Raw genomic sequence first — 57,671 nt, 5'->3', positions numbered from 1 at the left:
ACGACGCCGATTGTTCGAGTGCATCCGGATCTTGCGCGCTTTGCTCCGAGTCTAACGCTGCATCGGTCGATGGCAATGCTGCTGCGCCATCTGAAACCGCGAGATCGGTGTTTTGATTCTCTTCAGCCACTGATTAATTCCTACATTAAACAGGCATGTTCATGAGTTCTTTGTACGCTTCAACCAGCTTGTTGCGCGTTTGTACCGTTGCATCAAAGGCCACACTGGATTTGTTCCGCGCGATCATTACATCCGAGAGGCTGACATTGCGATCACCTTCATCAAAGCGTGTCGCAAGCTCACCAGATGTTTTTTGCAGGCCATTAACATGATTGATAGCACTGGAGAGCATATCGCCAAACTCTTGGCTAACTTGCTGTCCCGTGGCGGGCTGAGACACATTTTTCGCGGCTACCGCCATGGCTTGCATTTCTTGCGTCAGGGCATTGGCTTTCATCGTCGATCCTTCCTGTGTCAAAATTTCGTCAAATGAGTCAGATTTCTATCAGATATCTATGTGTTAGCAACTTTGAGACCACTTTAGCAAAAAGCTGCAACATTGAGCGTTCATTGAGGAATGTCGATGCCGGCGTCACGCATTTTTGCCAATTTGTAGCGCAGCGTTCTCGGGCTAATCCCAAGGCGCTCCGCGACCTCCTTGCGTCGGCCCTCACAAGCGCGGATCGTTTCTAAGATAATGGAAAATTCCTGATCGCGTAGTTCATTGCCCAATCCAGCACCATTGGAAGGTTGCTCAACATGCTCAGTGACTGTTGGAGGGACAGCCGGTGCGTGTGCTTGCTCGTGAAAGCGCGTATTCATCACCTGGTTTTGCAAACTAGAGGCATCTTGCCAATCTTGCCAATCTTGCCCCTCAAGTAAAATATCAGAAGCTTGAATGTGCGACTGTGAGGCCAAGATTAATGCCCGTTGCATCACGTTATCAAGTTCCCTGACATTGCCAGGCCAGGGATAAGCGAGCAGTTTTTGCTCCGCATCTGAATGCAAGGTCGGGCAAGGTAAGCCTTGTTTTTGGCAGTGGCGTGACAACAAATAATGTGCCAATGGGATAATATCGCCGGGCCGCTCAGTGAGCGACGGCCAGGTGATCGGAAAGACATTCAAGCGATAATAGAGATCTTCTCGAAAGTGACCTTGCGTCACGTATTCTTTTAAGTCGCGATTACTGGTGGCAAGCACACGCAAATCAAGCTGGATACTTTTTCGCCCGCCCAAGCGCTCAACTTCACGCTCTTGCAACACCCGTAATAATTTCGCTTGCAACCCAAGATCCATCTCACTGATTTCATCAAGTAAAATGGTTCCGCCCTGAGCCTGTTCAAACTTACCCGGGCATGCCTGAACGGCACCGGTAAACGCGCCTTTTTCATAACCAAACAAAGTGGCTTCTAGCATGTTTTCTGGAATAGCGGCACAGTTGATGGCGACGAAAGCGGCATTGGCACGCGTCGAATGATCGTGAATATAACGCGCCATGACTTCTTTCCCTGAGCCAGACGGCCCTAAGATCATCACATTCGCATCGGTACTTGCCACTTTGTCGGCCAGCGCGAGTAAGGCGACGCTCTTTGGATCTTCCGCAATGGCATCCGAGTTATCGGTTTTAACGGGCGCATAACGACTCACCATATTCAACAGCACTTCAGGCGCAAACGGTTTGGCCATGTAGTCAATAGCGCCTTCTTTCATTGCCGCGACGGCATCTTCGATATTGGCGTAGGCCGTCATCAGCAAAACCGGTAAGTTCGGCATATGTGTTTTAATCGAACGCAAGAGCGCGAGTCCGTCCATCCCTGCCATTTGCACGTCAGAGACAACAATATCAATCGCCTCTGATTTCAGTGTGACTAGGGCTTGTTCAGCGCTGTCCGCTTCTCGCCAATGATACCCCGCCAGCGCCAGCGTATCGATAAGCGCTTCGCGTAACCCTTCATCATCTTCGACGATTAGCACTGTTGTTTGGCTCATTGTGTTTCTCCTACGCTCTCACCATGATCTGCCACCACCCCTGTGGCAAGCGGCAAACACAATGTAAAACAGGCCCCTTTTTCAGGCTCAGATTGTAAGGTGAGCTTGCCATCATGGGCATGGCACACCATTTGAACAACGGCGAGGCCAAGACCTGTCCCTTGTTGTCGCGTGGTAAAAAAAGGCTCGAGTACTTTTGCTTGTAACTCCGGCGCAATACCGGGGCCGTTATCCGCCACCGAGAGCAAAAGGTTACTGCCCTGCTGGCGTGAATCGACCACCACTTGACAGCCTTTGCCCGCGACCTGGACAGCATTCACCACAAGGTTACTCAAGGCACTGGCTAACGCATTGGGATTGCCCAACACCCTTAAACTTTCGTCGTCACTATTAATCGCAAAATCGACATCGTGGCCTTGAATGACGGCATCGACCATGGGCTCAAATTCATTGAATAACTGCTCAATACTAAATACCTTTACGACGTTATTGTCTCCGCCCTTGGCAAATAGCAGCATGTCATTAACTTGCTTTTCGAGATCATGCAAACGGTCTAACAACTTGAATTGAAAACGTTGCCTTGTCACGTTATTCAGGTTTGGCGCGCAAGGTTGGACGCATACAAAATGGCACTCGATAGTGGCGTACGCACCTGGTGCGCCAATGATGCCACCATTTTACCCAACGATGATAAGCGTTGTAGATCACTGACACGCGATTGTAGTAAGCGGGTTTCGGTCATATCAGTAATTAAAATGAGCTGCCCGGAATCAGATGCTGAGATAGCCAACTTTACTCGGCGGCCGTCTTTTAGCGATACCTCGTGTCCATCATCATCACGAGGGGAAAAAGCCCGTTGTATCACATCGAACCAACGCTGCTGAGTCAATGGCTCACCCAGTAAGCGATGCGCCTCTGGATTGGCCTCGGCGACACGCCCATTAGCGTCCAGCAAGATAACCCCCGCAGGCATAACATCAAGTACTTGCTTATACCGAGTAACTTGTTGATCCACAGATCCTAGTGGCGACGATTGCGTTTCCATTTAAGTAGTACACATTTCTATCAAGGTTTTACTCACTTAAGCAGAGATTATGCCACAAAAAATATCCAATAATATTAGATATTTAAAGACAAAAAAGCGAAGTCATTTTTTTGACTCCGCTTTTTGACACATTGTCGATTTATATTAACTCTTCTTTATTCAGTCCGTACTTGCGCATTTTTTCCACCAAGGTGGTTCGCCGCATACTCAGCATATCCGCCGCTCTCGCCACAACACCTGACTGCGCCTCAAGTGCTTGTTTGATTAAATCAATTTCTACCTCAGCCAGTGTCTCTTTCAGGTTCACCCCATCAGGAGGCAGACTGGTAAGGCCGGGGCTGTCAGAAAAGCCGGGCATCTCATCATCAAACGCGGGAGGCTCTGGCTCATTAAACATCGCGGTGAGTGCATCTCGTTCTGCCATTTCAGTATGTTCAACCGAATAAGCTTCCGGCTGGAATTCAGGAATATCGCTATAACGGTATTTCGCCGGAAGATGATTTACATCCACCATTTGTCCCGGGTACAAAATGACTAAGCGCTCGATGAGGTTAGCCAGTTCGCGAACGTTCCCCGGCCACTCATGCTCCATCAGTGAATTAATCGCGCGCGGTGAAATATGGATGCGACTATTCCCTTCACCGTCTAGACGAGACATCAGTTCATGGATCAGCAAGGGAATATCGTCAATGCGTTCTCGCAATGCGGGCATCTCAATGGGGAACACATTGAGGCGGTAATAGAGATCTTCGCGAAACTCACCTTCTTGGATCATAGTTTCCAGTGTACGGTGAGTGGCGGCTACGACTCTCACGTTAGCGCGAATACTTTTATTCCCACCGACTCGCTCAAACGTACGTTCTTGAAGGACGCGTAACAATTTGACTTGCATCGGCATCGGCATATCGCCGATTTCATCCAAAAACAGCGTGCCACCTTCTGCAAGTTCAAAACGTCCTTTACGCGCTGAAATTGCACCGGTGAACGCCCCTTTTTCATGGCCAAAGAGTTCACTTTCCAGAAGCTCCCCAGGAATCGCCCCACAGTTCACTGGCACAAAAGGACCTGTGGGACGCGATGATGCATGATGGATATGACGTGCGACAACTTCTTTACCGGTTCCAGACTCACCTAAAATCAACACACTTGCCTCCGTTGAGGCAACCTGATCAATCAAATGACGCACCTGCTCGACCGCATCACTTTTGCCAACCATATTATGGAAGGCGGTGTTGTCTCCCGCGAGTTGTGGAATACTAAATACTTTTTTTCCAGCAAATTCACGACAATGGTGCAAGGCATCAAAGAGTTGTGGGTAATTCAACGGTAAGCCCAGTTCGCCGACATAATTAGGCAATCCGGATAATTCACGATCATGACGTCGAATCGCAATCACAGGAACATGGTGATAGGTCGCAAGCTGGTCGAGTACTTTCTCTAAAAGAGAGGTCGAGCGGACGTGACCAAGAAAACATGCGCCCCAGTTTTGCTCCCAGAGTGCATCACTGACATCTTTGGTCGAGTGAAGCGCGTAACGCTCGCCGATAAAATCGAGTATCACGCCGAGATCGTGACGAAACTGGTCATCGTCATCGATAACAAGGATCTTTGCTAAATCTTGCATGTGTGAGATACGTCTGCCCTGATAACTTATTATTATTGTGTTGCTCGTAAGCAACAACAATCTCAATTTTAATCAAGACATTGTAATAGAGAACGCGCATAAGGCAACCGGAGACACAGTAAACCTGTGACTCCAGTGCCATGTCCGTCTTTTGGTCGGCAGTTTAACTGGTCGCTTGGGTCATATTATGGTATTCGGAGGGGATCTGATCCCAAGCTGATTTTATCTCTCGTAATAGCTCAATCACATCATCAATGGGTTCCGGCGTATTGTCCAAGTTAGCGGCACTAACCTGACGGATCATAAAGTCATAAATAGCGTCCAGATTATCGGCGATATCACCGCCCTCATCCATAGATAGACAAGCCCGTAAATTAATAATGATATCAAGCGCTTTCCCTAAGCGTTCACCTTTGACGGATACGTCGCCTTGTGCCATGGCTGCCTTGCCTTGGATTAAACGCTCAATAGCCCCGGCCATCAGCATCTGGATAACCTTATGAGGCGACGCGGCGCTTAACTGACTGTCAACAGAGACCTTCTTGTAGGCCTGTAGTGAGCCTCTCATAGTCTTCCTCACCTATTGAAATTTCTTATACAGCTGCACAGACTGCTTCCCCTTGCGCTGCTGTAACAAACGCTTGGCAGCATCCGCTTTTTGCTCTTCGAGCGTATCAATGAGCGTTTTTGTTCTTACCAACGCCTCTGACCACTGCGGGTGATTCGGCGCTTGTGTTGACGCTGCAATTTCATCGAGCAGCGCTTTTCTATCATGCAATTGTTGAGCCAGCTTTTCTGGATCAATGTCACTCATGGTTAAGTGTTGAGCAATGTCTGCATCCATCGCCTCTAACGTCGCAAGCCAATCAGCGATCTCTGTCATCACTAACCTGGCATGATATTTTGCATAGCTTGCAACTGAGAACGCATTTGGCTGGTTGCCTCTTCCATCGCCGAAAAGCGCTGCATGGTCCGCGACTCTAAGCTTTCCATACGTCGGTCTAATTCACGCTGATCATCACGTAGTCTTAGTTTTTGGTCTGACAGCGTGCTTTCACGGTTACTGATGGCCCCACCCGCGCCGGTGAACCCATTGACGACCTGTTCTAATTGACGCGCAAAGCCATCGTTGCCACCGAAAAACCCTTCCAACGCGTTAAAGTTTTGACGCAGCTGGCGGTCTAGCACTTTATTATCAATTTCTAAACGGCCGTCCATGGTGGTCGTCACCCCAAGCTCACTCAGTGTTTTCATCCCTTCAGGCGCTTTCTCTATCGGGGATGAAAATAGGTTACGTAACCGACTGGTTGCGGTACGTATCACACTTTCACCCGCTAAAGGACCGCCTTGTTGCGTTTCGGGATCATATTGACTGACCGCTTGTGAGACACGGAAAAAGGCATTGTAATTATCGACAAATGACGAAATGGTTGAGCGTACAGATTCTCGATCGTGCTCCACCGCGAATGAAAGTGGCTTATCACTGGTTTGACTCACTTCCAACGAGACACCTTCAATCGCATTATCAAACGTATTGGTCGTACTGGAAACGGAGGCGATGCCATCGATCAATATCTTGGCATCTTGTGCTACCTGCATTTGTGTCATGCCGTTGTTAGCTTGCCCGGCTTTAAAGCCTAACTGATGAAGAGCGCTACCTACTTGGGCATCAACGTTGACTTCAACACGATTCGCTTCTCCCGTTTTGTTACCGTTCAGCACCAGACGTGCGCCACTATCATCTTGGATAAGCGACGCCTGCACGCCGGGGTTTTTAGGATCGCTATTTATTGTCCGTACAATGTCAGCCAAGCTGTCTTTGCCCTGCGGCACATCAATCACACTGGTGCGGTTACCCATGGTGATCGTGAGTTTACCAGAGCCTAACGACGCATTCGCATCAACCCCAGGCGAGACGAGCTTGTGTGCGCCAGCAAGTTGTTGCACATCGATCTGATAGCGACCGGGAATGGCATCCGGTGTTGCCGTCGCACCGAGCGCATCGGGGTTACTCACCGATGTGGTTCTCGCCGCAAAGCCTTCGTTACGACGAAAGTCATACATTTGAGTTTTGAGGGTTGCGAGAGAATCTTTCAAGCGACCAAACGCACTAATGTCGGTTTCAACGTCATTAGTGCGTTTGATAATCCGCTCTTGCTTGGGTGCACGTTCAGCATCCACGATTTTGGTGACCATGGCATTGATATCCATGCCACTGCCCATGCCTGCTGCTTTTACACTCATAACGACTCTCTCACCTCGTTATATTTTCTCTGTGACAAGCCCTCGCGCATGTTGCGACAATTGCTTAGCAAGCTCTAACATTTCTTTTTCTGGAATTTGACGAATAACATCACCACTGTTCATTTCATAGACAGTCACAATGCTGCGCCCGGTGTCTTCATCCAAACGAAATGCGAGTCCTTTATTAAAGTCGGACATAAACTCATCCAGCCGCTCAACCAATCTCTCAAGCTGTTGCCGTTGTAATTGACGGTTTTCCTCAATGCGCTGCGACTGTTCAACACGCCGTTGCTGCATTGATTCTCGCACCTCACGACGCTCAGCTTGTTGATGCTGGCTGACCGGATCGGACTGAGCTTTTCCAACCCTTACATCTTTTGCAATCTTTGTGCCATCAGAGTGCTTGGCATGCAGCTGGGATGAATTGGAAACAGATGAAATGTCCATCGCTATTCACCTCCCATAACGTAGCGGCGGCGGTTAAAGCCGCCGCTCGTGACTGGTTAACCGAGCAAGCTCAGTGCGGCTTGCGGTGCCTGCTTGGCTTGCGCCAAAATCGAGGTACCAGATTGCTGCAGAATTTGCGATTTGGTCAAGTTCGTTGTTTCTTTGGCAAAGTCAACATCACGGATTCGGCTGTTAGAGGCCGACACGTTTTCATTAACGTTATCCAAGTTCGCAATCGTATGGCTCAAGCGGTTTTGCTTCGCACCCAATTCGGCGCGGTGAGAGTCGATAAATTGCATTGCATTATCAATCATACCGACTGCTTTTTGTGCGCCACCCATTGATGAGACATCCACATCTTTAATGGTTTCATCAACTTTGGTTCCCATAGATAGCGACGTTGCCAATGCCCCGAGAAGGTCGCATCTGATCCTGCGCCAGTGACAATTTGCAGTTCACCGTCTTCAGTCACCGATGCACTCAGTTTATCGTCAGCCTGACCATTAATGTAGGTGGCGATTTCTTCAATGTCATCGCCCGCTTTGGCGTTCACATTGATTGCGCTCGATGTGCCATCCGCGTTGGTAATATTGATCGCCATGGTCGCACCTGCTGAGGCGGTCCACCCGGCTGATTTAGCGTTCCCTGCGGTAAAGCTGGCCCCGCCCATTTCATCGTGATCGGCGCGGATGTTTTTAAATTCCATCATCACCGCTTCACCAGCATCTGCACCCACTTGGAATGAGCGTGTACCGAACGTGCCGTTAAGTAGCTTCGCACCACCAAACGAGGTCGTTTCTGCGATACGGTTTAACTCATCTGTCAGTGCCACAACCTCTTCTTGGATTGCGCCACGCTCTGCATCGCCGTTTGCACCGTTAGCGGATTGCAGTGACAAGTCACGCATACGTTGCAGAATGTTGCTGGATTCTTCCATTGCACCTTCGGCAGTTTGCGCCATTGAGATGCCGTCATTGGCGTTTCGAACAGCCACACCCAAGCCACTGCTTTGTGCCATCAAGCGGTTAGATATCTGAAGGCCTGCCGCGTCATCTTTGGCGCTGTTAATGCGAGAGCCGGATGACAAACGCTCCATTGAGTTATTCAGTGCATCTGTTGAATTATTCAAAAAACGCTGAGCTGTCATCGCAGGGACGTTAGTGTTAACAGTAATAGCCATAACTATTCTCCTTAGGTTCTAGGTCCGGCTTCGCCCAGCTGACCAGGGAAAACCAGTGTAAAATTGTTCACAACCCATGTAGCGGCGCACGTTGAGAAAGCTTTAGCTTTTTTTGTTGTGCATGTCGGAATTGATACCGATGCCGTATGGCGCTATGAAGGTTAACGCCCAAAGGAGAGATATCTTTAGCGGGATTTTAATAAAAATTGGCATAAAAAAAGCGGCAATTGCTTGCCGCCTTTTTTCACCTGTAAAAACGCGAGGTTATTGTAGAAGATTCAAGGCCGCTTGCGGCATCTGTTTCGCCTGAGCCAGCATCGAGGTGCCTGCCTGCTGCAGAATTTGACCTTTGGTCATTGCCGTGGTTTCTCGAGCAAAATCGGTGTCTCGAATTCGACTGTTTGAGGCCGACACATTTTCCTGAATATTTGATAGGTTACTGATCGTATGGCTAAGACGGTTTTGTTTGGCACCCAAGTCCGCCCGCTGACTATCGATGTAGCGCATCGCTGAATCGACGACGCCAACCGCCATTTGAGCCCCACCGGCATCCGACACATCCAAGTCTGCCGCTGTCACTAAGTCACCGTTACCCGAGACCATTCCCAGCGAGGCAGCGAGTCCACCACTAAAATTAACGGCGCCCACAACTTTATTCTCTTCGATAAAGATTTGCAGCTGCCCTTCCTCGTCAACGGAAGCGGTGAGCATCTCATCGGACTGACCATTTATATAGGTTGCTAGCTCTTCCACATCATCGCCTACCTTCGCGCCGATACTTAAGCTGACGTTTTCACCCTCTTTGGTGGTAAATTGCAGCTGTAATGTTGAGGCTGCGCCATCCACTTCCCAACCGGCAGATTTGGGCTGACCCCCCACAAATTCTACGCCACCCATACGGAAATCATCCGCACGAATGCTAGACAATCCCATGATAATGGCTTCACCGGCATCAGCACCAATTTGAAAAGAGGCCTCGCCAAACGAACCATTAAGTAATCGACGTCCACCAAACGCGGTCGTTTCCGCAATTCGGTTAAGCTCATCTTTCAGTGCTTCTACCTCTTCCTGGATAGCCACACGCTCAGATTTACCATTCGCACCATTTGCAGACTGCAAGGAAAGATCCCGCATACGCTGCAAAATGTTCGTGGACTCTTGCATCGCCCCTTCAGCTGTCTGGGCAATCGAAATACCATCATTGGCGTTCCGCATGGCCACATCAAGCCCCCGAGTTTGGGCAACTAATCGGTTAGAGATCTGCAAACCCGCCGCGTCGTCTTTAGCACTGTTAATTCGGCTACCTGACGACAGACGCTCCATTGAATTATTCAACTCATCGGTCGCTTTATTCAGGTAACGCTGCGCAGTCATCGCAGACACGTTGGTGTTAACTGTTACACCCATTTTGCTCTCCTTTGACTTTCGCTTGCTTTGCGAAACAGCCTACCCGCGACGTGTTGCACTGTGTAATGGCGGTGCTGCGGGAACAGCTTGTTAATCAGTTTCAAAATCAGCCCGTTCAAAAACTGGCCGCTTAATCGAACAAATACAATATGTGTGCCAACTTTTAAAAATTATTTTTAATCAGTAACTTATAATCAAACAGCTTTATACTAAAGAGCGAGAGTGACAATAAAGGCTGATGTTTTTCGGTACCAAGCGGCAAGGTGGCGGCAACGCCTCGCCTTCAGTTGCCGGCTTTCCCTGCCTGTCACTTAGAGAGGCTAACTTGCAAATGCGCGGCCAACTCTGTTTGACTCAGGGATAAAAGGCATATTTTTTGCAGCTTTTTTTGTAGACAGTGAAGACTAATAACCCCGCCAGCATCTTGACACTGAGTCGAGGCAATCATAGATAACAGGACGAAGTCACCGATGACACAAGAAAACGACGGTCAAACGAATATGACGCTGGATGACGCGTTCCAGCTCGGTATTCGTCTCTATCAAGAAGGCAATAAAAGCGATGCACGGCAAGTCTTTGAGCAAATATTGAACCATGCACCAGATACAGTTCCTGTACGGCAGGTTCTCGCCGTGTTATACGCAGAAGAAGGGCAATATCACCAAGCGATGACGCATATTGAGCATGCTCTCGGGCTAGCGCCTGAAGATCACTCCCTCTGGTTTGACAAAGCACAAATGCTCACCCAGCAAGGCATAACAAAGCCGCATTGGAAATTGTCGAGTCATTATTTGCCGCGGCCCCCACCAATCAAGACATTCTTAATCTACGTGAGCAGTTGACTGCAAAACTGGGTCTACAAGGTGAAAGCCACCGTACACATGCATTGCGTGATGAATTGCATCAACTCAAAAATCAAGGACTAGCTGAAGAAATCAATAAAACCATGGCATTAGCCGCTAATTTCATGAATGAGGGGCACACGGAACAAGGCGAACAGTTGTATCAAACAATACTGACACTTGAGCCTGACTATCCACCCGCATTAATGGCGCTTGCCCAGCACGCACTCAATGAGCAAGCACATGGTAAAGCGCAGCAGCTCTTGTTACGCGGTAATGACAAGGCGCAATCTCATCGGGTTTGGCAATTGCTTTTGGTAAGAGCCGAATCAGGGCTCGGTGAGTATGCGCGTGCTCGCCAACGTTGCCTGCAAAGCTATAAGCAAACGCAAGACACAGCCTTTTTGCGTCAACTATTGGTCATTTATCTCAAGGAGGCCAATTGGTTGGAAGCGAGCAAGCTGGCTAAGCAGTGTTTGCGCGATGATCCCGAGCGCGGAGAGTTACACTATACTTATGCCCGCGCCACCTTTGAGTTACTCAAGCAGCACCATCAGTTTACCCAGGCTAAATTGACCGATTGCTATCAGATCCACCTCGAGGCACTGCCGTTCGTGAGTGATCAACAAGCTAATATTCTAAATGCACAACTAGGCGAACTTGATTGGTATACGGGCGATATTGACCAAGCACAGCAGCGTCTCGAGGGGTTATTAGCGGCCCAGCCGGATGATCACGCACTACGTTTCAATCTCGCTTTTGTCTACCGCACGCAAATGGCGTGGGAAAAGTTTTACTCGGCGAATGAAGCAGGACTTGATTGCGGCCGCCGACTAAAATACAACGGTGATTTACCCCGCTGGGATTTGTCTCGACCACAAACCGATGCCGTGCTCATTATGCCCGAGCAAGGTGTCGGGGATGAACTCGCTTATTTTCATAACGTTCCCATGGTGGTAGAGCGCGCGCGGAAAGTGTATGTCGGCTGCGATCCGCGTTTAGAGCCGGTACTGAGTCAAGCATTCCCAAGCACGGAGGTCGTGCCAATCTCTCGTAAAGATGGAAAAGATATCTTTGTACCTGAGCATGTGCTCGCAGATATTGATAGTTGGGTTGCCGGTGGGTCACTGGCAGGGTTGTGCTATCAACACTTTGAACGTCACCTTTATCAGCAAACGTATATTACCCCTGATGTCGCAACCGATGCGCCTTGGATATCACCGTTAGCGAAGCTGCAACAGCAAGGGCCCGTGTTTGGGTTGTGCTGGCGCAGTGGCCTCGCTGCCGCCACCCGTAATATTCACTACTTGGTGGCTGAAGAATTAGCAGGCTGGATAAAAAGCGTGCGCCAGCGTTGCCCTGACGCCCAGTTTGTCAATTTACAATATGGCGAGTGTGGAAAAGAGCTCAGCAAAATCAACAAACAAACCGGCGTTGAAGTCGTGTCGCTGCCCGGACTTGATCTGAAAAATGATTTTATGGGCACCGCACACGCTATCAAGCAACTATCTGGTGTGTTTACCGCCGGGACGGCAGTGCATAGGTTGACCGTCGCCGTCGGAACACCCTGCTATGTGTTTTTTGCCGGCCATAAAGAGAGCGATATACAAACACCAGATGCAATGCCAGGCAACGCAGAGTATGCATTTAGTTATCCGCCAATGCTTAAGGACAAGCAACCACTGCTGGATGCAATGGCACGTCGTATGGTTGATGACCTTTGCCCATAAAGGAACGGGTAATGAAGCCTAAACCAACACAAAACCACAAAACGGGGCCGCTGACGCGACCCCGTTTTCTTGATACACAGTGCCTTGTGGCAACCAAAGGCTTACTCTTTGGTTAAATATAATTAAATAGCGAGAGATCTTTAGTCTTAGCAAAGGCCTGCTGGGACGCTTGCAGTGCCAGCATATCTTCATTCATATCAATCGCGGCTTGGGTGTAGTCTAAGTCTTCCATGGTACCCAACGAGCGATTCAGCACCAACTTAAAGTCTTTGTGCATACTTTCTTGTCGGTCGAGCGTGGTCAGCCGTGTCCCCACTTCTGAGCGCGCTTTGTTCAAATGTTTAAAGGCGGCTGAAAATTGCTCAGTGACCTGATGAAGCTCAGCCGTTGCCGAGGCATCATCGATATCCGCGTAAGATAAGGCCGCACCACTTTTAAACGAATCAAAGATATTGATACTATCTTGCCTTTCTAAATTGATGGTATCGCCCGGCTTCATTTCGCCCTCAAAGGTCATTTTGAGCGTGTTCCACTCTATACCGGTTTGTGGGTCGTACAGACCAGCACTGACTTCGGTGCCATCTTGCAGCAGTGAATATGTGGTATTGCCACTGACATCAACATCAAACGAGACCGAATAGTTAGCCGTATCGCCATCATTGCTATTTTCGGCTTTCGCCAGCAACAGCAGTGACCCGTCTTCAAGATCATATTCCGGTTGATAATCACCAAAGGGGTTATCGATTTCCATAAACATTTTATCACCAGGGTCAGACGTCAACACTTCGACTGCAGGCGCCACCTGTGCAGTGCGATAGTAGTTATCACCGGCATAACGGACATTGCCTTGGCTGTCACGATAGAAGGGCTGCGTACTGGTTTGGGTCCCTGAGAATAAAAAGTTACCCGACTCATCCTTGGTGTTAACCAAGTCCATAAAGTTATCAAACATACCCTGCAAGTCTTGGCGGTGGGCGGTGCGATCATCGTCTGACAAGGAGCCATTGATCATCGCCATCACTTTTCGCTTCGCACTGTCCATGATCTGTTCTGATTCATCAATCGCGATCTCTTCCCGCGTTTGTCGATTCCGGGCTAAAGTGATCGAGTCAATAAATTGATCAATCTGTTCATCTTGCTGGCGAAAATTCTGAATGTAGATGGATGAGACAGGATCATCGCCTGATGTGATCACACGCTTCCCGGTCGCCATCTGCTCTTGATTATCTTGCACCTTCACATTTTGGCGCATAATGTCATTCGACACAGATTGGTAATTATGAAAACTGGCAATACGACTAATCATACTGATCGACCCTTATCGCGTGGCATTGAGCAGAGAATCAAAGGTTTCGTTGGCCGCAGTCATAATGCGCGACGCGGCCATATAGGCGCGTTGAAACTTCATCATGTTGGCCGCCTCTTCATCAAGGTTAACACCAGATACTTGGGCGACACGCCCTTCTGCCGCATCATGTTCAACCATACTCACATCCTGCAAACGCTCATAAGATGCTTTTTGTACCCCTAAATCGGTACTTAGCCCTTCATAAACGTCAAGAACGGTTGAGCGACCATTATCCATGAGTTTTTGCGTTTGCAGCTCTTGCATGCGAATTAAGTTACTATTGTCGCCATCCGCCGGGATCAGGCTTACGGCCAAGACATCGTCAGGCACGGCCTTATCGTTAAGATCAATCACGGTACCATTGACGTCTATCGGCCGCCTGGCGGGTAAGCTTGAGGGGCAACCAAGACTTGTCCTTTGGTGTCTGTCACCGCAAATTGGCTGCCGTCGGGCGAAATCCGAACTTGAAACTCTTTTTGCCCACCACTTTGCAGGACACGGATATCACCCTCTCCCTTACTCACCGAGCTCGCACTGACATAGCTTTGTGCCGCGATGTCGGCAGGATCGTCCATGGTCACCCGCATTTGTCCTGCCGCTGACCGTGCTGGACGAATCAATACCCGCTCATTGGCTGCCAGCCCCGCATCAATTTGAATGCGCATCCCATCCACATTGAAGCTTGGTGGCGTGCCATTGGGCGTGACAGCGGATTGTTTGCCGTCTGGGGCGGTCAGTGTATATTGTGTGCCATCGAACTTAAGTTGGTAGTCACCGCGTTTAAGCTGCTGTAAGTCATCGATATAGACCTTGAGATCCGCGGCGGAGTCACCGTTTTGAGCCACGCGAGAGCGGGCAATACGATCGCTATTAAAATCGGTAAAGATATTTTTGCCCACTTCACCATTTAAGTCGAAACCTTGCCCTTGTAAATCATTCAACGCCTGAGAGAAACCAATCGCCATTCGACCTAATTCATCACGTGCTTGTCCGAGCGTGTCATCACGATATTCAAATAACGCACCGAGCTTACCGCGAATATCGCGATTAGAAATGGCTTTAACACTTTTCCCTTCCACAAGCGCTAAGCGACGCTCTTGGTGATCCGGCTCACCCGGCAAGGTCGTTAGCTCACTGCTGTTCATCCCAGACACCAGCATGTGACCACTGCCGATAATGACATTAAAAAGTCCATCCTCTCGCGCATTGACGCTCACTTGCGTGTACTCCGAGAGCTCTCGGATCAACTTGTCATGACGGTCGAGAAGATCATTGGCTTCGGCGGGGGTTTTGAGTATTGCTTTGTGCACATCAACCAATTCTTGGCCGATGTCGTTCATCCGCTTCACCGTGGCATCGATTTGTGACGACGTATCAATCGATTGTTGCTGTAACACGCCATAAACGTCATTCATCCCGGCCGCGACCATCCGGGCTTTTTCTAGCACCACTTTTCGGCCACCCATATCGCTAGGACTGTCGGTTAGTCCTTTCACCGCGCCGTAAAATTCATTCATGTTTTCGGGGATTTTTTTGGCTGAGTGCGCCATCATATCGTCGAGCCGACCGAGTTGATCATTACGCGCCGCGGCATGAGACAAATTAGAGGTGGCCACATTCAGTTCATTAACCGCAAACTTATCGTAGTTACGGCGCACCGCGGCAGCATGGACACCGGTACCGTAATTATTGCCGCCCCAAAACTGCGGATCATTGGTTTGTTGCTCAACGGACTGACGGCTATACCCCTCCGTATTCACGTTAGAGATATTATGACCGGTCGTATTCAGCTGTCGCTGCGCAGTCAGTACGCCTTGCGATCCAAGGGAAAGCAGGTCCAAGCCCATTGTGCCTCCAAATAACCCGGCAATTAAAACGAGATAATGAAGTTAAAGCAAAAATCAGGCCAAGAAAGAAGGCGGGCTTTAAAGTATAATATAAACAATAAGATAGATAAGCTTCAGGGGTAGGAAAACACGCTGAAATAAAAAACGGCAAGCCCTTGCCTGCCGCTCAATTATTCCATCATGCCACGAACTTGATCGAGCACACGGATAACTTTGTTCGAATAATCCGGATCGGTCGCGTAGCCGGCTTGATGTAGCTCACGAATAAACTGCTCAGGTTGCGCAGATTGCGACAGCGCTTGCTCGTAACGCGGATTTTCACGTAAAAACGAGACGAAATCATCAAAGCTTTCCTGATAGGACGGATACGCGCGGAAGCTCGCGGTTTCTTTCACTGGGATCCCGTCATACACTTCGAGTGTTTGGGTCGCCACTTTCTCTCCGCCCCAACGCTGATCCGCTTTAATATTAAACAGGTTATGGCTGTTATCACGGGCATTAGCGACCACTTTTTTACCCCAGCCGGTTTCTAATGCGGCTTGCGCTAAAATAATCGCCGGATCGGTGCCTAGCGCCCGTGCCGCGCGTCGGGCATGGGGGGCTAATGTATCAACAAACGCGGCAGGTGAATCAAAATGCTCATTGAGTTGTGTCGTCGGTGCACGCGCCGTCGGCGGGGCAATCGACTGGTTATCGAGTGCCGCAATCGCTTTTTCTGCCGCCTCTTGACGTTGCTTTTGATCGAAAGGCAACCATTGCGCCGACGTGCGTGCAGCCTCTTCCAAATTAGGCTTGCTATCGCCGAGCGCCTGACCCAATTGCGCCACAATCATATCCGCCAGTCCCAGCGAGCCCTCTCGGCTGAGTTCGCTCGCCATTTGTTCGTCTGCCATTTGCTCATAAAACTTAGAGGTGCGATCGTCGATTAAATCCGACTCAAATGCTTCATTGGCATCTCGCATGGATTTAAACAGCATCTGGGTAAATAAGGCTTCAAATTGCTCAGCCGCCGCGCGTAAAGCCGCACTCTCATCGCCCTCGCCTCCCTTGGTCGCTTGACGACGCAACGAATCAAGCTGGCTAATATCGTGTACAAATTGACTATCAACAGGAGATTTCATTGCGGTGCCCTATATCACTATCAATTGGCCGTCGATCGCACCCGCTTGTTTGAGTGCTTGCAAGATGGCCATCAAATCTGACGGAGCTGCTCCCACGCCGTTTACCGCACGGACAAGATCATCCAAGGTTACGCCTGGCTTAAAGTGGAACATCCGTCCTTCTTCTTCCTCGACATTGATCTCTGCATCAGGCACGACCACCGCTTCACCCCCGCCAAATGGATTAGGTTGCTCAACATTAAAGTCTTCTTTTATCGAGACGGTCATTCCACCATGGGTAATCGCTGCTGGACGAAGACGCACATTTTGTCCCACCACAATGGTGCCCGTGCGAGAATTGACGATGATTTTAGCCGCGCCATCTCCAGGTTGAAACTCGATATTTTCCACGGTAGATAAAAACGCCACTCGCTGGCTTACATCACGCGGGGCTCTGACACGTACCGACGTGGCATCCATCGCCGACGCATGGATGGACCAAGAAAGCGGTTAATCGCATCCGCCATACGTTGAGCGGTGGTAAAGTCGGATTGAAAAAGATTAAAGGTAAGGTGGTCGCCCCGACCAAATGGATTCGGCACTTCGCGTTCCACCGAGGCACCATTGGTAATACGGCCAACAGTCGGTGTATTCCCCACCAGCTGTGAACCATCTGCCCTGTCGCGCTAAATCCGCCGACGATCAAATTGCCTTGCGCCGTGGCATAGACGTTGCCATCCAGGCCTTTCAGGAAGGTTTGGAGTAAGGTTCCTCCCCGTAAGCTTTCCGCCGAGCCAATCGACGAAACAGTCACGTCAAGTTTTTGACCCTGTTTAGCGAACGCGGGCAAGTCCGCTGTCACCGCCACCGCGGCGATATTGTCCGATTGAGGAGTCGTATCGGTGGGGAGTTCGATACCAAAGTTATTTAACATGGATTTGAAACTTTGGTCCGTAAAATCGGTGCTTTCACCGGTTCCCGGCAAACCAACCACTAAGCCATAGCCTGTTAACGTGTTACTTCTCACCCCGGCAACTTCTGCCACGTCCTTTATTCGAGCGGCAAGACTTGGCGTGGCCATAACCAGCAAGACTATCGATAACAACCACTTTTTCACGTCAACTCTCCGTCACAATATAGGGCTACAAGGTGACATTAAAGAATCGTGCCAACCAGCCTTGTTCTTGGGTATCTTGTCGTTCGCCCGTCCCAGAATACTGGATTCTGGCATTGGATATACGGGTTGAGGCTATAGTGTTGTCTGGGGCAATATCCGCCGGTCGAATGGTGCCGCTCAAGCGAATATATTCATCTCCAGAATTCAAAGTTAACCATTTTTCACCACGCACGATTAAGTTGCCATTGGCAAGGACATCAATCACTTGTACCGAAATAGACCCTTGCAGACTATTACTTTGGTCTGCCGATGTTGACCCCGTTGACGAATTATCATTACTCACTTCATACGACAAGGTACGTTCGCCAATGGTGATCTCTTCGCCCCCCAAGGATAAGGGATCCATGGTTAAATCGTTAGATTTAGCCAAGTCAGAGCTCGCACTTTTTTGCGCTTGGGTGTTTTCCTCAAGCATTACCGTCACGATATCACCAAGCCCACTAGGTTTTGAACCGTTATACAAATCACGCTGTTGGCTGGTATTGAACAAAGATCCTGTCGCGGTAGCATAGTGTTCGGGGGGCTGTTGTGGACGAATGGGAGACCAAGACGGATCATCGGCTTTGGGATCCTCACGCTGACGTAGCAAACCAATCAAGCCCTCGCCGTCCGGCGTTGTATCACCTTCGACGGCATCGGTGGTCGATGTGGCTTGGTCAAGGTCACTGCCTGTATCTTGCTGCCCCGGCAATGAACAACCGCCAATCCCTAAGAGCATTACAAACAAAAAGCGTGAAATCAATCCACGTTGCACCGTCATCATTGCCCCCTTTACACTTTTATCATGCTTATAACTGTTGATTTACGTAACTAAGCATTTGGTCAACGGATGAGATCACTTTAGAGTTCATCTCATACACACGTTGTGCCTCGATCATATTAACCAGCTCTTCGGTCACATTGACGTTAGAGGTCTCAAGCATCGATTGTTTCACTTCGCCAAACCCATTCAGACCTGGTACGCCTTCTTGTGGGTCACCACTGGCGCCAGTGGGGAGATAGATATTTTGACCGACCGGCTCTAAACCACCTGGGTTAATAAAATCCACCGTAGTGATTTGACCCAAGACTTGATTTTCTTGCTGACCGCGCAAACGTACAGAGACTTCGCCATCCGTGCCAACGGTCACCTGCACAGCATCATCCGGTATCGCGATTTCAGGCTCCAGTGTGTAGCCCGAACCTGAGGTAACAATGGTCCCCTCATCGTTCAAGGTAAACTGTCCGTTGCGTTGGTAACCCATGTTACCGTCGGGAAGCAACACTTGGAAAAAGCCATCGCCTTCGATCATCATGTCGAGCGCATTGTCCGTGGTTTGCACATTACCATTGGTATGGACACGCTGAGTGGCGACGACCTTTGACCCTGCCCCTAACATCAAACCACTCGGTAGTTCGGTATTCTGAGATGATTGGCCACCCGGTTGATTAATATTTTGATAAAAGAGATCTTCAAATACCGCGCGAGATTTTTTAAAGCCGACCGTTGATGCGTTGGCTAGGTTATTCGAAATCGTCGAAATATTAGTTTGCTGCGCATCAAGTCCGGTTTTGCTGACCCATAATGCTGGATGCATAATTACTTCCTCTTAATAAACCTTAGCCAAGCCGTAATAGCGATGAAGACGACTCGTCCATTTTTTCTGTGGTTTTCATTAACTTCACTTGCATCTCGAAGTGACGTTGCAAGTCAATCAGCCCTGTCATCTCACCTACCGCATTGACATTACTGCCTTCTAGGGCACCCGTTTGTAGCGTCACGCCTGCATCAGCTGGAAATACGGTGCCAGGCTCTTTAGGCTTAAACACCCCATTTTTGTCTTTGAAAAGATCTTGGTTATCGGGGCGGACGAGTTTAATTCTATCGACCACTTCCATCGCATCAGGCGGTGCCCCCTGGGGCAGTACAGAAACGCCACCCTCTTTGCCGACTTCAATTTTTGCAGCAGGCAAAGGAATAAAGATTGGCCCACCATTTTCACCCAGGATCAGATTGCCATTACTGTTCTGAAGTAACCCGGTTTGATCCACTTTCAAGTGACCGGCACGGGTGTAGCCTTCTTGGCCCTGGCTATCTAATACCGACATCCAGCCTTCACCTTGAACGGCCACATCAAGATTACGCCCCGTGGTAATGGTGGAGCCTTGCTCGAAGCTATAACCAGGTCGCTCAGTCATATTAAAGACTCGGCTTGGTAACCCCTCACCGTAAGCTTGCATAGAGCGAGACTGCTCAAGATCAGCACGGAATCCCGTGGTACTGACATTAGCTAGGTTATTGGCGCGCAACTGCATTGCCTGCATATCTTGCTTAGCGCCACTCATGGCGAGGTATAACGCGCGATCCATATTGGTTGCCTCCACAAACGTTCTATCGGTAACAAAGCAAAGAACATGCCATTAATTAAAGCCATATTTTTCAGAAAGATAGAAAGAGGTAATCGAGAAGGGAGATAATAGGAGTAAATAAAGGCTAGGACTTGCCGCCTGACGGGCAGGCGGCAATAAAAAGAGATCTTAACGGATTTGTAAGATATTCTGTTGCATCTGATTACTCACTTCCAGCGCTCGCGAGTTCGCTTGGAAATTACGCTGCGCGGTGATCAAATCAACCAGCTCTTGGGTCATATCGATGTTTGATTGCTCAATCGTCCCGCTTTTCACTTGACCGAAGGCACCTTGCATGGCTTCACCAAAAATAGGATCCCCAGAATCCTGCGTGACATCCCATTGGGTATTACCTACTTGAGCCAACCCTTGCTGATTGGCGACACGCACCATAGCAACACGGCCCAAAGCCATATTTTCACCATTACTGTAGGTCGCCATAATGGTCCCTTTCGGTCGATATCCACCTTGGTCAAATAACCGGTTGTCGCTCCGTCATCACTAAACTTACGCATTTCAAATGGCGCGGCATACTGAGTCGGGTTATCAAAGTTGAGCGTTAGCTGCTGATCACCGTTGGCACCGTTCATTTCTAATCCAGCGCCTGCAGGCCCCAAGGCGTCGGTCACGATCGGATTACCGCCATTAATATTGTTCACTGAACCGTCTGAGTTAAAGTCGATGGTGTGGCCAACCTGTCCAGCGGCATTGGTTGAATTCCCCCCTTGGATGTTAACCGGCTTTTCACCGTCTGGATCCGTCATGGTGTAATACACCGACCAGCTGTTAGGATTGGCCGGATCGTTGCCTTTGACATAATACGTCGACAACTTGTACGGCTGACCAAGCGAATCATAAACCGTCGCAGAGGTTTGCTTGTTGTAGGTTTCTGGGTCTTCAAAATTAAATTGGGTCGGATCTTTTTGTGCGCCGCCGGCTGGTAAGTTCAAACCAATATCAACATTTTGTGACGCACGAGGCTGACCAAACTGATCGGGGACATTAAGAGACTGAGGCTCATAAGAGGCCACCTGCTGAGTATCCGGATCAACATTATACCCTAGCAGGTACTGACCTTCGGAGTTGATAATGTCGTTATTTTTATCAAGATGGAAAGCACCATTTCGGGTGAGATGGTAGTCGTTGGTTTGTAGATTGTCATTCGACACCCCAAAGAAGCCATTACCGCTAATCCGCAAATCCAATGGGTTGTTAGTATAAATACTAGACCCTTCGTGGAATTGCTGCGCCACGGTCGACGTTTGTACACCGGTACCGTTAGTGGTCTTCGAATTTGAGAAGATCGACGTTGAGTAAACATCACCAAATTCAGCGCGAGATTCCTTAAAGCCATACGTATTGGCATTAGAAATGTTGTTACTGGTGGTGTTCATGTCTTTCTGGGCCGCACCAAGGCCACTTAACGCAATATTAAAACCCATTGCTTTTCACTCCTAATCAATCGGTCAGCCTCTCGTCACATTACCGACATCGGCGTTACCGACCTCTAGCACTTCAGCCAGTTTTAGCGGTGAGGAAAAGCCAGCAATATTTAACATCACATTGCCACCACCATTCCCCAGCAAGACACTGTTCACGTTGGCATAGGTCGACACATCAAATTCTTGGGTCTTGCCATCCACCATACCACTCACTTTGAGCTTATAGGTGCCTTCCGGCATGGCATTGCCGTTGTCATCCAACCCATCCCACTCGACGCGATGATCACCCGGCGGCTTGGCCCCCATGCTGAAAGTTCTCAGTAGTTGTCCTTGCTCGTTCTCAACCCGGACACTGACATTATCAAGCGCTTGGGGCAGCTTCACCATGCCCGCGACGCCGCCCGTTTCACCTTTTACACCAGTGGAGCCAGGCACCAGGACGTCACGCCCAACTAACGATGACGCTTGTAATGCTTGGTTAGACGTAATCGACTCATTGAACGTATCAAACTGCTTGTTCATTTTGCCGATACCGTCTACCGTGGCAAACGACGCCATCTGTGAGATCATCTTGTCATTATCGACAGGTTTAGACGGATCCTGCTGTGACAGCTGCTTGGTGAGCAATTTGAGAAAGTCTTCCTGTTCAAGCGCTTGCTTCCCCGTGGTCGAGTCTTGCCGCTCTTGCAGTTTTTTCTCTTGCTGCGCCTTTAGCTGGTCAATGTAGGACAGTCCGTTACTTGAACCTGTACCGTCAATTCCGGCCATCTTCGCCTCCTACATTACTGCCCCATCTGAAGCGTACGCATCAGCATTTGTTTACTCGCATCGGCCACCTGAACATTGGTTTGGTAGGACCGCGACGCAGAAATCATGTTCGCCATCTCTTCCATCACATTCACGTTTGGTTTAAAGATATAACCTTCGTCATTCGACATCGGATGGTTGGGGTTATATTCCGCGCGCAACGGTTTCTGGCTTTCTACAATACCATCAATGTTAACTGGCACACTGTCCCCCTGCTGTTTGAAGCGATTAAGCTCCGCAGAGAAAATAGGATGCCGGGCTCGATACGTTTCTTCAGCAGAGCTGCTCACCGAGTTGGCATTGGCCAGGTTGCTTGATGTGGTGTTCAATCGTACTGATTCGGCACTCATGGCCGATCCCGACACGTTAAAGATATTAAACAAACTCATCGATTATTTCCCATTCAATGCCTTCTTCATATTCTTGAACTTAGCGCCAAGAAAATCGAGTGAGGCTTGGTATTCCAGTGCGTTCTGCATGAACAAATTCTTTTCTAGTTGCGCATCAACCGTATTGCCATCGCCCGTATCCGGTTGTGATGGGACACGGTACTTTTTCTCTCCCATGACCCGGGTAGAGGCAGCGATGTGCCGCTCATTAGTGCGACTTAGGCCAATATTTGCCTCGGAGCTTGTCCGCTTTCAGCGCGCGTTGAAAGTCGATATCTTGCGCTTTGTAGCCTGGCGTATTGGCATTAGCGATATTGCTAGACAGGGTTTCTGCCCGCTTACCTCTTACGCCAACCGTGTGCTGGTGTACACCTAATGCATTGTCAAATGTAATCGCCATGGACAACCTCCGAATTCTTACTGCATAGAATAAAGCAAACAGGGTGCCAAGTTTCTATCTAGCACTGTTTTTTTGAGTGAACACGAGGTAGGGCGCGGGTTCAGCGCATGGAAGCAGCGAAAGAGCGCAGGTAGGTAACAGGCAGTCAACAAAAAAGCGGCAAACACTGTGCCGCTTCTTAAAGGGTTATTTTAGCTTATAGATGATGCCTGGGTTGCAGCGGACCATCTCAAACTTATCCGTTAAGCCAGTGAGTGACTCCGATGCCCCCAGAATAAGATAACCGCCGGGGTTGAGCGCCCCTGCCATTTGATTAAGCACCTTAGCTTTCATATCTGGTGCAAAGTAAATTAAGACATTACGGCAGAAAATGATGTCGAATTTACCCAGCAAACTGTAGCTTTCCATCAGGTTTTGTGGACGGAAAGTCACCATGCGCTTTATATTTTCTTTTATCCGCATTTTGCCGTCACCCACCTCTTCAAAAAAGGTGCGGCGGCGCTCCGGAGACAAGCCACGCCCCAATGCCAAATTATCGTAAATGCCCTGGCGACAGGCCTCTAACATCGACGTAGAAATGTCCGTCGCCGTAATGCTAACACTGCTAAGCATGCCTGGTTTACGCTGTTGTGTCTCTGCGACCGTCATGGCAATGGAATAAGGCTCTTGTCCCGATGAGCTGGCCGATGACCAAATCTTGATCGGCTTGCGTGACTTCGCCAGCTCCGGGAGTATACGATGTGCCAATACCTCATAAGGATAGGTATCACGAAACCATAGGGTCTCATTGGTCGTCATCGCATCAATGGCCGCGACGGCTAATTCACGATTTCGCCCGGAGACGACCGATTTGACGAGTTCCGACAGTGACGTCAAACCAAATTTATTCACAAGCGGACTTAAGCGGCTACGCACCAGATACTGTTTACTGTCTCCTAGTACGATCCCACACTTAGACTCGAGATGTTTGCAGAAGTCTCGATATTCTTGATCACTGATTGCTACATTTGTCATTAATTCACTCAATCGCTCTGGTTGCGTTACGACTTAACCGCTTCGAGGACGGCAGACCCCAGCTCATCTGGATCGAACTTAGCAATAAACGAATTGGCTCCGACACGCTGAACCATCGCCTCGTTAAATACCCCACTTAGCGATGAGTGCAATACTACATGAAGATCTTTGAGACTCGAGTCTTTTCTAATCTCCGTTGTCAGTGTGTACCCATCCATTTCAGGCATCTCAATATCGGAAATCACCAAGGCCAGCTGGCTATAGATGCTACCCTCTGCTGCCATTTCTTTCAGCTTATCGAGCGCTTCTTTGCCATCCTGTACCAAGATGACGTCATAGCCGACGCTTTCTACTGCGCGTTTTACTTGTCGACGCGCGACGCTCGAATCATCGGCTACCAATACTTGGCTCGGCGCATCTTCCTCACGTTCTTCACGCTTGGAAAGCACTTCTTCGCTGATCTCCTCATTGACCGGGGCAATTTCATTGAGGATTTTCTCGACATCAAGCACTTCAACCAGTTCATTATCGATTTCAGTAACAGCAGTGAGGTAGTGCGAACGGCCCGTTCCCTGTGGTGGTGGCAGTATTTTTTCCCAGTTCATATTGACAATGCGCTCAACTGAACCGACTAAGAACCCTTGCATCGATCGGTTGAACTCTGAAATGATCACGAACCGATTTTCGGGATCGGTAATAGCTGGCCCACCGGTTGCAAGGCTCATATCAATGACAGAAACGGTTTGACCACGAATATGGGCCACGCCTTTGACAAGAGGGTGCAAATTTGCCATTGCCGTCAATCGCGGACACTGCAAGACCTCCTTGACTTTAAATACATTAATGCCAAAGCGTTGTTTTCTCATCAGGCGGAAAGTCAACAACTCTAAGCGGTTCTGCCCCACCAACTGCGTGCGTTGGTTGACCGAATCAAGAACACCACCTGTCATAAGATAAACTCCATATTGCCCCATTTTTTTTGTAGAGTAGCATGGTAATCATAGTGGGTAATCACATGACTCTCGAGAAAGAAGGGAAATTTCTTCTTTGTCCGCTACCGATGGTTTGGAACTATGTCCAAGATATTGCGCTTATTTAGCGTCACTTTGCTCGCAAGCTTTAGCGTAAGTATAGCTGCTGCGACAGTAAGTCAAATTGAAGCGGTACAAGATGCGGCAGAAAAACATGTCGCTGAAATTATTTCTGTGCCAAAAAACGGCGAACTCAATATTGCAGCGGGTAATCTTGACGCCCGCATGCGTTTAACAGACTGCCCCGTCCCTTTGGATACGGATATACCAGGTCGACAACAGCTTAATACGTCGGTCACTGTGATGGTGTCTTGTGATCAAGACAACTGGCAAGTGTACATTCCGGTTAAAATTGAGCTGATGACGCCCTCGGTCGTCGCGAAGCGGCCTCTTAATCGTGGCATGACTATTGCTTCAGATGATCTTGCCATTCAAATGGTGAATAGTCGGTTTCAACGCGGTAGAACGTATACGCAGCCCGCCCGCTTAGTGGGCTCTAAAGTCAAACGGACGGTAGGGTTAGGCGAACCGATCAGCAGTAGCGATGTCTGTGCAGTGTGTCGAAATGATGACGTTTTAATCACTGCACAAGGAAACGGACTCAACATTGTTGCAAAAGGCACGGCATTAAGTGACGGTGCGCTAGGTGAGCAAATAAAAGTCAAGAACAACAAATCTAAACGTCTTGTCGATGCTACAATCTCAGCGGTCGGCGAAGTAACGGTTAATTTCTGACTTTTTATGGCTCAATGCTAAAGTAACTGCAAAATGTGCCGATATGCTGAGCGATGGACTCAAAAGCGACTGACAGTAAGGCAAAGTTATGGCGAGTATTGATCAACTACGTGGCAATCAGCAAGCGCTGACCACCACACGAAACACAAGCAACCAAACCAAAACCCAAGAGACGCAAAGCGGCACGATCCGTGAGCAACAGGGAATGAAACCCCAAGACGATGCGGTTTCATTAAGCCAACAAAGCCAGAAAATTGACAAAATGAATCAAGAGATGGCCGCCGAGCCCCATTTTGATAGTGCGAAGGTTGAGCAAATTAAGCAAGCCATTGCCAACGGATCGTATAAAGTGGATGCTGACAAATTGGCTTTCAATATGATGCGCTTCGAGAACGATCTAAACGAGAGCTAAGCTGACGGAGTGGTTATGAGTCCTACTGCGCCCCTAATAACGCTTGTTGAGCAACAGCGTGAGCGTGTTCAAGCGCTCCAAACGCTTCTGGAACAAGAAGCCAGTGTCATCGCGAGCCGTGTTTCCGATGACATCGAAGCCATTGCGAAAGAAAAACAAGTTTTAATCAATGAAATTCAGCGAAATGATGCGCAAATCAGTCGTCACGCTGAACGTGACTCGCTCCACCATGACCAAGCCATGCGTGAGCACGTCAGCGCTATCCAAACATGCTTGTCCACCTGTAAGCAGCAAAATGAAACCAATGGCGTTGCATTACAGCGAGCCAGTTTAAGTATTCACCGTCTGCGCAACTTATTCCAAGAAAGTGGCGGTAAATCAGAACTGACCTACAACCAAGACGGTAATGCCTCAGGCAGAAAAACGCTCGGAACAAACGTCAAAGCGTAATTAGGTACAATTAGTAGGTACAATTAGAAGATAATAGAATTGTTGTTAGGCACGGGCTGTGACTCTCCGTAACGTTTCATTTTTTTCATTGTCTCAAGGTTTAGCTCAAGTTCGGTCACGTAGCTATCACCAACTTTATAACTCGCCACAACTTCCGCCCCACGAATAATACCATCGACTGCGCCTTGCGTGCTGTCGCGGCCTAAACTTTGATCGTTAACGCTCGCGCGGCTGCTGACGCGTAATCCATAGACTTGCTCGCTCAGCTCTTTATAGGCGTCCACTTTAGACGCACGCATCGCTCGCGTTTCTTTCTCTTCTTGGGTGGCTCCTTGTTGCGCACTGATCGAGGCCATGCCAACCGCCGAAATAATGCTCTCTTCTTTCATTTTTGTCAGGGGCTGACACGCAGAAACCATCAATAACGCGACAAAAAGCAATCCATGTTTTTTCAACATTTGTCTCCCTTACTCTTTTCTATGCTAGGGCTTCAGTACGACGGTTTCACGTTTCACGCGGTTTTGATCATCTCGAATGATCACGCCATCGCGCTTACGCACCTTATACAAGCTATCGATATCACGACCAATCCGATCGGCGGGTAAAAAGCCCTGCGCCGAGGCGACAACAACGCGAGACTCCATACCGATAACACGTGCATTAACTAACACCCCACCCCCTTGGCGGAGCATGGTCCCTGTTAATACATATTCAATTTGCTGCTCAGGGTTAAGCTCTTTCCAGTCACGACTGATGGTGAAATCACCTTCTTCCGTCACCCGAATAGCGCCGGTTGACTTAAAGTCAACGACGGTAAAACCGCGGCTTTGCATCTGGTAAATCAACCCTTCGGTAACGGTGTTTCCTAACCAGTTCGTTTCGTCCATTTTTTGCAGGTCGACAAACGAGGTCACGGCCAGAGGTGTTCGCGCCGTCAGGTAAGCGTTGGTCGCTAAAAGTTCATCCGCCATACTATTTAAAAAATAGTCGAGTGTGTGGCGTGGCCGCTGCTTAAGAAAAAATTCACTGCCTGAATACGGCTCTTTGCCGTTATAGATTGGCGTGTAAGCACAGCCTGTTACCAATAGCGCTACTATCGCCACTATCCACTTTTTCATCGTATCATGCTCCGCGCTCAGTCATCGATGTGAGACAAGTGTGTTATCTAGTGTATCGGTCAATGTCGTCAAACCTTTACCCTAGATTGCTCGTTCTCATTTAGGAACACAACTTGCATCAGCGTCTTTGCGTCATCTTATTGGTAGGCCGTTACCCTACGCGTTAATAAAGTGAAAGCAATTTCCATACCCACTAAGTGAGATCTTGACTATGAAAACCCTTTTGGCGCGGTTAACACTGATTATTAGCGTTGTTGTCGCTCCGTTCACGCAAGCTGCCTGGTATGAAGTATCAGCCAGTTCTCCTATACTCGAAAGCCAGCAAGCGGCACGCGTGCGAGCATTCGAAGCGGCAACCTTCGACGCGGTGCGCTTTGCCGGAGCCGATGTAGGCAGTTTGCAGCAGCTCAAACGTTTCTATACACAAGTAAAACCTGGCTATCAGTTCAGCGGTAACGCGGTGCGCGAGGTGCAAGTGCTGGAGGAAGGCACTCAGGGTGGCAATTATGTGGTGAATTTGCGGCTAGATATTTACCCCTCGGCAAACGCTTGCCACAAGACGCAGTATAAAAAAGGATTGGTGTTAACCCGCTTTCCCATTGTTTCGCCACAACAAGCAGCTCTAGGGGGGATCTATCAATTCGGTGACGACTTTTCGGTGCTTTTAAACCGTGAAATCACACAGCATGCACAAAGCTTTGTCGGACGCGGGATCGCCAATGTGGATGTATCACCCAATATGCCAAGCGCTGTTGCTATGCTCGCAGAAGACAAAGACGCGCAGTTTGTTGTGACAGGCGCGATCACCGATTTATCTGCCACTACGGATACCAGTGGTTTCGGCAAGGCACAAAATAACCGCCAATTGGCGGTCAATGTCCAAGCGATGGACAGTGATAGTGGGGAAGTGATCTTTCAACGTCGATATCGTGATGTTGCACACTGGCCCTTTGAGCGACACAGCCAAGTGGATACGCAGACGGCGCGATTCTGGCAGTCGCCGTATGGCAGATGGCACGCCGGATGAGCCGAAATATTTTATTAGATTTGGAGTCTTCCCTAGCCTGTCGTGCCAGCAAGCCTAAGATTTTGTCATTGAAAGAGAACATTGCACAAATTAATGTTGGGCGTATTAATGGCGTGCAGCAAGGCGATCAATTAACTCTATGGCATATCGCTTCTTTCACCGATGACTTGGGCATTGTGCGCACCCAACGGCGAAAAAGTGGTATCACACTAACAGTCGCGCGCGTGTATGAGAGTAGTGCGGAAGCGGTTGTTCAGCCTCAAACCTTAACCGGAAGCATTCAAATCGGCGATATCGTGACCAAAGGGCTTAACTAAATGAAAACAGGCGCTTAAATCGCGCCTGTTTTTACGTATAATGGTCGCACGCTCTCATAGCTCAACAGGATAGAGCAGTCGCCTCCTAAGCGATCGATCGGGGTTCGAGTCCCTGTGGGAGCGCCAACCTATATTGGCGCTGAACGCTAGAAAAGCGCAGGCACATAAACAGTTAAGAGCCACAAGCTTAGCATTGCCATCACGCTGGCAAGAATATCATCAACCATAATACCCAAACCGCCATGAACATGTTTGTCTAGCCAGCTGATCGGCCAAGGCTTTACCATATCGAAAAGTCGGAACAACACAAAGCCAGCCAGTACCGTCTTCCAATCTGTCGCTGGGACAAGCGCCATGGTTAACCAAAAGCCGACAAATTCATCCCAAACAATGGCACCATGATCATGGACTTGCATGTCATTAGATGCACGCCCACAGATCGCAATACCCGCGATACCGCCAACCACAATGGCAACCCAAAGCGCAGCAATCCCGCCGAAGGTCACTAGCCCCCAGTAAAACGGTATCGCAAACACCGTCCCAACGGTACCGGGCATAATCGGCGATAGACCACTGCCAAACCCTAATGCCAATAGATGGATAGGGTTAGACAAAGATAAACGATGTTTAGGATCCGTCATAATTTGAGTCCTTAAAATGATCCCAACCGGCAAGCGCCCAATCAAGTGGTTGACCTTGTGCGACTAATTCAAGGGTACGGTGGCCATTGATTTGACCAATACGCTGCACCTTAATGCCACTGTGTTTTAACACGGTATCGAGTGTACCGCGATGCATTTCAGGAACGGTAAAGCAGAGTTCATATTCCTCGCCACTGGTCAGGGCCAGTTTTTGTGCGGCTACTTCGCGATCAACATCGGCGAGTAAACGCTCAGAAATCGGTAGCCGTGTGATCTCAATTTGCGCCCCGACATCACTGGCTTTGAGAATATGGGTTAAATCTGCATAGAGACCATCGGAGATATCAATGGCAGCCGAGGCAATGCCCCGCAGTGCCTGTCCCACCGCAACACGCGGTTGAGCACGATAATGGCGGTTAATCAGGCTATTGGCACGTGCCTCATCCACGACGGGTTTACCCAGTACATAATCAAGCCCAGCTTGGCTTTCCCCCAGCGTGCCCGTGACATAGATCCAGTCTCCAGGCTTAGCACCTGAACGCGTCAGTGCCTGCCTTTGGGAACATGACCATGCAACGTCATGGTAATACTTCTAGGCCCTCGCGTGGTGTCACCGCCAATTAACTGAACCTGAAAGTATTCAGCGAGGGCGGAAAACCCCTGACAAAAACCAGCGACCCAAGCTTCATCGGCGTCGGGTAAGGTTAAAGCGAGTGAGCACCAAGCAGGCATTGCGCCCATCGCGGCAAGATCACTCAAGTTAGAAGCTAAGGCTTTGTGCCCCACATCGGATGCGCTGGCTGAAGGAAGAAAATGTGTGCCTTCGACTAAGGTATCGGTGGTCACCACAAGTTGGCAGCCGTTGGGTACCTCAGTGATCGCACAATCATCGCCAATGCCCAGTACGACATCTCGACGATTAACCGGCTGACGTGCGAAATAATCGCGAATCAAATCAAATTCATTGCGCGTCATAAAAATCAGTTATCGGGTTAGATCAATAAAAAGGCCAGCATGGCTGGCCTAGTAAGGAGGGATTAACGTAACCGAGGATACGCTTTATCCAAGACACCATTGACGAATTTATGGCTGTCTTCCGCACCAAAGCGTTTGGCCAACTCAATGGCTTCGTTGATGACAACTTTATAGGGGACATCATCACACTTGATCAGCTCATACATCGCGAGACGCAATAAAGCGTGTTCCATGTCGTCAAGATCCTGTAATGGACGAGACAAATATGGACGCATTTTGCTATCAAGCTCTTGATGGCTGAGCGCAACACCACTGAACAGGATACGAAAATACGCAACATCAGTTTCCGGATCGCGAAGAAGGGGTTCTGTTTTCTGGTGCTCATCTTCTTCTTCGTATTTATCTGCGGCCAAAAACTGCGCTTCAATATCAGCGACATTTCCTTTTGCGATTTGCCATGTGTAAATGGCTTGCAATGCGAATTGGCGAGCATTACGCCGTGCGGCTGGTTTCACTTTAACCCCCATTTAGGATTCAATTTGGGACAGAACATTCACCATTTCAAGCGCGCTCAGTGCAGCCTCTGCCCCTTTATTACCAGCCTTGGTACCTGCGCGTTCGATCGCTTGCTCAATGGTGTCTACTGTCAGCACACCAAAAGCGACTGGGGTTTCATACTCCAGTGCCACTTGTGCCAACCCTTTGTTACATTCTCCGGCAACATAGTCAAAATGCGGTGTGCCGCCGCGGATCACTGACCCTAGTGCGACAATCGCATCATAACGACCGCTTTTCGCCAGCTTTTGGGTCACCACAGGCAACTCGTAGGCACCGGGACAACGTACCACGGTGATATTATCGTCGTTGACTTGGCCTTGGCGCTTCAGTGCGTCAACCGCACCCTCTAGCAAACTCTCGTTGATAAAACTATTAAAGCGAGAGATAACAATAGCAACCTGCGCATTGGGCGCGGCAAATGCACCTTCGATTACGTTCATGAGCCTTCCTGTGACTTGCTTTCCGGAATGAGAAACCGCGCGATTCTAACATACTTTTCACCATTGACACCATGCTCAGTGTCTTGGGGAAACGACCAAGCGCTCACGGCTTCCCTTAAGTATTTATTCGGTCACGTATTCAACCACATTCAAACCAAAGCCTGACAGCGCGTGATAACGTTTAGTCGATGAAGAGAGCAAACGCATTTGTTTAACCCCCAAATCAGCCAAAATCTGTGAACCAATCCCGACTCGGCGTGAAGTGCCCTGCCATTTCGCGCCTGCCGGTTTCTCGCCTTTATCTTGCGCTTCAAAGGCTTTAACTTTGTTGATAATGGAGTCAGGCGTTTCTTCTTTCCCTAAAATCACCAATACGCCCCCTTCTTCACTGATCCGCGACATGGCTCGAGTCAGCCCCCAGCTGCGCTCAGCGGTGCGATCTGAGCGGAGTAGATCGGTAAACGTATCTTGCAGATGGACCCGCACCAAGGTCGGATTGGCAGAGATCTCGCCTTTACGCATCGCGTAATGAATTTGGTTATCAATGGTATCCCGGTAGGTCACGAGATCAAACTCACCAAATTCGGTCGGCAATGTACATTCGGCGACGCGCTCAATGGTGGTTTCATTTAAGTTACGGTACTCAATCAAGTCCGCAATCGTGCCAAGCTTGATACCATGCTTGTCACAAAACACTTCTAAGTCAGGACGACGCGCCATGGTGCCATCTTCGTTCAAGATCTCAACAATCACAGAAGACGGATTAAAGCCGCCTAATCGCGCCAGATCGCAACCGGCTTCAGTATGACCCGCACGCGTTAATACGCCCCCTTCTTGCGCCATCAGTGGGAAAACATGCCCCGGCTGCACTAAGTCGGCTGCGTTGGCATTCGGGGCTACCGCCGCTTGCACGGTACGCGCGCGGTCTGCCGCCGAAATACCGGTGGTCACGCCTTCAGACGCCTCAATCGACACCGTAAAGGCGGTCGAAAATTGGGCATTATTGTCTGACACCATCAAGGGCAATCCAAGTTGCTGACAACGCTGTTGGGTCAGCGTTAAACAAATCAAACCACGCCCGTGGGTCGCCATAAAATTGATCGCCTCTGGCGTAATCGCTTCGGCCGCAATGATCAAATCGCTTCATTCTCGCGATCTTCGTCATCCATCAACACCACCATTTTACCTTGGCGGATATCGTCAATGATTTCTTGGGCGCTACTTATTGCCATCTTGGATTCCTTATTTCAAAAAGCCGGAACGGGCAAGCGTTTCAAAGCTAACCCCCGTTGATTGTGTCGGTTCAGCCGCTTTATCGCCTAGCATCAGTCGCTCAAGGTATCGGGCGATCACATCCACTTCGATGTTCACCCTACGCCCTGGCGCAAAGTGTTGAATGGTGGTTTGCTCGGCCGTGTGCGGCACAATGGTAAGTTTGATATCGCTGCCGTTAACCTCGTTCACTGTCAAACTAATCCCATCAACCGTGATCGACCCTTTTAACGCCACGTATTTCGCTAATGTCGGGGGCAACGCAATCCAATACTCCCATGCACGGCCCGTTTGGCTAACGGAGGTGACTTCCCCTAGGCCATCCACATGGCCAGAGACCATGTGTCCACCAAACCGCGTGGTCGGTAGCATCGCCTTTTCGAGGTTAACGTTATCGCCAACCGATAAGACGCCGAGCGACGAACGCGCCAAGGTTTCTGAAGATACATCGGCGCTATAACCGGTTGCGCTCACTGCGACCACAGTTAAGCACACCCCATTGGTGGCGATGCTGTCACCCAGTTTGACATCAGAAAGGTCGAGGCCACCACTGTCGATAGTGACGGTCATGTCTTGTCCGCGACGGGTCAGTTTTTGGACACGGCCCATCGCTTCGATAATTCCAGTAAACATCGTCTTAATACTCTTGCGTTATGACGGCATGCTCAGAGAGCATCGCGGTTAAGCGAACATCGTCACCGACAGTCTTGACCTGATTGAAATGGAAACGCGGCGCGTCATCCATCGTTTGTAACCCGTTCAAAGCGACCAAAGGACGACTATCTGCGCCTAGCAATACCGGCGCTTGATAAACAATGAGCTCATCCACTAACGACTCAGTTAATAACTGATTCGCCAGTCTCGCGCCTGCTTCCACCCACACCTTGTCGATGTCATACTCAGCCAGTGCGCGAAGAATAGTGCTGAGCGAGGCATGTGGCATCACCCATTCCTGGACGTTATCCGGCCATACCTTATTGCTCGGTGTATCAACAATACGGATCACCTCGCCATCGAGCTGATAGACGGTCGCCTGCGGAGAGGTTTTATTATCTTTATCTAGGATCACCCGAGTGGGCTGGCGCAGTACAGATTGCGGATAATGGTCGAGGACGGCACGAGATAGCTGGCTACGACGCACATTTAGGCTGGGGTTATCGGCTAATACTGTAGCGCTGGTCGATAAAATGGCACTGGCTTGCGCACGAAATGCCTGCACATCTTCACGCGCAGACTCACCGGTGATCCATTTGCTTTTCCCGTTAGCTAATGCGGTCCGCCCATCCAGGCTGCCCGCTAGCTTGAGCTGCACATACGGCATCTGAGCTTGCATACGTTTGATAAAGCCAGGGTTGAGTGATGTTGCCTGCTCAGCCATCACGCCTATCACAACCTCAATACCTGCCTGTTGCAGCCGTGCGATACCACGCCCTGCCACTTGAGGATTAGGATCTTGCATGGCACATACCACACGCGAGACTTTAGCGGCAATCAACGCATCACAGCAAGGCGGCGTACGGCCATAATGCGAGCATGGCTCTAAGGTCACATAGGCGATCGCGCCCGCCGCACGTTCACCGGCGGCGTTTAAGGCATACACTTCAGCGTGCGGTCCACCTGGCGCAATATGAAACCCCTCGCCCACGATCTCATCACCGTGGGCAATGACACAACCAACATTGGGGTTGGGTGTGGTGGTATAACGGCCTTGGGCAGCCAACGTCAAAGCGCGTGCATCATGGTTTGATCTTGGTGGTTAATTGTCATTTTTGTAACCGTGCAATCTCTTCACCAAATTCGCGAATATCTTCAAAGCTGTGATAAACCGAGGCAAAGCGGATGTATGCCACCTTATCAAGTTCCTTGAGTGCTTCCATGACCAAGTTACCGACCATGGCTGATCCAATTTCCCGCTCGCCCGTCGCGCGCAAACGCGATTGATGCTATTAATCGCTTTTTCTATATCATCTGTGCTGACAGGGCGCTTCTCCAGAGCACGCTGAATACCGCCCCGTAATTTTTCTTCGTCAAAGGGCTCTCGATTCCCGTTGGTTTTGATCACCCGCGGCATGACTAATTCTGCCATCTCAAACGTCGTATATCGCTCAGCGCACGCCAAACACTGGCGACGACGGCGAACTTGATGGCCATCAGCCACGAGTCGAGAATCGATCACTTTGGTGTCGGTAGCACCACAGAATGGACAATGCATGCACGTCGTCTCCTCAATATTGTCTCGCTAGTGTAACCGATTTGAGAGGTTGGAAAAGCCTGTCTGAAAAAACGGAATACGGGATTTGTGTTTTAGGTCGGCCCCGCGCCCCAACAAATATGAAAAAAGCGCCCGAAGACGCCTTATTTGTCAGACAAAATGAACAGATTTATTACGCATACACGGGCAGACGACGGCAGATGGCTTGGACTTTCTCTTTCGTTTCTGCAATCACTTGCTCATTGTTGATGTTATCAAGCACATCACACATCCAATGCGCGAGCTGCTCGGCATCTTGCTCGGTAAAGCCACGGCGGGTAATCGCTGGCGTCCCCACACGAATACCTGACGTGACGAACGGGCTACGCGGATCGTTCGGTACACTGTTTTTATTTACCGTAATGTTGGCTGCGCCTAACGCGGCGTCCGCTTCTTTGCCGGTAATGTCTTTATCAATTAAATCAACCAATAGCAGATGGTTATCGGTTGAGCCTGATACGATTTTATAACCGCGCGCCTGGAACCCCTTCACCATTGCGCGTGCGTTATCAATCACGCGAGCCTGATACGCTTTGAACTCTGGTTCCATAGCTTCTTTAAACGCCACCGCTTTACCGGCAATCACGTGCATCAATGGGCCGCCTTGGCCGCCAGGGAACACAGCAGAGTTGAGCTTTTTGTAAATGTCTTCACCGGCATTCGATAAGATCAAGCCACCGCGAGGACCCGCAAGCGTTTTGTGCGTGGTCGTGGTGACACGTGTGCATGCGGCAACGGATCGGGATAAACCCCCGCGGCAATCAAACCCGCCACGTGCGCCATATCGACCAATAACCATGCGCCGACTTTATCAGCGATTTCACGCATGCGCTTCCAATCCACCACTTGTGAATAGGCAGAAAAGCCACCGATGATCATTTTTGGCTTATGCTCTAGCGCAAGCTGTTCCATTTGCTCGTAATCAATTTTACCTGCTTCATCGATACCGTAAGGGATCACATGATAATGCTTGCCCGAAAAGTTGACTGGCGAGCCATGGGTTAGATGGCCACCGTGAGCTAGGCTCATGCCGAGTACGGTATCGCCTGGGTTTAACAGTGCCATGTAGACCGCACTATTTGCTTGTGAGCCCGAGTGAGGCTGAACGTTGGCATACTCACAACCAAACAACTCACACGCACGCTCAATCGCCAAGGTTTCGGCTTTATCGACGTATTCGCAGCCGCCGTAATAACGTTTACCTGGGTACCTCGGCATATTTGTTGGTCAGTTGAGAGCCTTGCGCTTCCATCACGCGAGGCTGGTGTAATTTTCTGACGCAATCAGTTCAATATGTTCTTCTTGGCGCGTACTTTCTTCTTCCATCGCCGCAAACAGCGCTGGGTCATAATCCGCGATATTCATGTCACGCTTTAGCATTGGTCTCTCCTGACTTAACATTGGCGGGCAATCACCCATAAAGCGAAAGCTAGGGCCGGATAGGCCGCCTAGCAACACATAGTCTCGGTGTGATGTCTTGGATCACGCCTTGGCTTAGTCGCTTTAGCCTTCCCAAACAAAGCGATTAAGCCAAGGAAACAGCAAACGTTTAACCTGCCCACGCAAACGTTTTCGTTACCGCCATGACTGCGTTTGCTATTCTACAAAAAATCCCTTCAATCAGGTAGCCTATGGCATGACTTTTATTTGCAAAGCAGGTTATATTTCGTTGTTGAACGACGCAATAAGACGGGCGTCAGCTGTAAATATTTTACACTGCAGTATCATAATAATGACAATGTAGGTGCAGATTATTTACGTTATCGACTTTTTCCCAACCCTCATTGGCGATAGAATCCGCGCCCGCAATGCCGATTTACTTTTTAACCGCCGACCTATTTAGGTTTTGGCGGGATTTTTGTTGCTAACACTTTTTGTAGGGAGAAGCCGTGTGAGTCGATACCAGCACAGCTTGAAAGAAGACGTTATCGCGATCGCTTCTGGGGCATTTTTAGTCGCCCAAGGGGTCTTTTTTTTACAACAAGCCGGGTTATTAACCGGCGGCACTACAGGCCTTGCTTTATTAATTAGCCAATTTACTGACCTTTCGTTCGGTACTTTGTACTTTCTTTGCAATTGTCCGTTTTACTTAATGGCATGGTTTAGAATGAGTCCACGCTTTGCATTACGTAGCGTACTTGCCGGTGGGGCGGTATCGGTGATGGCCGATCATATCGCGTATTTTTTCGAAATCACTTGGCTTGCTCCCGCCTACTGTGCGGTGATTGGTGGGTTACTGATGGGGGTCGGGATGTTGATGATTTTCCGCCACAATGCCAGTTTGGGCGGTTTTAATGTCCTGGTGCTCTATTGTCAGGACAAGTTCGGGATCTCGGCAGGAAAACTGCAAATGGGCATCGACTGCACCATTCTTGCGTTATCTTTCTTCCTCATCGATCTGAACCTGCTGATGTGGTCTGTGGTCGGCGCGATTGTGCTCAACTTAGTGTTAGCAATGAACCACAAGCCAGGGCGCTATCAAGCACACCCCGCTAATCCCGGCGCATAATTGCCAGAAAAGCCCATTAGTACACCAAAGCCAAGCATAATCAATGCTTGGCTTTTTGCTGCGGGTCGTATTCGCTAAAAGCGAGGATTAAATCGCTTCTTCGTCTTCCTCGCCTGTACGGATACGCACCACACGCTCAACATCAAAGACAAAAATCTTTCCGTCGCCAATTTTTCCGGTTTGTGCGGTATCAATAATGGTATCGACACATTGTTCAGCCACATCGTTAGATACAACCACTTCCAATTTTACCTTGGGCAGAAAATCAACCATGTATTCGGCACCGCGGTAGAGCTCTGTGTGTCCTTTTTGACGACCGAAACCTTTGACTTCCGACACGGTCATCCCAGTAATACCCACATCGGCGAGTGCTTCACGTACATCATCGAGTTTGAATGGCTTGATGATAGCTTCAATTTTTTTCATTCCGTTATCCTTCTCATTGGCCGTCGGCCGGTCCTGATGGATCAAGTGGTTAACTGAAATTGTATCGCAGCAGAATAAAAAATCACCCACCGATTCACGCTTATTACAAAAAAGCCGCCAACGGTTGGCGGCTTGAGTGGCATAGGGGTTTATCCCAGTGTCACCCGCGCGTTGCGGAACATACGCATCCAGGCACTGTCTTCGCCCCAGTCGTCTGGGTGCCAAGAGTTCGCCACAGTGCGGAATACCCGCTCAGGGTGAGGCATCATAATGGTCACGCGGCCCGAGTCGGTGGTTAATGCGGTTATCCCATTCGGTGAGCCATTCGGGTTGGCGGGATACGCTTGTGTCGGCTGTCCATGATTATCGGTGTAGCGCAGCGCCACGATTCCTGAGGCTTCAATTGCCGCCAGGTGCTCAGCGTCACGCACCTCGACGCGTCCTTCTCCATGCGATACGGCGATAGGCATCCGCGAACCGGCCATGCCCGCAAAGAAGGCAGACGAGCTGGATTGCACTTCCACCATGCTAAAGCGTGCTTCAAAACGCTCCGACTCGTTACGGACAAAGCGTGGCCAGTGAGCCGCCCCCGAGATCAGCTCACGCAAGTTCGAGAGCATCTGACAGCCATTACAGACTCCAAGTGCCAAGGTGTCTTCACGAGCAAAGAAGGCGCTAAATTGATCGTGAGCGCGGCGATTAAACAGAATCGATTTTGCCCAACCTTCGCCGGCCCCTAGCACATCCCCGTAGGAGAAGCCGCCACAGGCCACCAGCCCTTGGAAACCGTCCAAGCTGACACGCCCTGAGAGAATATCACTCATGTGGACATCCACGGCGTTAAACCCAGCGCGATCAAACGCTGCTGCCATTTCCACATGCGAGTTCACGCCTTGTTCACGCAAAATGGCCATAGACGGTTGTTGACCGGTGACAATATACGGCGCAGCAATATCTTCGTGGACATCAAAGCTCAGCGAGGCGTGCAAACCTGGGTCTGCGGCCTGTTTAGCGTCAAACTCTTGGCGCGCACAATCTGGGTTATCGCGACGCGCTTGCATCTGGTAGGTGGTTTCAGCCCAAATCTGACGTAGATGCTGACGACTTGCTTGATACACAGACGCTTGCCCGTGGCGCAGTACAATCTCATCACTGTCATTTAAACCACCAAGCACATGGCTGCATGCGGTCAACTGATGCTCCGCCAATACCGCGTTGACACGCTCGAGATCTTGATCGGCGACTTGGATCACCGCGCCCAGCTCTTCGTTAAACAACACCGACAAAGCATCGTCGCCTAAACTGGCAATATCGACATCAATGCCCGTGTGGCCAGCAAAGGCCATTTCTGCCAAGGTGACGAACAACCCGCCATCGGCACGGTCGTGATACGCCAGCAACTTTTGCTCCGCCACCAAAGTTTGCATCGCGTGGAAAAAGCCTTTGAGGCGCGCGCTGCTGGTGACATCGGCAGGCTTATCGCCCAATTGGTGATACACCTGTGCCAACGCGGTCCCGCCAAGACGCTGCGCCCCTTCACCGAGATCAACTGCAATCAGGTGGCTGTCGCCTTTATCGGTGCGCAGTTGTGGTGTGACCGTACGGCGTACATCTTCGACGCGGCCAAAAGCGGTGATGATCAGCGACATCGGCGCCGTCACGGTTTTGTTTTCACCCTCTTGCTGCCACTGGGTTTTCATCGACATCGAGTCTTTGCCCACCGGAATGGTCAGTGACAGCTCAGGACACAGTTCCTCACCCACGGCTTTTACCGCTTCGTACAAGCCAGCGTCTTCGCCCGGATGGCCGGCGGCGGACATCCAGTTGGCAGACAGCTTAATGTTGGTCAGGCTGCCAATATCGGCACAGGCGATATTGGTCAGTGCTTCACCGACCGCCATACGGGCCGAAGCGGCAAAATCGAGCAAGGCGGCTGGGGTGCGTTCCCCCATCGCCATCGCTTCGCCGTGGTAGCTGTCATAACTGGCCGCCGTCACCGCACAGTTCGCCACCGGCACTTGCCACGGGCCAACCATTTGATCACGCGCGACTAGCCCTGTCACCGAACGGTCACCGATGGTGATCAGGAAAGTTTTCTCCGCCACCGCTGGCAAGCGCAAGACACGCTCACAGGCTTCTGCTAGCTCAATGCCTTGGGTGTTCAGTGCAGTACCGGTCACTTGCTGACGCGTGACCTCTCGGTGCATTTTAGGCGCTTTACCCAGTAGAATATCCATCGGCATGTCGATGGGGGTATTATCGAAGTGGCTGTCATGGAGCGATAAATGACGCGCGTCGGTGGCGTCACCAAGCACTGCATAAGGCGCACGTTCACGCTTACACAGCGCTTCAAAACGCGGCATGTCTTCCGGTTTAACCGCTAAAACGTATCGCTCTTGTGACTCGTTACACCAAATGGCCAGTGGGCTCATGCCTGGTTCGTCATTGGGGATATCACGCAAATTAAAGCGCCCGCCGCGGCCGCCATCATCGACCAGCTCTGGCATCGCATTCGAAAGGCCGCCCGCGCCCACATCGTGGATAAAAGCAATCGGGTTATCATCACCAAGCTGCCAGCAACGGTCAATCACCTCCTGGCAGCGGCGCTCCATTTCTGGGTTCTCACGTTGTACTGAGGCAAAGTCCAAGTCTTCCGCTGACTGGCCTGATGCCATGGACGATGCAGCCCCGCCGCCAAGGCCGATGTTCATCGCCGGGCCACCTAACACAATCAGTTTGGCCCCCACTTCAATCTCGCTTTTTTGCACATGGCCGTCACGGATATTCCCCATTCCGCCTGCGAGCATGATCGGCTTGTGGTAGCCACGCACTTCCTCACCGGCATGCGAGGTCACCAACTGCTCATAGGTGCGGAAATAGCCTAGCAAGTTAGGACGGCCAAATTCGTTGTTAAACGCGGCGCCGCCCAACGGGCCTTCCAGCATGATATCGAGCGCGGTGGCAATGCGCTCTGGCTTGCCATAATCACGCTCCCACGGCTGAATAAAGCCCGGGATTTTTAAGTTAGAGACAGAAAAACCGACCAATCCCGCTTTGGGTTTACCCCCCACACCGGTCGCACCTTCATCACGAATTTCTCCACCTGAGCCTGTCGCCGCTCCGGGCCACGGAGAAATAGCCGTCGGGTGGTTATGGGTTTCAACCTTCATCAAGATGTGGGCGGGTTCATGGTGATACTGATAAGTGTGGCTGTCGGATGTGGGGAAAAAGCGCCCGACATTCGATCCTGTCATCACTGCTGCGTTATCCTTGTACGCAGAGAGGACGTTATCGGGTGTCTGCTCGTAGGTATTTTTGATCATTTTAAACAGCGACTTCGGCTGTTTTTCACCATCAATGGTCCAATCAGCGTTGAAGATTTTGTGCCGACAATGTTCAGAATTAGCCTGCGCAAACATCATCAATTCAATGTCGTTGGGGTTACGCCCCAGTTGGGTAAAGTTCTCGACCAGATAATCTATTTCATCGTCGGCCAGAGCCAGACCCAGGGCTTGGTTGGCCTCAACTAAGGCATCTCGGCCGCGAGCAAGAATATCCACACCGTGCATCGGCGCGGGCTTGGCTTGTTCGAACAATACATGGGCGGCTTCAAGCTCACTGAACACCGTTTCCATCATCCGATCGTGCAACACCCCGATTAAGGTCGCGTGTTGTTCATCACTTAAGGGCGCAGACAATTTGATATAGTAGGCTGTTCCGCGCTCCAAGCGTTTGACTGCCTCTAAGCCACAGTTATGGGCAATATCGGTCGCCTTTGACGACCAAGGCGACAAGGTACCGGGCCGGGGTAACGAGAAACAGCGTCCCTTCAGGCGCATGCGGTGGTAAGGTTGGTCCGTAAGTCAGCAGCTTTTCGAGCTTCTCGCGACTCATGCTATCTAAAGGGTGATGCAAATCGGCGAAATGAACAAACTCAGCATACAGTGTCGTGACCGGTAACTGATGCGCTTGGCAGCGAGTCAGCAGTTTATTGACACGAAACTCAGACAGTGCGGGGGAACCACGCAAAATATCCATGTGCGTACGTCTCTCGTTAGCGGTAAATGAAAGGGTATACCCAAATTGACGCATCCTGGCACGATAACTTGGGTATCACCACGCTCTTAACCGCAGTGCTATGAAAACGCAAAAACGCGTTTTCACTGGCCTTTTAAGCAAACGGCGACCATTATAGGGCAAAAGCGTTAGCGACAACACACCTGACGCAACCGTTTGCGCAAAAATTTTTCCCTCTATCCGTATCCATCCTATTCACGTAGAATGTCGTGTCTATCGATCATCGCTAGCACAATAACGCTGGCCAGCAACAGTGAGCGACAGCCTTTGACACAGCGTGACTTTTCTTTGAAATCATGGATGACTAGCCTTGTCGTGCTGGTGGTTAGTCTGGTATTAACCGGTTGTGATTGGCACTTCGACGATCGTACCGTGCTGGAAAAAATCCGCGACCGGGGCGTGCTGAGAGTCGGAACGCTCAACAACGAGCTCTCCTATTATATCGGCCCCGATGGTCCGACAGGGCTTGATTACGAGCTTGCATCCCGTTTTGCTGACAAGCTTGGCGTCAAACTGGAAATGGTGCCCACCTACACCCTATCCGGCCTCTTTCCAGCCCTTGAGCGCGGCGACGTCGATCTGATTGCTGCTGGCCTTACCATTACCGACCAACGCTTGTCACAATTTCGCCCTGGCCCCGCCTACTACTTTGTCAGCCAACAAGTGGTGTATAAAAAAGGTCATTGGCGCCCTCGTGATGTCGGCGATTTTAACCGCGAAGACGCTGTCATGGCGGTGGTTGAAGACTCAAGCCACGATCTCACCTTACAAAAACTGAAAAAAGATCATCCCGATTTAAGCTGGAAAGTCGTGCAAGATGCCGACGACGACGAGCTGCTCAAACAGGTTGCAGATGGCCAGATCGACGTTACTATTGCCGACTCGGTCGATATAGCCCTGACGCAACGTACCCAACCTGATATTGCCGTCGCCATGGCCCTCAGTGAAGATGAACCTGTGGCTTGGTTTATGAAAAAACAGGGCGACAGTAGCGCCTATGCGCTTATGGTCAACTTTTTCGGCGAGCTGAACCAAACCGGTGAATTGGCGATTTTGGAAGAAAAGTATTTTGGTCACGTGGATCAATTCGATTACGTCGATACTCGCGCGTTTTTACGGGCCATAGAAAGTAAATTGCCGCAGTGGGAGCCTCTTTTCAAAAAGCATGCGAACGACTTTGACTGGCGCCTGCTTGCCGCCTTGTCGTATCAGGAGTCACATTGGAATCCACGTGCCATTTCTCCCACAGGGGTACGCGGGATGATGATGCTCACTCTGCCAACTGCTAAATCCGTCGGCGTGCGCAACCGCCTGGATCCCGAGCAAAGCATAGAGGGAGGCTCACGCTACCTACAGCGCGTACTCGACCGTGTGCCTGACAGCGTCAATCAACACGAACGTATCTGGTTTGCCCTCGCCTCTTACAACATTGGCTTTGGTCATATGATGGATGCGCGGCGACTGACTGAAGCACAAGGTGCCGATCCCGACTCCTGGAGTGACGTAAAACAGCGTCTACCACTACTGGCCAAACGTCAGTATTACACGCAAAGCCGTTATGGTTATGCCAGAGGCTATGAAGCCCTGAGTTATGTCGAGAACATTCGTCGTTATTACCAAAGTATTCTAGGCTATGAGAAAGCGCATATAGAGTCACTAGATAGCCAACAAATCGAAGCGCTGGGGGGGCTACAAACCATCATCGCGCCTGAAGCATCGCCTGAGCAAACATCTGAACTAGTGCCGGACCCTGTGTCAGAGGGTCGGTGGAAAACGCAGTACCGCAGGCAGAAAAACAACCGCAATGAGGATAACATGGTTCCAAGAAAACGGCTGGTAAAACAAAGCTTTCGCAGAAATAACATGACATCTGCGAACCGGCGCAAGCGGATGCGCCAGAATATGCATAAGAAAGTGTTGTGGCGCCAACGCGCGTTTGCGATTCGTGAGTTTGCCGCGTTTGATGATGTGTTTTAGGACGCACGGCCTGTATCAGATGATGCGATAGTTTCCCCACGGGCTGCTTTTTTAGCGGCCTTTTTTCAGCACGACGCCGACGGAAAAAGGCTTGCAACTGATCGCGACATGCCGCTTCTAGTACCCCTCCCTGACACGCAACGTGATGATTGACGCCTTCATAACTGAGTAAGTTCATCACCGAGCCTGCCGCACCGGTTTTGGGATCCGGTGCGCCAAAATAGACTTTTCTGACACGGCCATGCACCATAGCCGCTGCACACATCGGACAGGGCTCAAGGGTCACATACAAATCCGCATCCAATAACCGATAATTACCCAGCACTTTCCCTGCCTGGCGTAAGGCTATAATCTCGGCATGTGCTGAGGCATCATGTTGAGTAATGGTGCGGTTCCATCCCATACCCACCACATCGCCTTGATAGACCACGACTGCCCCCACGGGCACTTCACCTTCTTGCTCTGCATTCTCGGCCAGCGTGATCGCCTGGCGCATATAAACGTCGTGAACCGTATCCGACGTTTGTGGTTCGTTCATTCCAACCTCAATTCATTGGCTATGCCATTAATGGTTAGTATACGACACAAATAAGCCGGCTCGAAGGCCGGCTTATATCTACATACATCGCGATAGACGATGAACACCCTATGTGGTAATTATTGCACCAGATATTGGTAGCTTGATTGAATACCCAATGGCAACCCGAATGCCCAGTACGCCAATAAAAATAGGGTCCAGCCCACCAGCATGGTCAATGAGTAGGGGATCATCATAGAAGCCACGGTGCCAATGCCAGTGGCTTTCACATAACGCTGACAGTAGACCACGACCAGAGGGAAGAAGACCATTAATGGCGAAATGATATTCGACACCGAGTCACCCACACGATACGCCGCTTGCGATAACTCAGGCGATATCCCGACCACCATCAACATCGGCACCAAAATCGGACCAATCAAGCCCCATTTGGCCGACGCCGAACCGATTAACAAGTTCACCATCGCGGTCAGCAAAATCATCCCCACAATGGTCATCTCACCCGGCAGGTTCATGGACTGTAATAGCTCCGCGCCATTAAGCGCCAGCAGCGTACCAATGTTTGATTGGGTGAATGCCGCCAAGAACTGGGCACAGAAAAACGCCATCACCATGTAAGCTCCCATGGTTGCCATGGTGTCAGACATCGATTTAATCACGTCTTGGCTGGTTTTAAAGGTGCCCGCAGTTTTGCCATAAACAATCCCTGGAATAATAAAGAGCACAAAAATGAGCGGCACGATCGATTGCATGATCGGTGCATCAAAGGCAGTGAGCTCTCCTGCCGGTGAGCGAAGCGGGGACGTTTCTGGCCAAGATGCCGCGACCAAGGCTGCAATCCCTGCCAGCATCGCCAGCCCAGCACGATTAAAAGCTTTGCCTTCAATCGTCGTAAATGAGCCCAGATCCGGAGCCTCTTCAGCATCTTCATCGATAGACATGCGATTAAGGCGCGGCTCGACAATTTTCTCGGTGACAAACCAGCCGAGTGCCACGATCAAGATCGACGACAATCCGGTAAAGTAGATGTTAGCCAGAGGGTTGACTTGATAGCCGTCATCCAACACGTGTGCGGCCGACTCGGTAAAGCCTGCCAATAATGGATCAATGCCAGAGGGAATAAAGTTGGCAGAAAAACCACCCGAGACCCCGGCAAACGCCGCCGCAATACCCGCCAGTGGATGACGGCCTGCGGCGTGGAAGATAATTCCGCCCAGTGGGATCACCAGCACATAGCCGGCATCTGCCGCGGTGTGGGAAACGATCGCCACCAAAATCAGCATCGGCGTAAGCGCTTGCTTAGGTGTCACACTCAGCATTTTCTTAAGGCCGGTGGTGATAAAGCCAGACTGATCGGCCACCCCCACACCTAACATCGCAACCAGTACAATCCCAAGCGGCGCAAATCCTGTAAAAGTGTCAACCATGCTGGTTAAAAAGTGGGCGAGCGCAGTGCCAGTAAGAAGGTTTTTGACTTGGACGGTATCACCGGTCAGCGGGTGAACAGAGTTAAATTCTATCTGCGACAGGAGAGCGGAAAGCACCCAAACGGTGATCAGCCCCCAGAAAAACAATAAGGCAGGATCTGGGATCCGATTACCCGCGCGCTCTATCATATTTAAAAACCGATCCATGCCGCGCGGTCGGTCAGCATCGGTTGATTGGCGAATGTGTTGGCTCACAGAGAACTCCGTTATTTTCGATGTTGTGTTTTGGCTTACCTGATCCAGCAGGTTTCAGTGACAATAAAATGACAAATGATCGTCAGTAAAGCAAAAATCAGCATAGTAAGCCACAATAAAGCCAGTTAACCAAATGTTAAATCATTTTTTAATGAGAAAAGCAGCACAAAAAACGGAAGCTTACAGAGGGCACTGAAACATTTAGAAACAAAAACATGATGGGTGGAAGATAGTGAAAGCGTTCATTAGTAATACAGGTTCAAACCCATGCTTTATGAGATATCTTTACGTGTAGAAGATCTGAAGGAAGACCGGATCAGTGGAGCGCTGTCATTAAGTTGTCACCGGCTCAACTTACGCTCGAATTAGTAAGTCCCCTTAATCGAATGGAGTCCAATGACAATGAAAAAGCTTCTCTTTATGGCAGGTATCGCCCTGCTTGCCCCTCTGGCAGCTCAGGCGTTCACCCTTGACGCACGTTATCAGGATAAAGACGGCGACCTGATCGCCGACATCCCGTCCGATAAGGCAAAGCAAATAGACCCTTCAACCCTGATTTTTGCCTTATACGCCGGTTGAAGATCCAGGGGTTTACCGTGAGGTCTGGTCCGAATTCCTGGTGCACCTATCAGAAGAGACGGGTAAAAAAGTCCAGTTTTTCCCGGTACAATCCAACGCCGCCCAGATCGAGGCCATGCGGGCAGGCCGCCTACATATTGCTGGATTTAATACTGGATCCAATCCGCTTGCGGTTGCCTGCGGTGGCTTCCGTTCTTTCACTATGATGGCGGCTGCCGACGGTTCTTTTGGCTACGAGATGGAAATCATCACCCACCCCGACTCCGGCATTGAACAAGTGGAAGACATCCGCGATGGTGAGATGGCCTTTACTTCCCAGACCTCCAATTCCGGTTTCAAGGCACCCTCGGCGATATTGAAAGCCGATTATGGCATGGTGCCCGGAGAAGATTTCAAGCCGGTATTTTCCGGAAAGCATGACAATTCCATTTTGGGCGTGGCCAACCAAGATTATCCAGCCGCCGCCATTGCCAATTCAGTCCTTGCCCGCATGCTGAACCGCGATGTGATTAGCGAGGATCAGATCAAATCCATTTACAAGTCCCAGACTTTCCCCACCACAGCTTACGGCCTAGCACATAACCTGAAACCAGCGTTGCAGCAAAAAATCAAAGACGCCTTCTTCTCTTTTGACTGGGAAGGTACAGCCCTGGAGGAGGAGTTTTCCAAATCTGGCGAGGGACAGTTCATCCCGATTACGTTTAAAGAACACTGGGAAGTGATCCGTAAAATCGATGCCGCCAACGGCGTTCAATACAACTGCGAGTAAGAGGTGACTCTTGAACGTACTTAAACTGGATAAATTATCAAAAACCTACACCACGGGCGATATGGCCCTACGGGAAGTTAGTTTCGAGGTGCCTGCTGGACAGGTCCTCGGTTTGATCGGCCCCTCTGGCGCGGGTAAATCCACCCTAATCCGATGTATTAACCGACTGGTCGAGCCTTCTGGAGGGACCATTTTACTGGGCGAAACAGACCTTGTTCACCTGCAAGGCAGCGCCTTACGCCGAGCCCGCCGACGGATTGGCATGATATTCCAGGAATACGCTTTGGTCGAACGACTGACGGTAATGGAAAACGTGCTGTCCGGGCGCTTGGGCTATGTTTCAGTTTGGCGATCGTTTTTTCGCCGCTACGCCGCAAAAGATGTCACGCAAGCATTTTCCTTATTAGAACAGGTGGGGCTGTCAGATCATTACAACAAACGAGCCGATGGACTGTCCGGCGGCCAACGGCAGCGAGTTGGCATTGCTCGGGCTCTCGAGCAGGCTCCAGAGTTGTTACTAGTAGACGAACCCACCGCCTCGCTGGATCCTAAAACCTCCCGCCAGATCATGCGACTGATCGGCGATGCCTGTCGGGAGCGGGGTCTACCCGCCGTTATCAATATTCACGATGTGATGCTAGCGCAGCAGTTCACTGACAGGATTATCGGTCTGCGAGCGGGCGAAGTGGTGTTCGACGGCTCGCCGGATGCCCTTACCAACGAAGTGCTCACCCGTATCTACGGCGACGAGGACTGGACCGCCATGCGTGGCGAGGATGCAACCGACGAAAGCGCTCACACATCGGCGTTGGATCTCATGGAGGAGGTTTGATGCAAACGCAGCCACCTTACCCAACCACTTGGAAGCGCCCCCCCGTACTGTTCACCCACACTGGTTGGCGACGGGCTATCTACGCAGGAGCCTGATCTATCTTGTGCTGGCCATGCTCAGCATTGAGATCGACTGGCAGCGCGTATCTCTGGGCCTAGTTCAAGGCTGGAAATTTATCGAAGGTTTCTTGCAGCCGGATTTCACCAGCCGTTGGTACGATATTCGGGCCGGGCTGATTGAAAGCCTGACCATGACTGTGACGTCGACCGTTGCCGGCGTGCTGATGTCGGTTCCTATCGGCATAGGCGCCGCCCGTAATCTAGCTCCTGTGCCTGTCTATCTTGTCTGTCGGGGTATTATTACCCTGTCTCGTTCTTTTCAAGAAATTATTATCGCCATCTTGCTCGTGGCCATGTTCGGCTTTGGTCCTTTTGCCGGTTTTTTGACCCTGGCTTTCGCCAGCATCGGCTTTATTTCCAAGTTGTTGGCCGAGGATATCGAAGCCTGCGACGGCAGTCAGATTGAAGCCATTCGCGCCACTGGTGCCAGCTGGTGGCAAGTGGTCAATTACGCGGTACAGCCCCAGGTGATGCCGAGGCTAGTAGGACTTTCTCTGTACCGACTGGACATCAATTTTCGAGAGTCAGCGGTGATCGGCATTGTTGGCGCAGGGGGCATCGGCGCCACCCTAAATACCGCTATTGACCGATACGAATACGATTCGGCAGGAGCTATTCTTATTATCGTCATCGCGATTGTGCTGATGGTGGAATATTCATCGTCCTATATCCGTAGGTGGTTCCAATGACAACACACTCTACTCCACATATTTGGCCATTCCGCTCCCGTCAGCAGACGCTACTGCTTTGGCTGGGCTGGTTTTCACTCATTGCTTTGACGGTGTTTTGCTGGAAATTGATGAACGAAAATACCATCTGGGCGTTTGTCAGTGATGCACCGGATCAAGCCGCAGATATCGGCGGGCGTATGTTTCCGCCGGCCTGGAGTTACATTGACCAACTCTGGAAACCGCTGTGGGACACCCTCAACATCGCCACTCTCGGCACATTGATCGGAGTGAGCCTCGCGGTACCGGTGGCTTTTCTGGCAGCCAATAATACCACTCCCAGTCGACGGTTTGTGAGGCCGCTAGCACTGATGCTGATCGTTGCCTCCCGATCCATCAACTCGTTGATCTGGGCGCTGCTACTGGTCGCCGTAATCGGCCCTGGCCTGCTCGCGGGCGTGATCGCCATTGGCCTGCGCTCCATCGGTTTTATCGCTAAGTTGTTGTATGAGGCCATTGAAGAAATTGACATCAATCAGGTAGAGGCTATACGGGCACCGGTGCCAGCAGTGCCCAGATCATCGACTGCGCCATTGTACCGCAGATATTACCCGCCTTCTGGGGCATCAGCGTGTTTCGCTGGGACATCAACATCCGTGAATCCACCATTCTCGGTCTAGTCGGTGCCGGCGGACTAGGTATACAGCTCAGCGCCTCATTGGCAACACTCGCCTGGAATCAGGTCGCGATGATCTTCGTGGTGATATTAGCAACAGTGCTGGTGTCAGAATGGGTGTCTGCCAAAGTGCGTCAGGCGGTAATCTGAGACCAACGCGCTAACGATAACTCAGGTAATATTCTTCATGATTACCCTCCTGTTTTCGGAATACAGTGTCATCCACAGAAGCAGAAACCCGTTATGATAGCTCTCACTTGTAAAGTGTAGCGTTACGAGATACACTAAAACCCATGATCACAGGATTCCAACATAAAGGGCTTGAAGCCTTCTACAAGACTGGGACGACCCGAGGCATTCAGGCGGCACATGCGGCCAAACTAAGTCGTATCCTGGCGTTACTGGACGTTGCCGCTGGACCAGACGACCTCAACATGCCTTCGTTCAGATTACACCAGTTGAAAGGTGAGCTGAACGGGTACTGGTCAATTCGGGTAAACGGCAACTGGCGTGTGACCTTTCGGTTCATTGGAGTGGATGTCGAATTGGTCAATTACGTCGATTACCACTAGGGAGAATAAACCATGATGATGAACCTCCGCACCCTGGCGAATTGCTGCGCGAAGACGTTATTGCTGAGCTGGGCCTGTCTGTTAAGGAAACAGCCGAGCGACTGGGCATGTCCCGTGTAGCTCTGTCCCGTGTACTGAACGGCCGAGCAGCGATCAGCCTGACCTTGCGCTTCGCCTGGAAATGGCAGGAGTGAGCACGGCCCGAGCCTGGCTCGCCATGCAGGTGAACTATGATCTAGCTCAAGCCAGGCAGCACCCGCAACCACCGATCAAAGCGTTACAAGCAGCTGGTTGATACCTTAACTCAGCGTGATAAAGAAACCGCCTCACTTGGGGCGGTTTTCATGTTAATTGGGATACAGCTTTGCTATCCGGCCAGAACTGTCACGACCTTGTACCTGGCTCACACGCGGGTATCAGGGAGTGTTTTAAGGTGTAGATATTGCTCATTGATGCGTTCGGCAACCTCTTTATTTCGGCTATCGCTGCTTGCAAGCAGCTCAGCAACAGCCAGTAATGCTTTGGTATTGATATCCAGCGTCGGATGTTAAAGGGATGTCTCGCCAATCATCCGGAGCAACTAATTTTAACCCACCGAGCTTTGGCCTGAGTACCGTACGATAGTGTTCAATCCAGATATGATAAAGGGCCTCTTTCTTTCTCCAGAATGCGACGAGTACTACCCAGACTGACAAGCTTTTCAGCCTCCAGGTATTTAAATCCCTTACTCACCATACCTAATGAAATATTTTCCATCTCAGCTATTGCTCGAAATGGTAGATGTAACACATCCTCTTGAACCAACAAAGCAAACAGCAGCTTCATAAAACCTAGCCTCGGCTTTGCCGGCTGTGGAATTGCTAGGTGGTTTTTAGCGCTATTTTTCCCCTCAATCCATAGATTCAGCCCGCTATAACTCACACGAGCGTTACCGGCCTCATCAATAAAATTGATCGCGTTCTTGGTGACAAAAATACGGCGAAATGAGCCGTTAGTCTATTGCACACCAACAGAGTGTCTGAGCGAGCAGCGCCTAGCAATTCTGATAGGCTATCTTTACGATGTATACGCTTTATTTCAGCGCTAAACAGGTACCGTTGGCCGTGCACTGTTGAATTCTGCAAGATGAGCGGAGAGTTTGAATGAAGCAGGCACCAGTTAACATAACGCGTAACTGACACTACGTGATTACTATGCACAAGCTGGCGAAGCATTGCCAACGTGAAAGCGATGAACAAAGTTATAAGACTCGGTATGCCTGTTAGTTACCGAGTTGATTGATGGGAGGATATGATGGAGTCTTCAGCTTGGGCAAAGGAAGAACTGGCCCGCCGACGTAAAATAAGGGGGACCGAACATAACCTTGTTATGGCTCGGACCTCGGCATAACAATTTTGGTCATGACCTTTCCCATTTCCTCCTGCGTCGCCTCAATCTTGCTAAGAACAGCAAGGATTGTTGCCTGGCCGAATTGCGCAGTTCGCACGTCATCGGTCAGCCATAGCTTCAATAAGCCACCCAAACGGCCAAGATAGCCGTTGATTCGAGCCAACTCCCGGACCTGCTCACAATCGACCACACCCTTGATCTTGTAGCCCTGGCCAACCTCACGCAGATAACGCGCAGCGCTCATTCCTGCTCGCTTTGCTTGCGCATCGATATGTTCTTTTTCCTCGGGCAAGCAGTACACCTTGATAGGTGTACTATTCTTCCTCGTTATTCGTTTTGTCTTATCGTTCATCACCTTTTGCCTTAGTTCCTTGTCGCCTGCCGGATAGCTGTTAACGCCAGCTCGAAGTCCTCCGGCGTCACTCGGCCAGTTTCAGCCTGGTAGTAAAGGATCGTGAACATATTAGCGACCGCCTCCGCGACGGGCAAAATCTGCCGGGCGGTTTCCTGGTCGATGAACTCCAGGGCGGCCAACCTGTTTTGGAACACCGCCATTTTGTCGGCTATGGCTTTCATCTTCGGGCCGAGTCTGGTGTTGTGCAGCAATAACGACAAAAGTGATAACTAACATGATCATAAAAAAATGCCAGTCAGAAAACTGACTGGCATTGTTGTTAGTTGGCAAAGCTTAATTCGATATCTAGCGAGTCCTATTCCCACTCTATTATCAACAATAAATAAATTCCCTTTAATTACAGAATATTACATTATCTAAACTCTTAAATACCATTATCTATACCATATTCAGTTTTTTTTCTGTTTTTCGGCTCTCCGCCGCTTCAGCTCTGCCCGCGCCAGGTCGACGCCTCGGCATATCCCGGCGCAGCTCGGCCAGTTCACCGGGAGTCAGTCGGCGCACAGCAGGGCCGGTGTCCCGGTTTCGTTCCTCATTCATGCTATGCCCTTGGTTATGGTCGCTTAAGCGATTACACTTGAAGAATTATACAATATTTTGTATGCTCAAGCCATGGTATCTGGATTTCCCCGGAAACACAAAAACACCCGAAGGAGCGCCAAGCATGCAAATCCAGGTTAAGAAACTCGAAGGAAGCTGGGACCTTGGCTATGCCCTGCATAAGCACACTCTTACGAGTACCTACCTCGGGGATGATGAATACGGACACCCTCGGTTTGACACTACACGGTCTGAACCAGGTGAAGCCCTATACCAGCTCAAATACCGGAGTGATTGGGACCAGGTCGCACCAATCGCAGCGCAGTTGCAAACCACGCTGCTGCCATTGTTCGAGAAAGTCGGTTTGATCATTCCTATGCCAGCCTCAACCATACGTGCTCGGCAACCGGTTGATGAACTTGCTGCGGAGCTAGGTCGAATTACCGGCATCCCAGTGTTCGGCAATATTGTTGTGAAATCTCCCCCGCCGGAGGGAAGCCCGCAACTAAAAAATCTACACAGTCGCGAGGAAAAGGACGCGGCATTGCAGGGTAGGTTCAGTATTATCCCAAGCATCACCAATGATGGTTGCTGGAATGCACTCTTGCTAGATGACTTATTTGACACCGGCGCAACCATGGATGCGGTCTGTAAAGCCTTGCGGACATACAACAAAATTAATCGCATCTATGCCGCCTCGATAACGTGGAAGTGACCCATGACAACAGTATTTATTGCCGGTTCGATCTCCATCAGTCGCTTGCATGAAAAGGTGCAAGAGAGAATCCATAAAGTTGTATCGTCTGACTTTAACGTTGTTGTCGGCGATGCAGATGGAGCCGATACCTCCATACAAGAATGTCTATACAACTTCCAAGCCAATAAGGTGACAGTTTACTGCACAGGGGATGCCCCACGTAACAACGTTGCTGATTGGCCCGTTCATAAAGTCCATTCAAAAGCGAAAGCAGGTAGTCGAGCTTATTTCACAGCCAAAGATCTAGAAATGGCCCGAAGCAGTGATTACGGCCTAATGATTTGGGATTGCAAAAGCACAGGGACTCTAAGCAATGTTATCGAGCTTCTTCGTGAGAAGAAGAAGTCTTTGGTATTTGTAAATAAAAACAAGGACTTTGTGACCATTTCTGATAAGTCTGGACTCGACCACCTTCTTACATTCATGTCTGCCCATGCACGCGCGAAGGCCGAAGGAAAGATTAATCTTTCAGAAAAAATATCAAGCCTTTCCCAAGAACAATTGTCCCTTGATGTTGCTGATGCGGAAACGTCACCAGTCATAAAGACTGAGTTGGAAGATCAAGATACCATCGAAAAAAACTCTGCTTACAATGAGAGCATAAAGCTACGTGCAGCGCTCATGTCCGCTCTAAAGGAACACATTACTCGCACCCACCTAAGCCAGTCACAGGCCGCCAAGGTTTTCGGCGTGACACAACCCCGCATTTCAGACCTCACAAGGGGAAAAGTTGATCTGTTCGGCCTCGATGCGCTTGTTAACATGGCTGCAACGGCAGGCCTCCGGGTCGAAATGCAAATACGTGAGACAGCGTGATGGAACGTCAGAAAAATCAAATATCAGCGCTGAAAAGTGCTATAGCAGCTGGGGAGCGAAGCGGGGAAAGCAACCTGTCTCTGCATGAGATCGCGGCCCAAGTAAAAAAATCCAGAGAAGGTGGTAATAATCGGAAATCCCCGAAACAGGGGGTAGATAGCCACACCCTGCATTCGCAACTGGCTCCGGCTATCTGTGTTCAGGGTCACGGTTCAGACCTCGGCATAACAATCTTGGTCATGACCTTACCCATTTCCTCCTGCGTCGCCTCGATCTTACTGAGAACAGCAGGATTGTTGACTGGCCGAACTGGGCAGTTCGCACGTCATCGGTCAGCCATAGCTTCAATAGGCCGCCCAAGCGGCCAAGGTCGCCGTTGATTCGAGCCAACTCCCGAACCTGCTCATAATCCACCACACCTGAGATGTGATATCCCTGCCCGACCTCCCGCAGCTAACGCGCTGCACTCATACCGGCCCGCTTCGCTTGCGCTTCGATTTGTTCCTTTTCCTCGGGCAGGCAGTACACTTTGATAGGTGTACTGCCCTTCCTCGTTACTCGTTCTGTCTTATCGTTCATCATATCGTTTGTCTTAATTCCCTGTCGCCTGCCGGATGGTGGCTAAAGCCTCCTGGAAGTCCTCCGGCGTCGCTCGGCCAGTTTCAGCCTGGTAGTAAAGGATCGTGAACATATTGGCGACCGCCTCCGCGACGGGCGAAATCTGCTGGGCGGTTTCCTGGTCGATGAACTCCATGGCGGCCAGCTTGGTTGCTGCCTGATGAATTGCTTGCTGGACTTCGATATTATGCGTGGTTGTCATGTGTCACCTCTCTGACAGGTGGTATGTGAAAATGCGGGCCGGTGCACCATCACCGGCCCGTGTGCTTTCTATAAGCCGGTATTGGAAAACCCGGCCACTTCTGAAAACGGGGTTTTCCCGGTTCCAGCCCCTGAGTCATTGCTGATGCGTGTGCTGCTCGATGCCTCCACTCGGCCAGTAGGGTCCGGGCGATTCACAAAGGCCGCAATCTCCGCGTCGGTGTCTTTCTCTTCCTCGGTCGATGGTTCGACAACCGGCACAAAATCGGCTTCTGTGCGGTGTTCCTGGTCTTTGTCGAGCATATCCATGGCAGCCATGAAATTACGTTCTTTCATCGTCTTATCTCCTTACGTATCTTGCCGATCGCGGTTCACAAAGCTGGCAACCTCTTCATTACGTTCCTGCTGGCGTTCCTGGGCATACGAAACGTAGTCCCCGACGTCGAAGGTGTGCTTTTCCGGGTCGCGTGCTTGCCACTCAGCGTGTGATTGGCGGGCCTTGTCCTGGTCCTCGCTGGACAGAGCATCAAAGCCGCCTGTTTGGTTTACCCAACCGCCGCCGTTGCCACCGCTTAAGCTATCGCTGTCGAAAGATGCGGTATCACTCACCTGATCAGCTCTACCAGCATCGTTATCACTCTTTGGCTCCATGCTTTCACGAATCGAGGATGCCAGGCGTCCGCCGGCGGTCTGATTAGCCTTGTCCTGAAAACTTCCGGCCATCTTTGCCCCGACCCCTTTAGCAAGCTCGCCAGCCGTTCCGGCTGCTAGAGAAGCTGCCCGACCAAACCCACCGCCAGAGCTGGAACCGCCCGCTCCGGAAAAACCTGCTGCCTGGGCAAATGGCGTATCACCTTTGCTCGCGTTATCGCTGCCAGTGGTGCTACCACCCCAGCTCTCGCCGGTATCACTAGAGCTACCGCCGAAGCTCGGCATGTCTCCACCGGCCATACTGGATTGCGCCTTTTGAAAGGCTGCTTTTACAGCACTAGCTCCACCGGCCATGTTAGTCGCCCCGGACATTGCAGCGCTTCCAAGCGCAGCACCACCCGATGCAACGGCTGCACCGGCACCGACAGCACCACCAATCAAGGCCCCTGCACTGAATGAACTACCAGCGCTCGCAGCAGCACCACCGCCAGGGATCAAGCCTGCAACCACGTTTGGTACGGAGTTAACGAGAATAACCATGACAAGGGACACAACGAAAATGACCAACAATTCGTCCATGGGCGCACCTTCTGAAAGGTCGGAGTGATAACCATCGATAATAGAAACAGCGATCCCAACCAGCAGTGTCATTGTCATGATTTTGAGTGCTATACCGGCCACACTCCGGAAATAGTTGACGGCAATGTCAGAGGTCCAGCGCGAGCCACCGAAGCCCAAGACAAAGATTCCCGCGTAAGCAATAATCCATGCCGTAACTAGGGCAAGAAGAACGTTGGCCGCGACAATGGCCATGCATGCCAATATGGCAAGCGTGGTCAGGAATATGGACAAGTTGTCCATAGGTATAGAGCGTCAATTATCTTGGCCGGTTTTCCGTCAATTATCCTGGCCGGTTGATACTGATTTCTAACTACCTTCTCTCATTGCCATTTTGCGTCGGTAGCTTTCACCTTCACAGTGAAGAATGATCGCATGATGCACCAGCCGATCGATGGCAGCGATGGTCATTGTTGAGTCGTCGAACAGCTCATCCCATTGCTCGAACGACTTATTTGAAGTGATGATCATGCTATGTCTTTCATATCGATGAGCGATAAGCTCGAACAGCACACTGGTTTCCTGCTCCGTTTTGCGAACGTAACCCACGTCATCAACGATAAGCAGGTTGTATTTATCCAGCTTCAGCAGCTCA

Annotated in this window: 52 protein-coding genes, 1 tRNA gene and 16 pseudogenes (1 of these 69 running past the window's edge); 20 read left to right on the top strand and 49 right to left on the bottom strand. The window is 50.3% G+C overall.

The genetic code is table 11. From position 1 onward, the window contains the following. The 11 genes and pseudogenes from fliF to DZ54_RS0103030 all read right to left on the bottom strand — a co-directional run. Positions 1-130 (bottom strand): annotated as a pseudogene (gene fliF / locus DZ54_RS18605) (flagellar basal-body MS-ring/collar protein FliF); it reaches 1,643 nt to the left of the window's first position. Between the two features lie 15 nt (positions 131-145). Further along, complete coding sequence (gene fliE, locus DZ54_RS0103075; protein ID WP_021023056.1) at positions 146-457, bottom strand: flagellar hook-basal body complex protein FliE; 312 nt, start codon at positions 455-457, stop codon at positions 146-148. A gap of 110 nt (positions 458-567) precedes the next feature. Beyond that, positions 568-1,989, bottom strand: coding sequence for a sigma-54-dependent transcriptional regulator (locus DZ54_RS0103070; RefSeq protein ID WP_025673062.1), 1,422 nt, complete (start codon positions 1,987-1,989; stop codon positions 568-570). Next, a pseudogene (locus DZ54_RS18600) lies at positions 1,986-3,034 on the bottom strand (sensor histidine kinase). Before DZ54_RS18600 ends, DZ54_RS0103070 begins: the two are co-directional and overlap by 4 nt. 139 nt (positions 3,035-3,173) lie before the next feature. After that, positions 3,174-4,658, bottom strand: a complete 1,485-nt coding sequence (locus tag DZ54_RS0103060) for a sigma-54 dependent transcriptional regulator (protein WP_025673061.1) — start codon at positions 4,656-4,658, stop codon at positions 3,174-3,176. Between the two features lie 163 nt (positions 4,659-4,821). Then, positions 4,822-5,226 (bottom strand): flagellar export chaperone FliS, encoded by a 405-nt coding sequence (gene fliS, locus DZ54_RS0103055; protein WP_025673060.1) that lies wholly within the window; start codon positions 5,224-5,226, stop codon positions 4,822-4,824. A gap of 12 nt (positions 5,227-5,238) precedes the next feature. Next, positions 5,239-5,541, bottom strand: a complete 303-nt coding sequence (locus DZ54_RS18595; RefSeq protein ID WP_051415873.1) for a hypothetical protein — start codon at positions 5,539-5,541, stop codon at positions 5,239-5,241. A gap of 2 nt (positions 5,542-5,543) precedes the next feature. Then, positions 5,544-6,902 (bottom strand): flagellar filament capping protein FliD, encoded by a 1,359-nt coding sequence (fliD, locus tag DZ54_RS0103045; RefSeq protein WP_025673058.1) that lies wholly within the window; start codon positions 6,900-6,902, stop codon positions 5,544-5,546. A gap of 18 nt (positions 6,903-6,920) precedes the next feature. Further along, positions 6,921-7,349, bottom strand: a complete 429-nt coding sequence (locus DZ54_RS0103040; RefSeq protein ID WP_025673057.1) for a flagellar protein FlaG — start codon at positions 7,347-7,349, stop codon at positions 6,921-6,923. Between the two features lie 56 nt (positions 7,350-7,405). Continuing rightward, positions 7,406-8,529: pseudogene (locus tag DZ54_RS18590) on the bottom strand (flagellin). Between the two features lie 264 nt (positions 8,530-8,793). Continuing rightward, positions 8,794-9,936 (bottom strand): flagellin, encoded by a 1,143-nt coding sequence (locus tag DZ54_RS0103030; RefSeq protein ID WP_025673056.1) that lies wholly within the window; start codon positions 9,934-9,936, stop codon positions 8,794-8,796. A gap of 470 nt (positions 9,937-10,406) precedes the next feature. On the opposite strand from DZ54_RS0103030, the gene DZ54_RS23230 reads away from it, so the two are divergent. Together DZ54_RS23230 and DZ54_RS18585 are read left to right on the top strand one after the other, a co-directional pair. After that, the gene (locus tag DZ54_RS23230) at positions 10,407-10,778 is read left to right on the top strand and encodes a tetratricopeptide repeat protein (protein ID WP_051415871.1); all 372 of its coding nucleotides are present in this window, start codon (positions 10,407-10,409) and stop codon (positions 10,776-10,778) included. Continuing rightward, the gene (locus tag DZ54_RS18585) at positions 10,706-12,508 is read left to right on the top strand and encodes a tetratricopeptide repeat protein (protein ID WP_128080624.1); all 1,803 of its coding nucleotides are present in this window, start codon (positions 10,706-10,708) and stop codon (positions 12,506-12,508) included. The genes DZ54_RS23230 and DZ54_RS18585 overlap by 73 nt, the downstream gene beginning before the upstream one ends. Before the next feature lie 112 nt (positions 12,509-12,620). Here the strand turns inward: DZ54_RS18585 and flgL are convergent, their stop codons facing one another. From flgL to DZ54_RS18555, 13 genes and pseudogenes are all read right to left on the bottom strand, one after another. Beyond that, the gene (gene flgL, locus DZ54_RS0103010; protein WP_025673055.1) at positions 12,621-13,814 is read right to left on the bottom strand and encodes a flagellar hook-associated protein FlgL; all 1,194 of its coding nucleotides are present in this window, start codon (positions 13,812-13,814) and stop codon (positions 12,621-12,623) included. Positions 13,815-13,826: 12 nt separating this feature from the next. Next, a pseudogene (gene flgK / locus DZ54_RS18580) lies at positions 13,827-15,703 on the bottom strand (flagellar hook-associated protein FlgK). A gap of 170 nt (positions 15,704-15,873) precedes the next feature. Then, positions 15,874-16,824 carry a flagellar assembly peptidoglycan hydrolase FlgJ gene (flgJ, locus tag DZ54_RS18575; protein ID WP_037353417.1) on the bottom strand — a complete coding sequence of 317 codons (951 nt, stop codon included), beginning with the start codon at positions 16,822-16,824 and terminating at the stop codon, positions 15,874-15,876. A gap of 9 nt (positions 16,825-16,833) precedes the next feature. Continuing rightward, positions 16,834-17,884: pseudogene (locus DZ54_RS18570) on the bottom strand (flagellar basal body P-ring protein FlgI). 61 nt (positions 17,885-17,945) lie between these two features. Continuing rightward, positions 17,946-18,743, bottom strand: a complete 798-nt coding sequence (locus tag DZ54_RS0102985) for a flagellar basal body L-ring protein FlgH (RefSeq protein WP_037353416.1) — start codon at positions 18,741-18,743, stop codon at positions 17,946-17,948. A gap of 25 nt (positions 18,744-18,768) precedes the next feature. After that, positions 18,769-19,557: a flagellar basal-body rod protein FlgG gene (gene flgG / locus DZ54_RS0102980; RefSeq protein WP_025673053.1), complete on the bottom strand. Its 789-nt coding sequence runs from the start codon at positions 19,555-19,557 to the stop codon at positions 18,769-18,771. 22 nt (positions 19,558-19,579) lie between these two features. Beyond that, entirely contained in the window at positions 19,580-20,329 is a 750-nt protein-coding gene (gene flgF, locus DZ54_RS0102975; protein WP_025673052.1) for a flagellar basal-body rod protein FlgF, read from the bottom strand. Between the two features lie 168 nt (positions 20,330-20,497). Then, positions 20,498-21,810 (bottom strand): annotated as a pseudogene (gene flgE / locus DZ54_RS18565) (flagellar hook protein FlgE). A 24-nt stretch (positions 21,811-21,834) separates the two neighbouring features. After that, the gene (gene flgD, locus DZ54_RS0102965; RefSeq protein WP_025673051.1) at positions 21,835-22,578 is read right to left on the bottom strand and encodes a flagellar hook assembly protein FlgD; all 744 of its coding nucleotides are present in this window, start codon (positions 22,576-22,578) and stop codon (positions 21,835-21,837) included. 14 nt (positions 22,579-22,592) lie between these two features. Then, complete coding sequence (gene flgC / locus DZ54_RS0102960; RefSeq protein ID WP_025673050.1) at positions 22,593-23,006, bottom strand: flagellar basal body rod protein FlgC; 414 nt, start codon at positions 23,004-23,006, stop codon at positions 22,593-22,595. A 3-nt stretch (positions 23,007-23,009) separates the two neighbouring features. Further along, positions 23,010-23,406, bottom strand: a pseudogene (gene flgB / locus DZ54_RS18560) (flagellar basal body rod protein FlgB). Between the two features lie 186 nt (positions 23,407-23,592). Then, on the bottom strand, positions 23,593-24,420 hold the full coding sequence (locus DZ54_RS0102950) for a CheR family methyltransferase (RefSeq protein ID WP_025673049.1): 828 nt from the start codon (positions 24,418-24,420) through the stop codon (positions 23,593-23,595). A 26-nt stretch (positions 24,421-24,446) separates the two neighbouring features. Beyond that, on the bottom strand, positions 24,447-25,370 hold the full coding sequence (locus DZ54_RS18555; protein ID WP_025739055.1) for a chemotaxis protein CheV: 924 nt from the start codon (positions 25,368-25,370) through the stop codon (positions 24,447-24,449). A 123-nt stretch (positions 25,371-25,493) separates the two neighbouring features. Here DZ54_RS18555 and flgA point away from each other — a divergent pair, with 123 nt between their 5' ends. The 3 genes from flgA to DZ54_RS0102930 all read left to right on the top strand — a co-directional run bounded on the left by flgA (position 25,494) and on the right by DZ54_RS0102930 (position 27,048). Further along, positions 25,494-26,186 carry a flagellar basal body P-ring formation chaperone FlgA gene (gene flgA, locus DZ54_RS0102940; RefSeq protein ID WP_025673048.1) on the top strand — a complete coding sequence of 231 codons (693 nt, stop codon included), beginning with the start codon at positions 25,494-25,496 and terminating at the stop codon, positions 26,184-26,186. 88 nt (positions 26,187-26,274) lie between these two features. Further along, on the top strand, positions 26,275-26,598 hold the full coding sequence (flgM, locus tag DZ54_RS0102935; protein ID WP_025673047.1) for a flagellar biosynthesis anti-sigma factor FlgM: 324 nt from the start codon (positions 26,275-26,277) through the stop codon (positions 26,596-26,598). Positions 26,599-26,613: 15 nt separating this feature from the next. Next, positions 26,614-27,048: a flagella synthesis protein FlgN gene (locus DZ54_RS0102930; protein ID WP_025673046.1), complete on the top strand. Its 435-nt coding sequence runs from the start codon at positions 26,614-26,616 to the stop codon at positions 27,046-27,048. A gap of 23 nt (positions 27,049-27,071) precedes the next feature. Here the strand turns inward: DZ54_RS0102930 and DZ54_RS0102925 are convergent, their stop codons facing one another. Next, positions 27,072-27,506 (bottom strand): LPP20 family lipoprotein, encoded by a 435-nt coding sequence (locus DZ54_RS0102925; protein WP_128080442.1) that lies wholly within the window; start codon positions 27,504-27,506, stop codon positions 27,072-27,074. Between the two features lie 24 nt (positions 27,507-27,530). After that, positions 27,531-28,166: a FlgO family outer membrane protein gene (locus tag DZ54_RS0102920; RefSeq protein ID WP_025673044.1), complete on the bottom strand. Its 636-nt coding sequence runs from the start codon at positions 28,164-28,166 to the stop codon at positions 27,531-27,533. Between the two features lie 211 nt (positions 28,167-28,377). On the opposite strand from DZ54_RS0102920, the gene DZ54_RS18550 reads away from it, so the two are divergent. The 3 genes from DZ54_RS18550 (at position 28,378) to DZ54_RS0102910 (ending at position 29,636) form a co-directional block, all read left to right on the top strand. After that, complete coding sequence (locus DZ54_RS18550) at positions 28,378-29,193, top strand: flagellar assembly protein T N-terminal domain-containing protein (protein ID WP_240473900.1); 816 nt, start codon at positions 28,378-28,380, stop codon at positions 29,191-29,193. Continuing rightward, a complete protein-coding gene (locus DZ54_RS25785) occupies positions 29,190-29,510 on the top strand; it encodes a FlgT C-terminal domain-containing protein (protein WP_240473899.1) in 321 nt (106 codons plus the stop codon). Before DZ54_RS18550 ends, DZ54_RS25785 begins: the two co-directional genes overlap by 4 nt. Before the next feature lie 50 nt (positions 29,511-29,560). Further along, positions 29,561-29,636, top strand: a tRNA-Arg gene (locus tag DZ54_RS0102910). A gap of 20 nt (positions 29,637-29,656) precedes the next feature. On the opposite strand, the gene DZ54_RS0102905 is transcribed toward DZ54_RS0102910, so the two are convergent. The 9 genes and pseudogenes from DZ54_RS0102905 to glyA all read right to left on the bottom strand — a co-directional run bounded on the left by DZ54_RS0102905 (position 29,657) and on the right by glyA (position 36,973). Beyond that, on the bottom strand, positions 29,657-30,151 hold the full coding sequence (locus tag DZ54_RS0102905; RefSeq protein ID WP_025673043.1) for a phosphatidylglycerophosphatase A: 495 nt from the start codon (positions 30,149-30,151) through the stop codon (positions 29,657-29,659). After that, a pseudogene (gene thiL, locus DZ54_RS18545) lies at positions 30,138-31,126 on the bottom strand (thiamine-phosphate kinase). The gene DZ54_RS0102905 and the pseudogene thiL overlap by 14 nt, the downstream one beginning before the upstream one ends. A gap of 62 nt (positions 31,127-31,188) precedes the next feature. After that, a complete protein-coding gene (nusB, locus tag DZ54_RS0102895) occupies positions 31,189-31,653 on the bottom strand; it encodes a transcription antitermination factor NusB (protein WP_025673042.1) in 465 nt (154 codons plus the stop codon). Next, the gene (gene ribH, locus DZ54_RS0102890) at positions 31,654-32,124 is read right to left on the bottom strand and encodes a 6,7-dimethyl-8-ribityllumazine synthase (protein WP_025673041.1); all 471 of its coding nucleotides are present in this window, start codon (positions 32,122-32,124) and stop codon (positions 31,654-31,656) included. Between the two features lie 123 nt (positions 32,125-32,247). Next, a pseudogene (gene ribBA / locus DZ54_RS18540) lies at positions 32,248-33,356 on the bottom strand (bifunctional 3,4-dihydroxy-2-butanone-4-phosphate synthase/GTP cyclohydrolase II). Between the two features lie 10 nt (positions 33,357-33,366). Then, positions 33,367-34,029 (bottom strand): riboflavin synthase, encoded by a 663-nt coding sequence (locus DZ54_RS0102880; RefSeq protein ID WP_025673040.1) that lies wholly within the window; start codon positions 34,027-34,029, stop codon positions 33,367-33,369. A gap of 4 nt (positions 34,030-34,033) precedes the next feature. Next, positions 34,034-35,122, bottom strand: coding sequence for a bifunctional diaminohydroxyphosphoribosylaminopyrimidine deaminase/5-amino-6-(5-phosphoribosylamino)uracil reductase RibD (gene ribD / locus DZ54_RS0102875; RefSeq protein ID WP_025673039.1), 1,089 nt, complete (start codon positions 35,120-35,122; stop codon positions 34,034-34,036). A 37-nt stretch (positions 35,123-35,159) separates the two neighbouring features. Continuing rightward, positions 35,160-35,554: pseudogene (gene nrdR / locus DZ54_RS18535) on the bottom strand (transcriptional regulator NrdR). A 226-nt stretch (positions 35,555-35,780) separates the two neighbouring features. Continuing rightward, a pseudogene (gene glyA, locus DZ54_RS18530) lies at positions 35,781-36,973 on the bottom strand (serine hydroxymethyltransferase). A 565-nt stretch (positions 36,974-37,538) separates the two neighbouring features. On the opposite strand from glyA, the gene DZ54_RS0102860 reads away from it, so the two are divergent. Next, positions 37,539-38,156, top strand: coding sequence for a YitT family protein (locus DZ54_RS0102860; protein ID WP_025673038.1), 618 nt, complete (start codon positions 37,539-37,541; stop codon positions 38,154-38,156). A gap of 87 nt (positions 38,157-38,243) precedes the next feature. Here DZ54_RS0102860 and glnB read toward each other — a convergent pair whose 3' ends face one another. Both glnB and purL read right to left on the bottom strand, forming a co-directional pair. Continuing rightward, positions 38,244-38,582, bottom strand: a complete 339-nt coding sequence (glnB, locus tag DZ54_RS0102855; RefSeq protein WP_025673037.1) for a nitrogen regulatory protein P-II — start codon at positions 38,580-38,582, stop codon at positions 38,244-38,246. A 149-nt stretch (positions 38,583-38,731) separates the two neighbouring features. Further along, positions 38,732-42,620: pseudogene (purL, locus tag DZ54_RS18525) on the bottom strand (phosphoribosylformylglycinamidine synthase). A 339-nt stretch (positions 42,621-42,959) separates the two neighbouring features. On the opposite strand from purL, the gene mltF reads away from it, so the two are divergent. Further along, on the top strand, positions 42,960-44,636 hold the full coding sequence (mltF, locus tag DZ54_RS0102845; RefSeq protein WP_081721576.1) for a membrane-bound lytic murein transglycosylase MltF: 1,677 nt from the start codon (positions 42,960-42,962) through the stop codon (positions 44,634-44,636). A gap of 49 nt (positions 44,637-44,685) precedes the next feature. Here mltF and tadA read toward each other — a convergent pair. Then, positions 44,686-45,174 (bottom strand): annotated as a pseudogene (gene tadA / locus DZ54_RS25780) (tRNA adenosine(34) deaminase TadA); the annotation flags it as partial. Between the two features lie 119 nt (positions 45,175-45,293). Then, entirely contained in the window at positions 45,294-46,808 is a 1,515-nt protein-coding gene (locus DZ54_RS0102840; protein ID WP_051415878.1) for an AbgT family transporter, read from the bottom strand. Between the two features lie 450 nt (positions 46,809-47,258). Between DZ54_RS0102840 and DZ54_RS27665 the strand changes: the two genes are divergently transcribed. From DZ54_RS27665 to DZ54_RS27660, 8 genes and pseudogenes are all read left to right on the top strand, one after another. Further along, complete coding sequence (locus DZ54_RS27665; protein ID WP_240473898.1) at positions 47,259-47,435, top strand: hypothetical protein; 177 nt, start codon at positions 47,259-47,261, stop codon at positions 47,433-47,435. Further along, positions 47,416-48,204, top strand: coding sequence for a phosphate/phosphite/phosphonate ABC transporter substrate-binding protein (gene phnD / locus DZ54_RS18520; protein ID WP_240473897.1), 789 nt, complete (start codon positions 47,416-47,418; stop codon positions 48,202-48,204). The genes DZ54_RS27665 and phnD overlap by 20 nt, the downstream gene beginning before the upstream one ends. A 10-nt stretch (positions 48,205-48,214) precedes the next feature. Continuing rightward, positions 48,215-49,036 carry a phosphonate ABC transporter ATP-binding protein gene (gene phnC, locus DZ54_RS0102830; RefSeq protein WP_025673034.1) on the top strand — a complete coding sequence of 274 codons (822 nt, stop codon included), beginning with the start codon at positions 48,215-48,217 and terminating at the stop codon, positions 49,034-49,036. Next, a pseudogene (phnE, locus tag DZ54_RS18515) lies at positions 49,036-49,844 on the top strand (phosphonate ABC transporter, permease protein PhnE). The gene phnC and the pseudogene phnE overlap by 1 nt, the downstream one beginning before the upstream one ends. Next, a complete protein-coding gene (locus DZ54_RS18510; RefSeq protein ID WP_240473896.1) occupies positions 49,841-50,503 on the top strand; it encodes a PhnE/PtxC family ABC transporter permease in 663 nt (220 codons plus the stop codon). Before phnE ends, DZ54_RS18510 begins: the two are co-directional and overlap by 4 nt. Further along, positions 50,455-50,649: an ABC transporter permease family protein gene (locus DZ54_RS25770; protein ID WP_240473895.1), complete on the top strand. Its 195-nt coding sequence runs from the start codon at positions 50,455-50,457 to the stop codon at positions 50,647-50,649. Before DZ54_RS18510 ends, DZ54_RS25770 begins: the two co-directional genes overlap by 49 nt. Positions 50,650-50,792: 143 nt before the next feature. Further along, on the top strand, positions 50,793-51,071 hold the full coding sequence (locus DZ54_RS0102815; protein ID WP_025673033.1) for a type II toxin-antitoxin system RelE/ParE family toxin: 279 nt from the start codon (positions 50,793-50,795) through the stop codon (positions 51,069-51,071). After that, positions 50,981-51,265: a HigA family addiction module antitoxin gene (locus DZ54_RS27660; RefSeq protein ID WP_476707450.1), complete on the top strand. Its 285-nt coding sequence runs from the start codon at positions 50,981-50,983 to the stop codon at positions 51,263-51,265. The genes DZ54_RS0102815 and DZ54_RS27660 overlap by 91 nt, the downstream gene beginning before the upstream one ends. A gap of 433 nt (positions 51,266-51,698) precedes the next feature. Here the strand turns inward: DZ54_RS27660 and DZ54_RS24640 are convergent, their stop codons facing one another. The 4 genes from DZ54_RS24640 to DZ54_RS25145 all read right to left on the bottom strand — a co-directional run bounded on the left by DZ54_RS24640 (position 51,699) and on the right by DZ54_RS25145 (position 53,415). After that, positions 51,699-51,896 carry a hypothetical protein gene (locus DZ54_RS24640; protein WP_128080440.1) on the bottom strand — a complete coding sequence of 66 codons (198 nt, stop codon included), beginning with the start codon at positions 51,894-51,896 and terminating at the stop codon, positions 51,699-51,701. A gap of 541 nt (positions 51,897-52,437) precedes the next feature. Then, on the bottom strand, positions 52,438-52,812 hold the full coding sequence (traJ, locus tag DZ54_RS0102800) for a conjugal transfer transcriptional regulator TraJ (protein ID WP_025673031.1): 375 nt from the start codon (positions 52,810-52,812) through the stop codon (positions 52,438-52,440). 11 nt (positions 52,813-52,823) lie between these two features. Beyond that, positions 52,824-53,036, bottom strand: a complete 213-nt coding sequence (locus DZ54_RS0102795) for a type I toxin-antitoxin system ptaRNA1 family toxin (protein ID WP_025739070.1) — start codon at positions 53,034-53,036, stop codon at positions 52,824-52,826. 217 nt (positions 53,037-53,253) lie between these two features. Beyond that, positions 53,254-53,415 (bottom strand): hypothetical protein, encoded by a 162-nt coding sequence (locus tag DZ54_RS25145; RefSeq protein WP_164831544.1) that lies wholly within the window; start codon positions 53,413-53,415, stop codon positions 53,254-53,256. 124 nt (positions 53,416-53,539) lie between these two features. Here DZ54_RS25145 and DZ54_RS0102790 point away from each other — a divergent pair, with 124 nt between their 5' ends. Both DZ54_RS0102790 and DZ54_RS0102785 read left to right on the top strand, forming a co-directional pair. Continuing rightward, positions 53,540-54,130 (top strand): ComF family protein, encoded by a 591-nt coding sequence (locus DZ54_RS0102790; protein ID WP_025673029.1) that lies wholly within the window; start codon positions 53,540-53,542, stop codon positions 54,128-54,130. Positions 54,131-54,133: 3 nt separating this feature from the next. After that, entirely contained in the window at positions 54,134-54,988 is an 855-nt protein-coding gene (locus DZ54_RS0102785) for a helix-turn-helix domain-containing protein (RefSeq protein ID WP_025673028.1), read from the top strand. A 237-nt stretch (positions 54,989-55,225) separates the two neighbouring features. On the opposite strand, the pseudogene traJ (DZ54_RS25760) reads toward DZ54_RS0102785, so the two are convergent. The 6 genes and pseudogenes from traJ (DZ54_RS25760) to DZ54_RS0102760 all read right to left on the bottom strand — a co-directional run. Further along, positions 55,226-55,567, bottom strand: a pseudogene (gene traJ, locus DZ54_RS25760) (conjugal transfer transcriptional regulator TraJ). A 13-nt stretch (positions 55,568-55,580) separates the two neighbouring features. Beyond that, complete coding sequence (locus tag DZ54_RS0102775) at positions 55,581-55,808, bottom strand: type I toxin-antitoxin system ptaRNA1 family toxin (RefSeq protein ID WP_025673027.1); 228 nt, start codon at positions 55,806-55,808, stop codon at positions 55,581-55,583. A 68-nt stretch (positions 55,809-55,876) separates the two neighbouring features. Next, positions 55,877-56,143 (bottom strand): hypothetical protein, encoded by a 267-nt coding sequence (locus DZ54_RS0102770; protein WP_025673026.1) that lies wholly within the window; start codon positions 56,141-56,143, stop codon positions 55,877-55,879. A 12-nt stretch (positions 56,144-56,155) separates the two neighbouring features. Continuing rightward, positions 56,156-56,329: a conjugal transfer protein TrbL gene (locus DZ54_RS27025; RefSeq protein WP_338057020.1), complete on the bottom strand. Its 174-nt coding sequence runs from the start codon at positions 56,327-56,329 to the stop codon at positions 56,156-56,158. A 660-nt stretch (positions 56,330-56,989) separates the two neighbouring features. After that, positions 56,990-57,319: pseudogene (locus DZ54_RS27020) on the bottom strand (type IV secretion system protein); the annotation flags it as partial. A gap of 66 nt (positions 57,320-57,385) precedes the next feature. After that, positions 57,386-57,671 (bottom strand): ATP-binding protein (locus tag DZ54_RS0102760; RefSeq protein ID WP_025673024.1); only part of this gene is annotated, 286 nt, incomplete at its 5' end.

It is taken from the genome of Salinivibrio socompensis S35, assembly GCF_000513715.1.
Taxonomy (GTDB): Bacteria; Pseudomonadota; Gammaproteobacteria; order Enterobacterales; family Vibrionaceae; genus Salinivibrio; species Salinivibrio socompensis.
The sequence above is the reverse complement of the archived record's forward strand: the minus strand, read 5'-3'. Positions and strand labels throughout refer to the sequence as shown.

Bases quoted from the DNA above. Each gene is read 5' to 3' on its own strand.
- nusB (WP_025673042.1), bottom strand. From the start codon at position 31,653: ATGGGGGTTAAAGTGAAACCAGCCGCACGGCGTAATGCTCGCCAATTC.
- fliE (WP_021023056.1), bottom strand. From the start codon at position 457: ATGAAAGCCAATGCCCTGACGCAAGAAATGCAAGCCATGGCGGTAGCC.
- DZ54_RS27665 (WP_240473898.1), top strand. From the start codon at position 47,259: ATGAAAAAGCTTCTCTTTATGGCAGGTATCGCCCTGCTTGCCCCTCTG.
- DZ54_RS23230 (WP_051415871.1), top strand. From the start codon at position 10,407: ATGACACAAGAAAACGACGGTCAAACGAATATGACGCTGGATGACGCG.
- DZ54_RS0103040 (WP_025673057.1), bottom strand. From the start codon at position 7,349: ATGGACATTTCATCTGTTTCCAATTCATCCCAGCTGCATGCCAAGCAC.
- flgJ (WP_037353417.1), bottom strand. From the start codon at position 16,824: ATGAAATCTCCTGTTGATAGTCAATTTGTACACGATATTAGCCAGCTT.
- flgL (WP_025673055.1), bottom strand. From the start codon at position 13,814: ATGATTAGTCGTATTGCCAGTTTTCATAATTACCAATCTGTGTCGAAT.
- DZ54_RS25785 (WP_240473899.1), top strand. From the start codon at position 29,190: ATGAGCCGAAATATTTTATTAGATTTGGAGTCTTCCCTAGCCTGTCGT.
- DZ54_RS0102950 (WP_025673049.1), bottom strand. From the start codon at position 24,420: ATGACAAATGTAGCAATCAGTGATCAAGAATATCGAGACTTCTGCAAA.
- flgA (WP_025673048.1), top strand. From the start codon at position 25,494: ATGTCCAAGATATTGCGCTTATTTAGCGTCACTTTGCTCGCAAGCTTT.
- DZ54_RS24640 (WP_128080440.1), bottom strand. From the start codon at position 51,896: ATGAAGCTGCTGTTTGCTTTGTTGGTTCAAGAGGATGTGTTACATCTA.
- DZ54_RS0103070 (WP_025673062.1), bottom strand. From the start codon at position 1,989: ATGAGCCAAACAACAGTGCTAATCGTCGAAGATGATGAAGGGTTACGC.
- DZ54_RS0102770 (WP_025673026.1), bottom strand. From the start codon at position 56,143: ATGAAAGAACGTAATTTCATGGCTGCCATGGATATGCTCGACAAAGAC.
- flgC (WP_025673050.1), bottom strand. From the start codon at position 23,006: ATGAGTTTGTTTAATATCTTTAACGTGTCGGGATCGGCCATGAGTGCC.
- DZ54_RS18555 (WP_025739055.1), bottom strand. From the start codon at position 25,370: ATGACAGGTGGTGTTCTTGATTCGGTCAACCAACGCACGCAGTTGGTG.
- DZ54_RS0102790 (WP_025673029.1), top strand. From the start codon at position 53,540: ATGCAAATCCAGGTTAAGAAACTCGAAGGAAGCTGGGACCTTGGCTAT.
- flgD (WP_025673051.1), bottom strand. From the start codon at position 22,578: ATGGCCGGAATTGACGGTACAGGTTCAAGTAACGGACTGTCCTACATT.
- DZ54_RS0102840 (WP_051415878.1), bottom strand. From the start codon at position 46,808: ATGGATCGGTTTTTAAATATGATAGAGCGCGCGGGTAATCGGATCCCA.
- flgG (WP_025673053.1), bottom strand. From the start codon at position 19,557: ATGCATCCAGCATTATGGGTCAGCAAAACCGGACTTGATGCGCAGCAA.
- DZ54_RS0103030 (WP_025673056.1), bottom strand. From the start codon at position 9,936: ATGGGTGTAACAGTTAACACCAACGTGTCTGCGATGACTGCGCAGCGT.
- traJ (WP_025673031.1), bottom strand. From the start codon at position 52,812: ATGAACGATAAGACAAAACGAATAACGAGGAAGAATAGTACACCTATC.
- DZ54_RS25145 (WP_164831544.1), bottom strand. From the start codon at position 53,415: ATGAATGAGGAACGAAACCGGGACACCGGCCCTGCTGTGCGCCGACTG.
- flgF (WP_025673052.1), bottom strand. From the start codon at position 20,329: ATGGATCGCGCGTTATACCTCGCCATGAGTGGCGCTAAGCAAGATATG.
- DZ54_RS18510 (WP_240473896.1), top strand. From the start codon at position 49,841: ATGACAACACACTCTACTCCACATATTTGGCCATTCCGCTCCCGTCAG.
- glnB (WP_025673037.1), bottom strand. From the start codon at position 38,582: ATGAAAAAAATTGAAGCTATCATCAAGCCATTCAAACTCGATGATGTA.
- fliD (WP_025673058.1), bottom strand. From the start codon at position 6,902: ATGAGTGTAAAAGCAGCAGGCATGGGCAGTGGCATGGATATCAATGCC.
- DZ54_RS0102815 (WP_025673033.1), top strand. From the start codon at position 50,793: ATGATCACAGGATTCCAACATAAAGGGCTTGAAGCCTTCTACAAGACT.
- DZ54_RS0103060 (WP_025673061.1), bottom strand. From the start codon at position 4,658: ATGCAAGATTTAGCAAAGATCCTTGTTATCGATGACGATGACCAGTTT.
- DZ54_RS18550 (WP_240473900.1), top strand. From the start codon at position 28,378: ATGAAAACCCTTTTGGCGCGGTTAACACTGATTATTAGCGTTGTTGTC.
- ribH (WP_025673041.1), bottom strand. From the start codon at position 32,124: ATGAACGTAATCGAAGGTGCATTTGCCGCGCCCAATGCGCAGGTTGCT.
- DZ54_RS0102905 (WP_025673043.1), bottom strand. From the start codon at position 30,151: ATGACGGATCCTAAACATCGTTTATCTTTGTCTAACCCTATCCATCTA.
- DZ54_RS0102925 (WP_128080442.1), bottom strand. From the start codon at position 27,506: ATGTTGAAAAAACATGGATTGCTTTTTGTCGCGTTATTGATGGTTTCT.
- fliS (WP_025673060.1), bottom strand. From the start codon at position 5,226: ATGAGAGGCTCACTACAGGCCTACAAGAAGGTCTCTGTTGACAGTCAG.
- mltF (WP_081721576.1), top strand. From the start codon at position 42,960: ATGACTAGCCTTGTCGTGCTGGTGGTTAGTCTGGTATTAACCGGTTGT.
- DZ54_RS0102880 (WP_025673040.1), bottom strand. From the start codon at position 34,029: ATGTTTACTGGAATTATCGAAGCGATGGGCCGTGTCCAAAAACTGACC.
- DZ54_RS0102930 (WP_025673046.1), top strand. From the start codon at position 26,614: ATGAGTCCTACTGCGCCCCTAATAACGCTTGTTGAGCAACAGCGTGAG.
- DZ54_RS0102795 (WP_025739070.1), bottom strand. From the start codon at position 53,036: ATGAAAGCCATAGCCGACAAAATGGCGGTGTTCCAAAACAGGTTGGCC.
- flgM (WP_025673047.1), top strand. From the start codon at position 26,275: ATGGCGAGTATTGATCAACTACGTGGCAATCAGCAAGCGCTGACCACC.
- DZ54_RS0102985 (WP_037353416.1), bottom strand. From the start codon at position 18,743: ATGATGACGGTGCAACGTGGATTGATTTCACGCTTTTTGTTTGTAATG.
- DZ54_RS0102775 (WP_025673027.1), bottom strand. From the start codon at position 55,808: ATGACAACCACGCATAATATCGAAGTCCAGCAAGCAATTCATCAGGCA.
- DZ54_RS0102785 (WP_025673028.1), top strand. From the start codon at position 54,134: ATGACAACAGTATTTATTGCCGGTTCGATCTCCATCAGTCGCTTGCAT.
- DZ54_RS0102920 (WP_025673044.1), bottom strand. From the start codon at position 28,166: ATGAAAAAGTGGATAGTGGCGATAGTAGCGCTATTGGTAACAGGCTGT.
- DZ54_RS18595 (WP_051415873.1), bottom strand. From the start codon at position 5,541: ATGACAGAGATCGCTGATTGGCTTGCGACGTTAGAGGCGATGGATGCA.